The sequence below is a fragment of the Shewanella glacialimarina genome, from assembly GCF_020511155.1.
Taxonomy (GTDB): Bacteria; Pseudomonadota; Gammaproteobacteria; order Enterobacterales; family Shewanellaceae; genus Shewanella; species Shewanella glacialimarina.
In genome coordinates, this window is sequence record NZ_CP041216.1 from 3,460,286 (window position 1) to 3,517,956 (window position 57,671).

General features: G+C 41.3%; 42 protein-coding genes and 1 pseudogene (2 of these 43 running past the window's edge). 14 read left to right on the top strand and 29 right to left on the bottom strand.

All coding sequences use genetic code 11. From position 1 onward, the window contains the following. Positions 1-153, top strand: partial view of a hypothetical protein gene (locus FJ709_RS15165; RefSeq protein WP_226410860.1) — the end only. Its footprint begins 171 nt before the window's first position; the window shows 153 of its 324 coding nt (coding positions 172-324); its start codon lies beyond the left edge, outside the window; the stop codon is at positions 151-153. Between the two features lie 96 nt (positions 154-249). On the opposite strand, the gene FJ709_RS15170 is transcribed toward FJ709_RS15165, so the two are convergent. The 6 genes from FJ709_RS15170 to FJ709_RS15195 all read right to left on the bottom strand — a co-directional run bounded on the left by FJ709_RS15170 (position 250) and on the right by FJ709_RS15195 (position 4,207). Next, the gene (locus FJ709_RS15170) at positions 250-1,059 is read right to left on the bottom strand and encodes a CsgG/HfaB family protein (protein WP_404829969.1); all 810 of its coding nucleotides are present in this window, start codon (positions 1,057-1,059) and stop codon (positions 250-252) included. Between the two features lie 4 nt (positions 1,060-1,063). After that, complete coding sequence (locus tag FJ709_RS15175) at positions 1,064-1,453, bottom strand: curli assembly protein CsgF (RefSeq protein WP_226416009.1); 390 nt, start codon at positions 1,451-1,453, stop codon at positions 1,064-1,066. Positions 1,454-1,473: 20 nt separating this feature from the next. Next, positions 1,474-1,836, bottom strand: coding sequence for a curli production assembly/transport protein CsgE (locus FJ709_RS15180; protein ID WP_226410861.1), 363 nt, complete (start codon positions 1,834-1,836; stop codon positions 1,474-1,476). A gap of 335 nt (positions 1,837-2,171) precedes the next feature. Next, the gene (locus tag FJ709_RS15185) at positions 2,172-2,555 is read right to left on the bottom strand and encodes an MAPEG family protein (RefSeq protein WP_226410862.1); all 384 of its coding nucleotides are present in this window, start codon (positions 2,553-2,555) and stop codon (positions 2,172-2,174) included. 681 nt (positions 2,556-3,236) lie between these two features. Then, positions 3,237-3,611: a hypothetical protein gene (locus FJ709_RS15190; RefSeq protein ID WP_226410863.1), complete on the bottom strand. Its 375-nt coding sequence runs from the start codon at positions 3,609-3,611 to the stop codon at positions 3,237-3,239. Beyond that, a complete protein-coding gene (locus tag FJ709_RS15195; protein WP_226410864.1) occupies positions 3,608-4,207 on the bottom strand; it encodes a hypothetical protein in 600 nt (199 codons plus the stop codon). The genes FJ709_RS15190 and FJ709_RS15195 overlap by 4 nt, the downstream gene beginning before the upstream one ends. A gap of 171 nt (positions 4,208-4,378) precedes the next feature. Between FJ709_RS15195 and FJ709_RS15200 the strand changes: the two are divergent. Further along, positions 4,379-4,522: pseudogene (locus FJ709_RS15200) on the top strand (IS4 family transposase); the annotation flags it as partial. A gap of 389 nt (positions 4,523-4,911) precedes the next feature. On the opposite strand, the gene FJ709_RS15205 reads toward FJ709_RS15200, so the two are convergent. From FJ709_RS15205 to FJ709_RS15240, 8 genes are all read right to left on the bottom strand, one after another. Next, the gene (locus FJ709_RS15205) at positions 4,912-6,255 is read right to left on the bottom strand and encodes a sensor histidine kinase (RefSeq protein ID WP_226416010.1); all 1,344 of its coding nucleotides are present in this window, start codon (positions 6,253-6,255) and stop codon (positions 4,912-4,914) included. Positions 6,256-6,257: 2 nt separating this feature from the next. Further along, the gene (locus FJ709_RS15210; RefSeq protein WP_226410865.1) at positions 6,258-7,661 is read right to left on the bottom strand and encodes a sigma-54-dependent transcriptional regulator; all 1,404 of its coding nucleotides are present in this window, start codon (positions 7,659-7,661) and stop codon (positions 6,258-6,260) included. Positions 7,662-7,821: 160 nt separating this feature from the next. After that, positions 7,822-9,030 carry an FtsX-like permease family protein gene (locus FJ709_RS15215; RefSeq protein WP_226410866.1) on the bottom strand — a complete coding sequence of 403 codons (1,209 nt, stop codon included), beginning with the start codon at positions 9,028-9,030 and terminating at the stop codon, positions 7,822-7,824. 29 nt (positions 9,031-9,059) lie between these two features. Then, entirely contained in the window at positions 9,060-10,373 is a 1,314-nt protein-coding gene (locus FJ709_RS15220) for an ABC transporter permease (protein ID WP_226410867.1), read from the bottom strand. Between the two features lie 18 nt (positions 10,374-10,391). Next, entirely contained in the window at positions 10,392-11,090 is a 699-nt protein-coding gene (locus FJ709_RS15225) for an ABC transporter ATP-binding protein (RefSeq protein ID WP_226416011.1), read from the bottom strand. Positions 11,091-11,216: 126 nt separating this feature from the next. Next, positions 11,217-11,438: a hypothetical protein gene (locus FJ709_RS15230; protein ID WP_226410868.1), complete on the bottom strand. Its 222-nt coding sequence runs from the start codon at positions 11,436-11,438 to the stop codon at positions 11,217-11,219. A gap of 36 nt (positions 11,439-11,474) precedes the next feature. Next, positions 11,475-12,734 (bottom strand): efflux RND transporter periplasmic adaptor subunit, encoded by a 1,260-nt coding sequence (locus FJ709_RS15235; RefSeq protein WP_226410869.1) that lies wholly within the window; start codon positions 12,732-12,734, stop codon positions 11,475-11,477. 471 nt (positions 12,735-13,205) lie between these two features. After that, positions 13,206-13,427, bottom strand: a complete 222-nt coding sequence (locus FJ709_RS15240) for a penicillin-binding protein (RefSeq protein ID WP_226410870.1) — start codon at positions 13,425-13,427, stop codon at positions 13,206-13,208. 684 nt (positions 13,428-14,111) lie between these two features. On the opposite strand from FJ709_RS15240, the gene FJ709_RS15245 reads away from it, so the two are divergent. The 3 genes from FJ709_RS15245 (at position 14,112) to FJ709_RS15255 (ending at position 18,141) form a co-directional block, all read left to right on the top strand. Beyond that, positions 14,112-14,411 (top strand): DUF2070 family protein, encoded by a 300-nt coding sequence (locus FJ709_RS15245; RefSeq protein WP_226410871.1) that lies wholly within the window; start codon positions 14,112-14,114, stop codon positions 14,409-14,411. Then, positions 14,408-16,021: a PepSY-associated TM helix domain-containing protein gene (locus tag FJ709_RS15250; protein ID WP_226410872.1), complete on the top strand. Its 1,614-nt coding sequence runs from the start codon at positions 14,408-14,410 to the stop codon at positions 16,019-16,021. The genes FJ709_RS15245 and FJ709_RS15250 overlap by 4 nt, the downstream gene beginning before the upstream one ends. 963 nt (positions 16,022-16,984) lie before the next feature. Then, positions 16,985-18,141 (top strand): IS3 family transposase gene (locus FJ709_RS15255; RefSeq protein WP_226410792.1). Its coding sequence is split into 2 segments (ribosomal slippage): positions 16,985-17,231 and positions 17,231-18,141, totalling 1,158 coding nucleotides; the frame shifts between segments, so codons are not numbered across the junction. A gap of 157 nt (positions 18,142-18,298) precedes the next feature. Here FJ709_RS15255 and FJ709_RS15260 read toward each other — a convergent pair. Further along, positions 18,299-19,078 carry a prolyl hydroxylase family protein gene (locus FJ709_RS15260; RefSeq protein ID WP_226410873.1) on the bottom strand — a complete coding sequence of 260 codons (780 nt, stop codon included), beginning with the start codon at positions 19,076-19,078 and terminating at the stop codon, positions 18,299-18,301. A gap of 46 nt (positions 19,079-19,124) precedes the next feature. Continuing rightward, a complete protein-coding gene (locus FJ709_RS15265; RefSeq protein WP_226410874.1) occupies positions 19,125-20,492 on the bottom strand; it encodes an aldehyde dehydrogenase family protein in 1,368 nt (455 codons plus the stop codon). A gap of 200 nt (positions 20,493-20,692) precedes the next feature. On the opposite strand from FJ709_RS15265, the gene FJ709_RS15270 reads away from it, so the two are divergent. Beyond that, positions 20,693-21,049: a winged helix-turn-helix transcriptional regulator gene (locus FJ709_RS15270; protein WP_226410875.1), complete on the top strand. Its 357-nt coding sequence runs from the start codon at positions 20,693-20,695 to the stop codon at positions 21,047-21,049. Between the two features lie 195 nt (positions 21,050-21,244). On the opposite strand, the gene FJ709_RS15275 is transcribed toward FJ709_RS15270, so the two are convergent. The 3 genes from FJ709_RS15275 to FJ709_RS15285 all read right to left on the bottom strand — a co-directional run bounded on the left by FJ709_RS15275 (position 21,245) and on the right by FJ709_RS15285 (position 26,452). Further along, entirely contained in the window at positions 21,245-22,237 is a 993-nt protein-coding gene (locus FJ709_RS15275; RefSeq protein ID WP_226410876.1) for an L-threonylcarbamoyladenylate synthase, read from the bottom strand. 172 nt (positions 22,238-22,409) lie between these two features. Then, complete coding sequence (locus tag FJ709_RS15280; RefSeq protein WP_226410877.1) at positions 22,410-24,848, bottom strand: YbcC family protein; 2,439 nt, start codon at positions 24,846-24,848, stop codon at positions 22,410-22,412. Between the two features lie 5 nt (positions 24,849-24,853). After that, positions 24,854-26,452 carry an NADH-quinone oxidoreductase subunit L gene (locus FJ709_RS15285; RefSeq protein WP_226410878.1) on the bottom strand — a complete coding sequence of 533 codons (1,599 nt, stop codon included), beginning with the start codon at positions 26,450-26,452 and terminating at the stop codon, positions 24,854-24,856. A 98-nt stretch (positions 26,453-26,550) separates the two neighbouring features. Between FJ709_RS15285 and FJ709_RS15290 the strand changes: the two genes are divergently transcribed. After that, positions 26,551-27,447, top strand: coding sequence for a LysR family transcriptional regulator (locus FJ709_RS15290; RefSeq protein ID WP_226410879.1), 897 nt, complete (start codon positions 26,551-26,553; stop codon positions 27,445-27,447). A gap of 71 nt (positions 27,448-27,518) precedes the next feature. Here the strand turns inward: FJ709_RS15290 and FJ709_RS15295 are convergent, their stop codons facing one another. Beyond that, on the bottom strand, positions 27,519-28,328 hold the full coding sequence (locus FJ709_RS15295) for an alpha/beta hydrolase (protein ID WP_226410880.1): 810 nt from the start codon (positions 28,326-28,328) through the stop codon (positions 27,519-27,521). Positions 28,329-28,525: 197 nt separating this feature from the next. Here FJ709_RS15295 and FJ709_RS15300 point away from each other — a divergent pair, with 197 nt between their 5' ends. The 6 genes from FJ709_RS15300 (at position 28,526) to FJ709_RS15325 (ending at position 40,258) form a co-directional block, all read left to right on the top strand. Next, complete coding sequence (locus FJ709_RS15300; protein WP_226410881.1) at positions 28,526-29,233, top strand: transcriptional regulator NanR; 708 nt, start codon at positions 28,526-28,528, stop codon at positions 29,231-29,233. A 256-nt stretch (positions 29,234-29,489) separates the two neighbouring features. Further along, entirely contained in the window at positions 29,490-32,207 is a 2,718-nt protein-coding gene (locus FJ709_RS15305; RefSeq protein ID WP_226410882.1) for a sodium:solute symporter, read from the top strand. Between the two features lie 31 nt (positions 32,208-32,238). Beyond that, the gene (locus FJ709_RS15310) at positions 32,239-32,952 is read left to right on the top strand and encodes an N-acetylmannosamine-6-phosphate 2-epimerase (RefSeq protein ID WP_226410883.1); all 714 of its coding nucleotides are present in this window, start codon (positions 32,239-32,241) and stop codon (positions 32,950-32,952) included. Positions 32,953-33,005: 53 nt separating this feature from the next. Further along, complete coding sequence (locus FJ709_RS15315; protein WP_226410884.1) at positions 33,006-33,950, top strand: ROK family protein; 945 nt, start codon at positions 33,006-33,008, stop codon at positions 33,948-33,950. Between the two features lie 26 nt (positions 33,951-33,976). After that, positions 33,977-34,777 (top strand): glucosamine-6-phosphate deaminase, encoded by an 801-nt coding sequence (gene nagB, locus FJ709_RS15320; protein ID WP_226410885.1) that lies wholly within the window; start codon positions 33,977-33,979, stop codon positions 34,775-34,777. 207 nt (positions 34,778-34,984) lie between these two features. Next, positions 34,985-40,258, top strand: coding sequence for an ImpA family metalloprotease (locus FJ709_RS15325; protein WP_226410886.1), 5,274 nt, complete (start codon positions 34,985-34,987; stop codon positions 40,256-40,258). 421 nt (positions 40,259-40,679) lie between these two features. Here the strand turns inward: FJ709_RS15325 and FJ709_RS15330 are convergent, their stop codons facing one another. Both FJ709_RS15330 and nagA read right to left on the bottom strand, forming a co-directional pair. Then, positions 40,680-41,588, bottom strand: coding sequence for a dihydrodipicolinate synthase family protein (locus tag FJ709_RS15330; RefSeq protein WP_226410887.1), 909 nt, complete (start codon positions 41,586-41,588; stop codon positions 40,680-40,682). 16 nt (positions 41,589-41,604) lie between these two features. After that, positions 41,605-42,741, bottom strand: coding sequence for an N-acetylglucosamine-6-phosphate deacetylase (gene nagA, locus FJ709_RS15335; RefSeq protein ID WP_226410888.1), 1,137 nt, complete (start codon positions 42,739-42,741; stop codon positions 41,605-41,607). Positions 42,742-43,276: 535 nt separating this feature from the next. On the opposite strand from nagA, the gene FJ709_RS15340 reads away from it, so the two are divergent. Further along, positions 43,277-44,239: a DUF4862 family protein gene (locus FJ709_RS15340; protein ID WP_226410889.1), complete on the top strand. Its 963-nt coding sequence runs from the start codon at positions 43,277-43,279 to the stop codon at positions 44,237-44,239. A gap of 322 nt (positions 44,240-44,561) precedes the next feature. On the opposite strand, the gene FJ709_RS15345 is transcribed toward FJ709_RS15340, so the two are convergent. The 7 genes from FJ709_RS15345 to FJ709_RS15375 all read right to left on the bottom strand — a co-directional run. Beyond that, positions 44,562-46,649, bottom strand: a complete 2,088-nt coding sequence (locus FJ709_RS15345; protein ID WP_226410890.1) for an EAL domain-containing protein — start codon at positions 46,647-46,649, stop codon at positions 44,562-44,564. A gap of 210 nt (positions 46,650-46,859) precedes the next feature. Beyond that, complete coding sequence (locus FJ709_RS15350; protein ID WP_226410891.1) at positions 46,860-49,697, bottom strand: exo-alpha-sialidase; 2,838 nt, start codon at positions 49,695-49,697, stop codon at positions 46,860-46,862. Between the two features lie 482 nt (positions 49,698-50,179). After that, positions 50,180-51,388, bottom strand: coding sequence for a Kelch repeat-containing protein (locus FJ709_RS15355; RefSeq protein WP_226410892.1), 1,209 nt, complete (start codon positions 51,386-51,388; stop codon positions 50,180-50,182). 192 nt (positions 51,389-51,580) lie between these two features. Continuing rightward, positions 51,581-54,469: a TonB-dependent receptor domain-containing protein gene (locus FJ709_RS15360; RefSeq protein WP_226410893.1), complete on the bottom strand. Its 2,889-nt coding sequence runs from the start codon at positions 54,467-54,469 to the stop codon at positions 51,581-51,583. A 592-nt stretch (positions 54,470-55,061) separates the two neighbouring features. Then, a complete protein-coding gene (locus tag FJ709_RS15365; RefSeq protein WP_226410894.1) occupies positions 55,062-55,958 on the bottom strand; it encodes a CLCA_X family protein in 897 nt (298 codons plus the stop codon). Between the two features lie 184 nt (positions 55,959-56,142). Then, positions 56,143-56,601: an energy transducer TonB gene (locus FJ709_RS15370; RefSeq protein WP_226410895.1), complete on the bottom strand. Its 459-nt coding sequence runs from the start codon at positions 56,599-56,601 to the stop codon at positions 56,143-56,145. Positions 56,602-56,645: 44 nt separating this feature from the next. Continuing rightward, positions 56,646-57,671: the 3' portion of a serine hydrolase domain-containing protein gene (locus FJ709_RS15375; RefSeq protein ID WP_226410896.1), read on the bottom strand. Its footprint extends 264 nt past the window's final position; 1,026 of the gene's 1,290 nt are visible here — the last part of the coding sequence; its start codon lies off the right edge, out of view; it ends in the stop codon at positions 56,646-56,648.

Here is a 57,671-nt window from a genome sequence, read left to right on the forward strand (position 1 = left end):
GATTGTGTCAACGATCAACTTAACGAACGTGGTTATGAGCGAGTAGAACATCTTGAAGGTGTTTCCCAAAATGTTGATAGCCCTGAAGATGATTCCCCTGCTGAGAAATCATTAGTGGAAGTATTAACTGAAGACGAAAATACACAGCAATAATTGCTAAACAAAAAACACCTACGTCCTGTAGGTGTTTTTATTAACAGTTAACTCATTTTTAGCATCGATTAACTCGCTTCGATTAACTCGCTTCGATTAACTCGCTTCAATGCTAGCAGCATTGGTATCTGCGTCTTCAACTGCTTGCCAATATCCTTGATTTATTCCTTTGGCAATCATTTCAGCTACGGCTAACTCAATCGCTTGTAATACACAAAACTGTACTGGCTCATTGGTGGTAAACCCGATCTCAGCCTCTGCTAATCGGTTTAAGCTGGTATAGCGAAACAATCCAGCACGCATCTCCTGTGACAGCACACGTTTAGTGGTCGACACCGACATCATTACTTTACCGCTGTGTACATCAACCGCACGTAAATAAATGGTCACCTGGTCTTCACGGTACATCTCTGAGGCGCCAATGCCATAATATTCAACGCCTGCACCGCCAGTGCTGGTATTGGTTTCATAACTGATAATCCCACCTTCTAACAATAAACGTGCATTAGATAAGCTCGGCATATCATCGCCTTTAGTGCCTTGCTTATTACTAATTTTGCGCTCAGTTAATAAATTTTGTAAGCCTTCGCGCTCAACCGGAGTAAACCATCTAGAATCTAATAAAGTTTGCATCAACATTGACGTCGCCCCTTGGGTGACGGCGGTTGAAAAAGAACTCACATTAGCTTGGGGTTTATATTGTCCGGTTTGATCCCTAAATGAATAAACCGCTACAGGAATAGGAAACTTAGGGCCTGATTGAGCTTGAAGCGCTAACATGGTTTCACTGATAGGGTTAACTTGTGCTTCGGTTAAATTAAGATCCGGTTTAGGGACTAAACTACAGCCAGAGACTACGCCTAAAAACAGCACACTATTCAAAGATAGAGAGAATAATTTTTTCATCAAATTATACTCCATATGTCGGCATTTCAATCACAGTCACTTCACCTGAAAGTAAATTGGTAATCGTTAACATGACACCATTTCCGGTTGAAACCACTTCAACTCTAAAATCTCCGGTGTCATAGATACCATCAGTAATTTCACCATCAGCCACACCGCGGGTAATGGTGTTAATAATATTTCGCTCTAACGACTCTTTAAAGCGCGTAACAAAATCTTTATCACTAGATGGTGATTGATTATCATTTTGTGAGTTCGCCTTGTTGAGTAAAAAAGAGCCATTTAATGGCGAACCACCAAAACTTGGGTTAACTGGGGTATAAACTAATTCTGTGGCTGTAACATTACCCACTAACAATGCGCTAAAACTTACCGTCAACAACCGCTTAAACATTCTGTTTCTCATTTTTTATCCTAAAGTCCGTTTGATGGATCTGCTATTTCATTGGTAAGCGCGCTGGCTCTTACCTGAGCGATATAATCAATAGTGATTAATAACGCCTGCTCAGCGCGTTCTTTAATCGGTGCTGCGCGTCGGCCAAAGTGAGTTCGATATATTTGTGTGCCGTTGACCTCTAATGTCAGCAAGGTACCGGCTTGAGGGTATACAGTCTCATAAAGCGTCACATTAAAGCCTTGGGTAAAGGGAAGGTCACGCCAATAACCAGAATAATAAAAACCGAAATCTTTACCAAAGCGAGTTAAGGTACGATCAATCACTAAACCACTGATTTCAATATCTGACTCTTCGGCTGCAACGGGCATAACGAATAACATCGACACACAAAGCAATAAACAGCTAAAGCTCCACTTCGTTATGAGTAAATATAGGGAGTGACAACTGCGTGTCATTAATGGGTAATCCTTCACCTAATGTATGAAGTATTACATTAACAATATCGACCACACATCGTCATCCTTAGATTGATAAAAACGGGGTAAATTAGCTCATATGTCTAAGTAATAAAAAGCAAATTAGTTCTTTTGGCTAGGTCTAATAGATTAAAATGCAATAAAAAAGCAGCTGAGTAGCTGCTTTTAAAAGTGCGATTATCGTTTCCAAACACTCTGTTTAATATGCTCCCTCAAGGCCCCCGCTTAGAGCATTCAGTTTAAAACACTTGAACAAAAATGCCGATTGATGCACCAATAGCAACAAACCAGGATAATGACCGTAAAGTGCCATAATTTAATAAATACAATGCATGATAAACCACTCGAGCAACCACATGCACTATGGCTAAAATGGCCACAACATCGGTAACGTTATTAGTCACTATTGCGGTTAAAACCGCCATACCAAATACAAGTAATGATTCAAATGCATTTTGATGCCCTGCTATCGCTCTTGCGCCGAAGCCAGTCAGTTTGGCTTGCTGCGCCCTTGGATGGGCATTGTCATATCCGCCCAATTTAGACATCGCCATGGCTACTGGCACTTTCGCTAAATAAGGTAACATCATCGCGATAAATAAACATATGAGTAAAATAGTCATCTCTTTCCCTTTAAGTTTGTTGTTATTTTATTAAAAAATGCACTGTTAAATTGCCAGTAACAACACTGTTTTTAATGTGTATTATCAAAAAGATTTTAACAGTAGCACAACAGCCATTAACCACAACCTTATTCAAAAGCACTTTGTAAGATCCTCTGCTCTAAAACGCTCTTAATCCGTACCTAGCTGAAGTCGCTATATAAATAGCACAATAGTTTTTATAAATTATCCGAGGACGAATGTCATTTTTTGATAATAAGGTTTGATCACTTTCAAACTCATTTTTGGACAAAAGCGGGTTGGAAGATTTGTTTTTATAAAAGTTTGCCCTGATCAGACTAAATTTTAAAACTCTATTAAATTTTCATTGGCGTCAAAGGTTGACTACAAGTGCAGATGATCCAGCGAGACGCCGCAAGCACATCCATGTGGGCTTAACCAAAACATCCTTGTTTTGGATACTCGCTGGCTCATCTGCACCCGCATTTATATCTCTTCGATTTAGCTTCATTTGTGATTGTAGTAAAAGCTAAATCAGAACAAGAGTTAACTCGTTTTTGGACAGAAATGATTTAGAAAAGTTAGTGTTTCAATTTACTTTTTATAAAAGTTTACCCTGACGCATTAAATTATTAAATTATCAAATAAAGTTTACAGTGACCCCATATATCCACAGCGTGTTTAGTAAAACATCTCTTTTTCTTCGTGCCACTTAGCAGGCTCTTCATTGTCATACAGAAATACCTCACAATTATCGCCACCAAAGGTACGTCTAAGCTCACTGACAAACCCAAGCACTATTTCTTGAAACTCCTCAAATTCGAGGAAATCAAGCCCTGATGGGTAAGCAACCGCCCCCCACCACAGCGAGTTGTCAGAACTTGCTTCTTCAGCGCAGGGCTGGCGCGGCTCAATCATTAACGACTCCATACCATACTCTTGCTCAAAGCGACGATATGCCTCAGAGTGTTCGTGTTTTGTTTTGATTGCCCACAATTGCGCTAATTGTGGCTCACAGAGCTGCCACCGCACCCGATATGTAATATTCATGCTCATGGTTTAGTTGCCTTTACTGTCTTAGCACGAAAACCCTCGGTGCAGCCTTCAGTAATGTGGGCTTGCATCTCAACTATTAATGCAAAGGATTCCTGTGTCGCCTGGTAAAAATCCTCTTCGCTAAAACACCACACTGATGGAGGAACTCGCCAGCCAGTTTCATAGTCCAATACTTCGCCCTGACTAACTCGTATTGCATTGTAAATGAGTCCTAATGGCCCTCCTGCAGGCATATAGTTTTTATTTGGAACGACAAAAAATTCGAAATCAACCCATTGCCGTGCAATGATGCTCAGTAAAATGTCATTTCGAGGGTACTTTTTATCAATTCGCCAAAAACCACCTTCAATTTTACGGTATTTGACAGGCATGCCGGCGGCTCGAGATACCTCATCCATGATTTCGATTTGTCGCTCCAGAGGCACATAGTGCTCATCTTTAGCAACCTTGCTCTCAATTCTTGGAAATCTGCTAAACAATTCATGAAAGCGCTCACCATGATTAATCGCTAGCGCAGCGTTGAGTACGGGCTGACTCACACGATTAAGAATCCATTGATTTATCTGTTCAGTTGTGAAATCCGTCATGAAATCCATCGATTATCCTTTGATTAGTTGGATTGTCTGGGTCGATTAGTTGGGTCATAGCCTGAGGGATCTCCACAAAATAATGAATATAAATAATGAGATAGGTTAAAGGCTGAGGAACATTCATGGAATTTGGTGATCAAATTTATCGCCAAACAAATATTACCACGAGCAAATGCCATGAATGCGAAACACGTTTTATCAAAATGCCTATCGTTTGTCACCCCATTAATGCACAAAACACTTCGCTTGAGTTTGTTTGCTGCCATTGAAAGCTCAATGAACGGTGGCTCGCTTTCTATCACAGGACTTGGCCGACAATTAATGGGGCCAGAGTAAACATTTTAAGATCGTTTATAGGCGCTATTATTGAATGGATTTTTCTTCCCTAAATGGCGTGCTCGATGATGGTCTACGAGCTAGCCGACTCTACCCTTAAGTTCTCACTTTAATCTAGTTTGTTAGCTACTTTCTGTAATCTAAGGTGCAAGATGTTTTATCGCATCACTAACTTAAATTCACTCTTAATAACAAAGACTTACAAAGGAATGCTACTATCAGGTCAAATCGAAGGTGTTTAATGGCGCAGTGTAAACGCGGCTGCGGCCTTTGCCAGCATGGATGCTGGCGTAGAGCCCACAGGGATGTGCTTGTGGCGTGTCGCAGAAGTGTTTGCACTTTAAGCCTAATGGAGGTGAGTGACCATTACATTATTAACCCTGTTGTACAGGTAACCAAACCTTGACACTTAAACCACCTTCTACACGGTTTTGCATGCTAATTCGGCCACCGTGGGCTTCAATAATCTCGCGGCACAAGGGCAAACCAATGCCTGTGCCAGACTGCTTAGTTGAGTAAAACGGCAGTAACGCTTGCGATAATACCTCGCTCGACATGCCACTCCCTTCATCTTCCACTTTTATTAATAAACCCACTACTGGGTGGGTTATCTGTTCAAAAATCAGTGCGACGCTTTCTGCACTTGAACCAGACTCATGGGCATTTTTCAGTAAGTTAATCAGCACTTGTTCTAACTGAACCGCATCAAGTTTAATTGGCGTTTGCGGTAAAGACGACAACACCTTGAATGGGTATTGCTGTGCTAACTGCAGAGTCATTTTAGACCAATCAATCAGCTGTTTCTGTGGCAGCGGCAGCTTTGCAAACTCGGCATAATGGGAAATAAACTGACTTAAATGCGTGGTGCGATTCTCGATGGTATCAAAAATTAATTGCAGCTTACTGTTATCTAAATGTTGGGTTAAAAACTTACCTGAGTTGACCATAGAGGCGATTGGAGCCACTGAGTTATTCAGCTCGTGACTGATAATGCGTATCACCTTTTTCCACACAGCCACTTCTTGGCGATTGAGCTCTTTGGTCAGTTGTTTTAGTAAAATTAAATGATGCTGTTGATTGTTTTGGGTAAAGCGACCTCGGGAAATATGCCAAGTTTCAACATCACCATCCGTGCCCATATCATCAGCACCGTCAACCGAGTTTCCACCCATCGAAAACAGCCCTTCTTGCTCACTGTTTAACGCGGCTTTAAGCGCATCGGGCAACATCATTATCAGTTCAGATAACAGCATACCTTCTACTTTTACACCGTGATTAAATAAGTGTCTGGCGGCGCCATTAGCATAAATAACCCGTTGATTATCATCAATCAATAACATCACATTGGGTGAGTTTTGAATCACTTTATCGAGCATTAACTCACGCTGATAAATAAATTGTCGCTCGCTGCGCAGTTTTGCTGACGCTTGATTGTATAAACTCACCAAAGCATCAAGTTGTGGCTCGCCATAGGGATGCAGCGACACACTAAAATCATTATCTTTGAAGTTAAGTAAGCCGATTTCAAGTGCTTGCAGGCTGTCACTCAATCTGCGGGTAAGCCACATGCTGCAAAAATAACACACCGCCAGCATGACAATAATGGCCAACCATAAGGTGTCATCACCCAATGTAAACCACACTAAAGCGCCTGACACCGAAGCCAAAAGACAACTTAGCAGGTTACTGATCAGCAATTTAGTGCGCAACGATAACATCATTATTTAGTCACCCTAAGACCATATTTTTCCATACGACGATAAAGGGCTTGTCGGCTTAGACCAAAGGATTTAGCGACTCTGGCAATTACGCCATTATGTTGGGTTAAGGCCTCTTCTATCTGTTGCTTGTCGGGTTCGAAAATCGACTGAGTATCATCAGTATCTTGCTTACGGTTATTAAGATGATCTTCAACCACCAAGTCATACTGGGCAGCCACGCCGCCATTAGCTACTGCCATTAAGCCAAAATCATCAATCGTAAGCTGTGCGGATTTTGCCAGTAACGCCGCCCGTTTACAGGCGTTTTCTAATTCGCGCACATTACCCGACCAACTGTGTGTAAGTAACGCCTGTTGGGTCGACTTATCAAGGCTAAAATTCGCACCTATAAAGTGTTTTACTAAGGGTAAAATATCATCTTGACGTTGATTGAGTGGCGGCACATTCAGTTCAATCACATTTAAGCGGTAAAACAAATCTTCACGAAAACGCCCATGGGCTATATCGTCGGCTAAATAAGCGTTAGTGGCACTCACCACCCGCACATTCACTTTGCGGGTTTGATGGCTACCTAAACGTTCAAACTCACCGGTTTGCAACACGCGCAATAGTTTCACTTGGCCAGATAATGGCAAATTACCAATTTCATCTAAAAATAACGTGCCACCGTCGGCCGCTTCAAAACGGCCGATACGGGTTTTATTTGCGCCGGTAAAAGCACCCGCTTCGGCGCCGAACAATTCGGCTTCTAGTAAATCTAGCGGTAAAGCGCCAATGTTAACCTTAATAAAGGGTTTGTCTTTTAATGGCGAGTTCGCCTGTAAAATATCGGCTATTTTATCTTTGCCCGCACCATTGGGACCAGTGATCATTACCGACACATCGGAGCGCGCCACCTGTAATGCCAAATCAACACAGCGCTGCATAGCGCCACTGCCAAACACTAAGCCACATAAATCAGCACCATTAATGGCCGACATACGTTCGCTGTCTATCCGAGTTAATTGACTGTTTTGCTGAGACAACCGATAAATTGATAAGAGGTTACTAATACTATTGAGCAGCTTGGCGTCATCCCAAGGTTTACCCATGTAATCGGCGGCGCCCGCTTTGACTAACTCGACAGCGGTTTCTAATTGAGTCCAAGCCGTCATTAAAATAATCGGTAAATTAGGCTGTAACTGACGCAATGCGTAAAACAGTTGTTTACCCTCTTCACCCGAGGTGGTGTCACGGCTAAAGTTCATGTCCTGAATAACCAGGCTGATCTCTTTATTCGTGACAATCTCAACTGCCGCGGCTGGCGTGTGACAAAAAATAGCCTGATAGCCATGCAACTCAATCATCAGTTCAAGTGCCTGACAAATAGCATGGTTGTCATCAACAATTAAAATATTATCCATTAAAGTTTATTTGAGTCCAATTAGGTTGCAGCTATACAAAAACATGTTTACACAAAAGTCTGTTTATACAATCAACATTTAAAACAAAAGGCAATAAACAATAACATGACAAAAGACCTCACTGTCACGCTATTGTTAAGTACAAGCGCCGTTTTGCATATTAAACGCTACGCGTTGCCATGGCAGGTGAAATATTAGCGGCTTTGGCTGCCGGCACTATTACTGCAAAGGTCGTCACAACCAGTAAACCAATCACAGACATAATAGGATAAATCACTGGCACCATAGGCAAGCTATAAAGTGACATTAATTGCTGTCCAAGCACTAATGCTAACATACCGCCGATAACGCCACCGACAATACATATCAAATAGTTTTCGACCATAAAGTATTGAATAATATCGCGCTTGCGCGCTCCTAGTGCTCTACGTGTGCCTATTTGTTTGGTGCGGCGTTGAATGTTAAACATCACCATCCCGGTTAATCCCAGTGCTGTAATTAATAGCAATAACACCACCATAATACTCAATACCGTCGCCATTAAACGATGGTTACTATAGGTTCTGTCACGCAGTTCAGCCACTGTTTGAAAATTATCCAACACCCGATTTGGATTTTCTGCATGAAACGCTTTGCGAATGGCCTCTTCTAAGCCTTTGGTGTGCTCGGGTAAGGCTCGCACCATATAGGATTTATTACTGCCATAACCACCAAAGTCGATATTTTGAATAACACTGTATTCAAAGTTTTCATGGTCAACCCAAGCTCCTTGCAGTTTTTCTACCACGCCAATAATCGTTACAGCTTGATCACCTTGATACACGGTTTTACCTAATGGCGATTCATCCCCCCAAAACGCTTTAGCTAGGGGCTGCGACACCATTGCCAACATACCGCTATCACTGAAATTGGTATTAATTTCATCTGCGGTAAAATTACGCCCTGCAATTAACTTTGCTCCCATCACGTTGAGTAAGTGCTCGTTACCCAAATAAAAGGCAAAACCTGGGGTGCTTTTAGCAATGTCTTCGTTTGGGCTGTCGGTATAGCGATCCATCCAACCACTATCACTTAACGGCAGCATATTACTTGAACTGGCATCAATCACATTGGGCAGCGAGCGCAAAATTTGTTGATCCACTTGGTTTTGCTTAGCATTGTCGATAGCTGGGTCGAAGTTATATACACTAAAAGTAAGAATTTGATCTTCAGCATAACCCGAATCTCGCTGCATTAACGACAAACGCTCGTTAATAATAAAGCTGGCGTTAGCCACAATAGCGACAGACAAAATAATCTGTAGTAACAGTAAAACAGGTGCACTTTTACTGCGCATTAAACTGGATAAAATCGGTTTTATATGTAACATGGCGATGTCCTTTTTAACTTTTACTGGAGTTATTGGGCTTTTAAATACACGCTAGGTTTAGTGCGACACACCACCCACGCAGGGTATACACCCGCTAATACCGCGGTAGAAATCGCAATAAGCGGGGTGATAAACCACATACTGGCATCAAGCCCTGTCAAACTTTGATCTACTTCGAAATAAGCATGCAACGCAGTTAATGACCCCCATGCCCATAACAGACCAATCACCCCACCAATAAAGCCAATCATGCCGACTTCAACCATGTATTGACTGAAAATCTGTCTGCGGCTGGCACCAATAGCCCGTCTAACACCCACTTCTGGGGCTCGCTTTAAAAACTTGGTAAGCAACAGCCCGAGAATATTCACCAAGCACACACTTAAAAACATCAAGCTTAATCCGACTAAAATTTTGGTGTCTTTATGTACTACATTATTGTCTTCGAGCCATTTAGCCACGTCGCTAATTTGCACCAATTCTGGGATTGTTTTAGCGGTATCGGTAAATCGACCTATAGCGCGCTGCTGCTCAACATAACGAGTTAGCCATTCTTGATAACTTTGCTTTTGTTCCACAGTGTTAAGTTCGGTCCAAAATTGAATCCATATTTTTTCTGACACTAATCTATCGTTATACGTCAGCATGGGTTCAGTTCTCCAACCATTGGTATTACCCCACACTTCAAACTCTTCTTGCGGCGTTAATGAAAATGGAATGAAGATTTCTTCAGCCTCATTAAACGCGCCGTTTAGTGGGTCATAATATTTGGGCTGTGGATTCCAGTCTTCAATTACCCCAACAATTTGATAAGGTTTGCGGTTTAAAAATACGGTTTTACCGACACTGTTTTTACCTTCAAAAAAGCGTAAGTTCAGTTTTTGACTAATTACAACTTGGTAAGCTGGGCGTAAATCAACGCTGGCATCCCAGTAGCTGCCATATAGAAATGGCACTGAAAAAATCTTAAAAAAGTCCCTATCGGTCACCCGCACACTATTTAATACCGGCTCGATTTTGGGGTTGTCCGACTGCAGTGCTAAGCCGGTACGAAACGTCGCTGCTTTCAATTCAAGCTCTACATTATTGCGTAAGATCATTGCATCCATATAGGTAATGTTAGAGCTAAACTCATCCCAGGTATCTAAGCCTTGGCTCCACAGCTGAACCGAGTTAATCATCTCGCTGCGTTCGCCTGCCGGGTTATAAGACATGGTTTTATAAACGTTTAAAGTAGTAATGGTAATACCAATACCAATTGAAATCGCTAATACCATTAACATCGATAACATCGGTGTTTTTCGAATACTTCGCCACGCTAAATCACAATAGTAAAAAAACATAATGCTCTCCTTATGCGATTAACGCGTGCCCGTAGCAGCTTGTTGGTACATCGAAAAGTCACACACTTGACCATCAACAATTTGAATATTGCGCTGGGCACGGCGGGCAAGTTCTGGGTCATGGGTGACCATAATAATGGTGGTGCCTTGTTGATTGATATTTTCAAGTAGCTCCATCACTTGGCGTGCCATTAAGCTGTCTAGGTTACCGGTTGGTTCATCGGCGAGTAAAAAACGCGGCTCGCCCGCTAAGGCACGTGCTATCGCGACCCTTTGCTGCTGTCCGCCAGACAACTGCGTCGGTAAATGCTTCATTCGCGCACCTAAACCCACTTGTTCTAATGCTGATTCTACTCGACGCTTACGCTCACTCGCTTTCATACCGCGATAACGCAGCGGTACTTCGACGTTTTCGGCCAAGTTAAGATCAGGGATAAGGTTGAATCCCTGAAAGATAAAGCCAATCTTTTCATTACGGACTTTGGCGCTATTGTTGTCACTTAAGTTCGACACATTGACACCATCAAGGCTGAACTCGCCAGAGGTAAAACCTTCAAGTAAACCAGCAATATTCAAAAAGGTGGTTTTGCCTGAACCAGAGGGACCGGTTACTGCCACAAATTCGCCCTCTTGTACTTCAAGGTTAAAGTCTCGCAGGGCATGGGTTTCAACTAAATCGGTTTTAAATACTTTACTGATATTTTTCATGGATAACATACTGGCTTTCCTTAGTTTAATCGGTTGTAACACCTCAGTATTGATGGCGCTTAAGAGCAATACTGTTGATGTAAATACGGTTAATTCAAATTCTGTCGACATCTATTCTGCTGGCGTAAAAAAGACTTAAAGCAGCAATTTAATTTGGGCAAGTGAGCTGATAGCAATATCGATACTGACCGTGTGACTATCACCTAAGAGTTGAGTCGATACATGGCTGCCCATATCAATTAAGTGCAAACTTACCGACAACCAGTCAGTATGATTATCAATTCGATAAATCACTGCCACGACCAAAAGAAATAAAGCGGCTAGTTCAATAAACTGTTTGCGTTGTATGACTGACATGGGATCCCCTTACTCGTTAAATTTTTAGTAATTAGCTTATCTAATCTGAATTTTAGGCTGATTTTTAAAGCTTTCAGTGCCTGATATCACCCACACCTCACCTTCTTCACCACCGTCAAGCACTTCAACCTGGCTCATACTGCGCACACCAAGTTTGACTGTTTTTTGCTGCGCAATAGACTCGCTCACTTGGTAGGCCACTTCACCGCCAAGGTTAAGAAAATCACCACGTTTGACCATCAACACATTGGGTCTATTTTCTAATAATACTCGGGCTGACAAACGCTGATTTTGACGTAAAGACAAGGTATTACTGTCAGCAAAGCGCACTCTGGCAGTGACTTCACGGTTACGTACTTCAGGCGATATTGACGACAACTGCCCCACCACATTGACGCTGCCAAAACTCAACTCAACATCCATACCTAATCCAAGCTCATCGGCATAAGATTCCGGCACGGCCAGTTCGGCTTCAAAGGCGGTTAAATCGACTACGGTTAATATTGGCTGGCTAGCTGCAATACGCGCTTTTTGCTCCACCAGCCAATTACCGATAATGCCGCTAACAGGGGCGATGATATTGAGGGCATTTGCCTGGCGAGTTAACTCACTGACCACTAAATCTTGGCGCTCTACCTCAAGGGTGCGATTTTTAATTTCGAAGGTCAGTGTGTCGCGCATCAAATCGACTTCTTGCTGAGCGTGTTTGTGTAGCAATTTGGCTTTGTGTAAATCATCTTTGCTTTTTTCAAAATCGATTTTGCTGATTAAACTCGATTCAATTAATTGATCACCACGACGGCTTTCACGATCCGCGGCTTCTAAATCTACTTTCGCCATGTCTAAAATCTGGCTAACGCGTAATTGCTCACGACGAGCATCTAATTTGGCACGCTCTAAACTGCCCTGCATACCTTCAAATAATGACTGCTGTTGTTGCAGTTCACTTTGTAAACGTGGGCTGTCAATCTTGGCCACTACTTGCCCAAGTTCCACTTCATCGCCAGGCTGACTTAATAGCGTCACCACACCTTCCTCAGTGCTGTATAAAATCGGCGCGTTAGCAGCCACAATTTTCCCTGTAGTGGCAATATCGCGCACCAAGGTGCCACGGGTCAGGGTTGCTAAACGTAAATCGGCACCATCAACTGATCGCACTGAACTGTCATAGCCTAAACTCGCCCACACCAATGCACTCATCAATATTGCACCGCCGCCTATTATCAAAGGCAAACGCAGTTTACGACCTAACTTAGGTGCTATAACCGTATCTTGGCTGCTGGTATCTTTAATCATCTTGGTTCCTCGGTCGGTGCGAACAACACACCTTTCACATATATACCAAGACAAAGCACAAGCCATGCCAATTATTATTTATTGTTATTTTTCATAATGATAGTCATTTAAAAAGATAACAGGACAGTCTAAAAGTGTCCGCGGACAGGGTTAATAACTGTCCGGTTATTAAGGAAGTGTCCGAACGGACACTTATACTTCATAAAACATAAGGATTATTAAGGCGAAATGATGTCGATCCGATAAGATTCTGAGTTGCTGATGGCTGATGGCTGAATACCGATAAATAACTTTTAACTCACTTATCAATAAAATGAGTTAATAATTACACTCTAAATATTAACCATAAAACAGGGGCATCATCTGGTATACAGGTTACTTGATAGAAAATGGTGCGCAGCCATGTGGCTTAAATTGAACAAGCTGAATACTGCCAATAATCGTGGTATGACAACAATCAACATCACTTAATCAATAGGATGAATTAGGTGTGCTTTCAGGATTTATATCACCATAAACTTCTTCAGGATCAACATCATTTATCAGTAAAGTCTCCCTTACTGTTTCAATGTGATCTAATATTTTTTGATAATCATCACCATATTCATATTTAGTGACTTCAATTGACTTTGGCATATAGGTAAAAGCAATTTTCAATGCATTTAACGCTGACGGGTTCATTTTTTCGCTCATGTAAAACTCCTTATCGAATTGTTTGTATTAAAAACCTTAAACCTTTAAATTACTTATCAATAATTTAGCAACTAGCCGTACCACTAAATTGGCTTACATATTTACACCCTGTTAGCTTTAAAATGGCTAGTAAGACTCGCTTATTTACAGTTGGCTAGACACTAACTGACTTTACACAGAGGTTCAAATAAAACCACTGTTTTTATTGGTAATATTGCTAAATTAATGGGAGTTCGTCACAAGCAGATTTGTGTAATTAATCCTCAATGGTGATAAAGAATACCCCCTAGGTGGCTTAACTTCGCGCATACACATAGAACCATAGGCACCAATCACACACCACAACAAATCTAATTGCGAATGATTTGCGTTTATATTAATATCGACGCTTATAAAATGATGAAATGGAAATTCTTAGGTGTTACTTATTCAAGTCCTTGTTATCGCGCTAAGCATATCCGGCGTGACGCTTTGCTATATCTCCAGTAAACATCAGCGATTACTGAAACATAACTTACCAATGGCATACGCTATGTGCGGCGTTGGCGCTTTGTTTGTGTCACTTTATGGCTGGTTGCAAATATTAAGTCCCACAGCGGCATTTTTTACCTGGTGTTTTACCATCATCACCCTAATGATTAGCCTCCCCTTCTTAACACTTTTATCCCCAAAGGGGCGTCACTGATGACACGCTTAACCGTTGAAAATCGAATTCAGCCACACTGGTGGTCAAAAACCATTATCGCCATAGTGCTGGGGTTATTACTGAGCTACGGCATTATCGCTATTTTTGCTTGGTTTGGGCCTGGCGGCATTGATGCGCCGATGAAAGTGCAACTTAATATGTGGTTAATCAGTTTGATTTGGTTACCTATTTTGGCACTTATTTATCTTTTTAAATCCGCACGCAGCGCATTTTTCAACATGCTGTTTATTAACCTTATCGTCTATTTTATATTGGCGAGCTTATGGTGGTTACAATGAAAATTCGCTCAGACATATTGCGAACTTACCAATCAATTCACACCTGGACAGGCATTACGACTGGACTAGTGCTGTTTATTGCCTTTTATGCTGGGTCATTAACGCTGTTCAAACCCCAAATAACCCAGTGGGCTACCCCCAGCTCAGCCTACTTAAATCATACGCCAGCAATTGAGTTAGACAATTTAATTACGCAGGCTATGGAAGAATTTCCTGAGGTAAGTGAAGGATTTATTGTTAACCTTGAACAGGATGCATCGTCACTATCTTGGTATGAAAAAGGTGGCGGTAGAGGCCTTAGACTGGACGATGAACTTAAACATGCTGCTTTTGATCAAAATAATAATCTAGTCACTCAGGTAAGTGATCAAAATAAGCTCGGGGCGTTAATTGACAAGCTCCATCGTACCGCAGGAATTCCAGGTACATTAGGCCATGAAGATATTGGGGTGCTAATACTAGGCGTTGCCGCTGGCTTGTATTTTATTGCGCTAATTTCTGGGGTTATTATCCTATTACCGACGCTGGTAAAGTACTTATTGGCACTTAGAACCCATAAGGGCAATAAACGTTTTTGGCTTGATAGTCACAACGTCGTCGGTGTGCTGAGTTTACCCTTTCATATCATCATTGCGTGGACAGCATTTGTGTTTGCATTTCATGACCCATTCTATGGTGGGTTAACTGTGGTATATGGCGACAAGCCTTTATTTGCACAGCAAGAAAAAAGCGAAATAACTTATCCTATTAGTGAGTTACATTCCATTGAAACCTATATTAATAAAGCTAACGCAATTGCACCAGAACACCAGGTTAGCCGCTTAGAATTCAGCAAACTATCTTCAACATCGCCTACTTTAGCAATACAGTTGGCATCATCTGGCAGAATACAGCGTGGCGCATATTCCGATGTGCTGTATCTTCACCCTTATACTCTAGAGCAAGGTTATACCTCAATCAGCCAGCCAGAAGATGGTCTATTCGGCCCTATGGTCAATAGTTTTGTGTCATTGCATTTTGGTAATTATGCGGGCAATTATGGACGCTGGATGTATTTTGCATTGGGATTAATGGGCGCATTCTTATTTTACAGTGGCAACTTACTTTGGCTTGAAAAACGCAGGCAAAAACAAGCAATTCAATCACGTTCGATTCGCATAATGTCATCATTAACGATTGGAATTTGTGTTGGCTCAATGCTAGGTGTTGCTATTACAATGCTAGCAAGTAAATGGTTGTATTTATTATCATTACCAATTAACAATTACTACTTAAGCTGTTATTACAGTCTCTTTTTTATCGCACTTGGCTATAGCTTTTATCGGGGAGCGGCACTTGCTGCTATTCACTTACTGTATGTGTTGGCTGCAGCTTGTCTGTTGATTCCACTAACATCTATTTTGTTCTCAACACTATCGACAGCCACCTTAGCATTTGATGGTAATACCGCCATTGTTGACGTCATCGCTTTTATATTCGCAATCGTATTTTTCAGCGCAGCTAAAAAAGCTAAATACAGGGCTTATCATGGTGAGCCAGACAGTATTTGGGCGATTACCACAACCACTTCAAATAATGCGATTGCGCCAGTACCCCAGTCAGCAAATTAATCTGGCTTAAAATCAAATGGGTTAGCTTAGTGCTAAAGCTAAGCTAACCCTAAGCCAAAGCTAGTGTATTTATAATATCGTTTGATAATTATTGGCGTTTTTTGTGGAGAAACGAGTTAGGACTAACACATTTATGCATCAGTGTTAGATTAGGTGTATGGCCTGCGGCCACTACACTATGAACAAGGAGCTTCACTCGTTGTAAAGAAAGTATCGTGAAGTTTATCTATATAGCTCCAGCATGGCATTTACTCGCCAACACGCAGCATTCTTTCGAAATAAAAAAGTCCCTGTAGCTCAGCCGACCCATCCATGGGTCGGATGGTCGGCTCGCAAACTACCATGATGAATCTTTCCTGTAGTTTCTCAACTTGCAGGTTTTAAAGATTGAGTAAAATAAGGTTATTTTAAAACACTGACTTGGTTTTGCCCCAAGGTTTGTTTGGAATGTGGCCTACGGCCACTATGAACATGAAACTTCGCTCATAGTAAAGAATGTATCGTGAAGTTTATCTATGTAGGTTCAGCATGATATTAACTCACCGACACGCGCAAGTACGTCCTTGTAGCTCAACCGACCCATCCCTGGGTCGGATGGTCGGCTCGCAAATCACCATGATGAACCTTTCGAGTATTGACTTAATCGGCAAGTTTAAAAGAGTGAGTACATAAGATTATTTCAAAAACACTAACTCACTTTTGCCCCTTTATGAGTTAGTGCTGTTGATCAATCTAAAATATTTATTTCGGTTTGCCACATATTTTCTAATTTCACATGATCTGCAAGAATGAATCTAAAACCGTGGCCAGTATTAATTAGCCACTACATATCGGCCTCTTAATTTATTGACCATACTGTCTCAAAATTAAGTGTCCGATGGATTAGACCAGAACAGAGTGTTGTGGTTGAATTAGCCGGACACTTCAATAAAGGAATATAATAATGCCATTATTGAGGTGAATATGACTAAACGAATAAATAAACAATATCCAGATGATTTTAAACAAGAAGCTGTCGCTTTGGTTCTTGAACAAAATTACACGATAGTCCAAGCAGCAGCGTCTTTAGGTATTACAGATAAAATTCTTTATAACTGGGTGGCTAAACAAAAAAAGCTAACTCAAGGCGATGCATTATCTGTAGATGAACGCACTGAGCTCATGTTATTGCGTAAAGAGAATAAACGCTTATTGATGGAGCGCGAAATACTAAAAAAGGCCAGCGCCTTCTTTGCGAAAGAAATGAAGTAAGGTATTCATTTATCAATAATCTTGAGTCGAAATTTCCTATTTCGATGGCGTGTAAAGTGATGCAAGTCAGTTCGTCAGCGTATTACGTTTGGCTTAAAAGGCCTGGTGAGCTTATCACTGCTGACACTCTAGAATTATTTCGTCGAGCTAAAGCATTATTCAAGGCCAGTAGAAACAGCCTAGGTAGCAGAGAGTTAGCTAAAGCATTACGCAAAGAAGGGGTTAGCATTACACGTTATCGCACTATTAAGTTAATGGCGCGATTGAAACTGGTGGTAACGCAACGTCTGGCTTATAAAGTCACCACAAAGCGTAAACACAGTGATAGCGTGGCTGATAATTTGCTTAATATGAATTTTAATCCTGTTGGGCCAAACCAAGTATGGGCAGGTGATGTGAGCTATCTTAAAACAGGTGAAGGTTGGCTATATCTTGCCGTTGTAATGGATTTGTATTCTCGCAGAATCGTCGGCTGGCATATCTCTAAGCGTATGACGAGAAGCTTAGTGGAGAAAGCATTTTTGAAGGCTTACAACTTGCGAAAACCACCTAAAGGCTTAGTATTTCATAGCGATAGAGGTTCGCAGTATACGAGTAAAGGGTATCGACGTTTATTAAAACAATTGAACTGTCGAGCGAGTATGGGTGATGTCGGTGCGTGTTGGGACAATGCAGTTGTGGAGCGTTTCTTTGGTAGTTTAAAGCATGATTGGCTATTAAAAATACCACAGCCAACTCGTCACCATATGTGTGATGATGTAGCTAAATATATGAAATATTACAATCTAGAGCGACTGCACTCGGCAAATGCTGATCAGTCACCGATAGATTTTGAAATTTCTTTTAGAAAAGTGTCCGGTTGGAGTTGACCAGAACAGAGCGTTTAAAAGTAATACACTTACTATCAAAAAATGACATTGTTCCTCAGATAACATATCAAACTATTGCGTTGTTATCGTTCAGGACAGGCTTAAATTTCTATCCAATTTCTTATGACCGTACAACTAAGCTAATCCGAAATAGCATTTATAACTCAAACAGCACATCGGTACGGATAATGTATTTTACCCCTTTATAAATGGGTTCTGAGCTGTGAATACAATGTAGTGGATGCATTCCATGTGGAAAACAAATAACACTGCCCGCTGGGGTTCGTATATCTACTGTCTTAACATTATCACCACGCTTGGCTGGTAATTGTGGATTATCGGCATTGACTAAAAAGCGGGTTGCACCGCCTTCAAAGTCTTCTGTTAATAAAATTAAAAAGGTCAATTGGCTGTATCTGTCACCAAAAGCATCTCGCACTAATTCACCGTTTATCACCTGACTGCCAGGCCAGGAGCCGTCGGAATGAGGCTTAAAATAATCCCCTTCGTTATAACGGTAAAATCGAAAACGGTTATTTAACCCTAACGCCGCTTTACCGGCAAAAATGCCCAGATTATCGTCCATTAAGTGATTAATTCTATTCCAAATAACTTGTTCAGTAGCGTTATCAACCACCCAGGTTAAGCTATCGTTGTGTCTCACATCTCTGGGTAAAGATACCGCAGCATCCGGTAAAAAACCCATTGACTCACTAACCGCAATTAGCCGCTGACACTCATCTGCCGACAACACATTAAGTAATTGAAATGCGCCCGGTACTTCGGCTAACATTTTCTTACTCGGCTGTGTTAACGCTGCGTCACTAAGCTTGGCAACATTGGCCTGATGATTAGCCCAGGTCGGCAGCGCTGGATGCTCTGCTCCGGGTTCATGTGCCACGACAAAATAATCTGAATTTACACTCGATGTGCTCATCTATTTACACCTTTAAACCAAAAATAAAAAAACCAGAAAACAAAAACTAGTAACTCATTACTCGTACCTGGGCAAATTGGCGATGGCCTGCAGCTGTGCCATGAAAGCCCAAACCACTGTGCTTAGCACCAACCCACGGCGCGTTGCCTGCGCCCGCACCTTGATTAACGCCAACCATTCCGGCCTCAAGCTGCTCTGCTACCGCTTTTGCGCCCTGGCCGCCAAATACCACAGCGCCTAATCCATAATGACTGTCATTCGCGCGACTGATTGCTTCATCTATTTGCTTAAAGCGACTTATTGCCACCACTGGGCCAAAGGTTTCTTCGTGCTCAAGTAACATATCTGGCGTTATCCCGCTCACCACGGTTGGCTGAATAAAGGGTAACGGATAATCATCACTGCCCAATAAAAACAACGCGCCTTTGGCTTTAGCATCTTGCAACTGCTGCAGTACTTTTTGATGCTGTGTTGGGTTAACCATAGGGCCAATATTCACCTGAGGCTGATCCCATTTACCCACTTGATAACGACTGGCCAGCATAACTACCTTTTGTTCAAACTCATCCGCAATACGCTCATCAACATAAATACGCTCTGTTGAGGTACACATTTGCCCGGCATTTTCAAATGAACTGGCCACCACAAACCTCACCGCGGCATCTATATTGGCGCTGGCCATTACGATCACAGGGTCGTTACCACCCAGTTCCATCACCAAACGTTTTAAGCCCGGTGCTGCACTGGCCATAATGTGTTTACCTGCCGCCATTGATCCGGTAAATGCCACCATATTGATATCTGCTGCCACCAATGCTTGGCCAAGTGTTTTATCGCCTTGTGCCAGCTGTAATACATTCTTTGGTAACACCTTATTCAAGGTATTAATAAATAACTCGGCCACTAATGGGGTTTCTTCCGACGGCTTTAATATCACACTATTACCGGCCATCAGTGCTGGCATCAATAAATTATTCGCCATGGCTAACGGATAGTTCCAAGGAGAAATTACCGCAACAATCCCTAGCGGTCGATAGTGTAACTCGGTGTGGTTATCGAGTTTTTCTGTGGCTAACGCCTCGCTTATTTCACTGGCAAAATAGGCGGCGTTTTGTATTGTGCCGCCAACTTCATAGGTGGCGCGGCGATAATCCTTACCCATTTCCTGGCTGATTAACGTCGCTAACTCATCTTGCACCGCCACCAGCTGTTGATAAGCCTTCACCACATATTGCTCACGCTCTGCCATTGGTAGGCTAGCCCAATCTTTTTGCGCAGCCTTGGCTGACGCTATTACGGTCGGCAATTGTTCAATGGCTAAGGTTTCAACGCTGCCAATTGCGGTGGCTTCAACATCATCGCCATTGCCGACGTTGCGATAACTTGCGGGATCGTACGAGGTTAATACTGCCATAAAACAAAAATTCCTTAGTGGAAAATAATGTTTGCTTGATTATCGTTTTACCCTCAACTAGCACTAGAAACTGGCTGTTTTTGATTAACGTAACGACAATTCAGCTTACATAAAAAGATAAAAATACGATTAATAACGCTATTTTGATACTATGGGATATAAAAGCAACCAGTATACTTTTGGTAACCTAGGAAGAAATAATGAAAACAATAGTTGAAACAATGGATAACGGTCAGAAAAAAGTTATTAACCCGTGTGCAGAACCCTGCTTAGTTGAGCGTGGAATGCGGGTGTTAGGCGGAAAATGGAAGGCCTCAATACTGTGGCATTTACAAGATGGTCCGGTGCGATTTAATGATTTAGCGCGCATGTTAGGCGGTGCTAGTAAAAAAATGGTTGATCAACGTCTTAAAGAATTAGAAGCACAAGGGTTGGTGACTCGCCACGTGATTAACGACCGCCCTATTGCAGTATCTTATGCCATTACCGACTTTGGCCGAACGGCATTAAATATTTTAGAGCAATTAAAAGACTGGGCTGAGGAGCATAGCATTTAGTGATAGTCGGTAGACTCACCTGACATCTGCATCCGGCAGATGCAGCCTATAATTAACTATTTTACCCAATACCTTTACCAAAAAATGAATGAGATCATCTGCGCTCACTCATATATTTCCTGCTCATTCGCATAAAGCGTCGTCAAGCGCCCTGGTTAGCATCAAGAGGATAACCACTATTTGCGTGTTTACTCCTTAGCTAGCTGCACGAGATAATCGATCATTTACCGCTCGCCACTCATTTGTTTCAGGTGGCTGCTCGACAATAATGTTGTCGACGCCCTTTTTATCCACTTGATATAAGGTGACGTATAACTGTCGACCAAAAGCGAGTGCGTCACTGGGAATAGTGCTCCACTGCGCACTTGGCACATTGTTTTTAAACTGTTCAATCACACTATCGGACCATAATACAAAATGAGCATGACCTTGAGCCAATGTATGCATATCAGTTCGCAGTTGATCAGCTGATAAGATCTGTAATTGCGCTTTAGGTTGATAATGCGCTTTAACATTACCGGGCACCACTTCGGTATGCTCCTCTGGTGTACTAACTGTTATCCCCAAAGCTAGCGACAGGGCATCAGAGTCAATAGGGCCTGCCCTTAAAATACGGGGGGTATCACCCACTAAATCAATAATGGTCGACTCTAACCCATATTCACAGGCGCCACCTTCCAGTACCGCTGCAATTTTCCCCCCTAAACCGACCATAACTTGTTCGGCAATGGTTGGACTAAGCTGCTTATAAGGGTTGGCAGATGGCGCTGCAAGCCCGACATTAAGTTGTTGCAGCACACTGAGAAATAACGGATGCGATGGCATACGTAAGCCAATTGTATCTAAACCACCGGTCACGACATTGTCTACATGATCAGCTTTTTTCAGCAACAAGGTCAACGGACCAGGCCAAAAAGTATTCGCTAAAAGATAGGCGCTTTGAGGAATATCTTTAGCCCACTTTTCAAGATGAGACACATCGGGGATATGGATAATCAATGGATGATTTTTAGGCCGGCCCTTGGCTTCAAAAATTTTGCCAACGGCATCTACATTCGTTGCGTCAGCGGCAAGTCCGTAGACAGTTTCGGTTGGCAGTGCCACACACTCACCGTTTTGCAATAAAGCCACAGCTTGAGATACAGCGCTATCGCCTGTTAATAACACAGTAGAACTTACTTGACTCATTTTAGATTTACTCACGGATTACACAAAAGACAATACACAGGCCGGATAACATCTGGTCTGTGTATTTTAAAGGTTTCTACTCCATTCGACTAGATTAAATGCAGATGTTAAACGTCTATGTTAAATGCCTATGTTAAACGTCTATTCTAAAGGCCTATGCTGAGGGCTTACCTTAAGTAACAGCATTATGTTCATTAGCCTGCGGTAACCATTGCCCCTGATAATAGCGCTCGATCACACCTTCATCGGCCCAGCGCAGTAGAAACAACCACTGGTTATCAACTAACCAACGCACATTGTCATGCTTGGAAATGATCTGTTCAATCGGTTCTCTCGGGGCAGCTAAGTAAACCGCTAAACGCTGTGGTTGGTGCATCCACTTTTCACCATTGTGCAGTGACTGCATCGACAGGCCAATGCGTAAATCGCCACCATTCCCTTCAAATACACCAACATGCCCCGCCACCGCGTTATGCAATAATTTATTACCACAGCCGTATTTCGCGTTGTCTGTCACCGAGGCATTATATTGCATGTTGATCCAGTTGGTGACGACCATAGGGGCGGTCATGATTAACTCTAATATTGCAAAGCCGTTATCATTTTGCCATTGATAATCATGTAAAAAACTCCGACCCTGTAGATTAACGTTTCTGGTCCAACTTCGAGGCGCGACAATAAAGGCGGCATTGTTTGCCAGTCCCCACTCGGGGCGCACTTGAGACCAGTCATGGCTGCGCTGAATATAAAATTTATCCAGCGCATCTGCACTGCTATCGGTTAAGTGAGGTGCAATATGCTCAATACGTTCACGCTGTGCGCTTTTTGTTGCGGCTTTTAGCCATAGGGTTGAAGTATGGTCTAGCTCGGCATCAAAACAATCAATATGATCCGTGGTGGTGTTGTGCAAGGCGGCCACAAAATGTGTGGTCTTAGGAATAACAACATCTAATGCTAACAAGGTGTTACGCACATCGATATCATTTAATAACTGCGCTAAAACTCGCACGTTTACTTCACCGGTTTGACCACCACAGGCGCCGCAATCTAAACCCGCTGCGTGCAAGTTATTGGTTGTATGACTACCATGTCCCACCAGCAATACCCTTGGCGCAAACTGGGTTAAGCCCATCGCATGTAAAATACCTTTGGCCAGTTCGGCTTTATCGGTTAACGACAGCAACTGATCATTTTTGCGTAGTATCCAGCTTTTTTGATGGGTCAGCGCATTTACGGGGTTGAGTGTTTGCTTAGCAAAAAATGACTTTTTGAGCATTTTAAAGGCATATAGCCAGCCCATGGACTCCACCATAGAAAATGCTGAAGGTGCTGCTTGTGACCATGTTTGCCAGCGTGCCTTATTGTTCAACATATCGGCCTGGGCAGAGGTGTCACGCCATTCAGACACGCGTATCACTGGCTTTAACAATCCCGGAAGTTGTGGCCGAGACAGCTCGCTGTCGTGGGGTTGATACTCTATAGGTAATCCGAAAAAGCCAGCAAAACCGATAGTTTGAATGTCATCACTTTGTTTTTCTAATGCTCGACGTATCACTTCAGATCGAACATCAATACAAAATGCCGCCTGTAACTTTGGTGCTACTATAGAATGTTTTTTAGCGCTCAGTAACTGAGTGTTAAGCGTGTGTTGATAACTCAGTTCAGCCGCTTTTGCCCACACCCAAAGCGGTTGCTGTGCTTGTGCATGTTGTACTAGCAAGTTAGGCAGTTGCTGTTTTTCAGCTGACCAAAGCGCGGCTAACTGACTAAAACTGTCTGCTTGCTGTGCTTTTAGGTAACGCCAAATGACCAACTCCCAGGCCATACGAATTGCGAGTAGTTGCAACATGTCATCGCTTGGTGTGGAATCTAGGTCACCTTGCCAACGCAAATAGGCTACCCAGGATGCCCAGCCATTGATATCAAGTAATAATCCATGCGCATAAGCCTCTATAACCGTATTATCAACACCTAATTCCTCAATGGCCTCAGCGAGTAAGGCCTCAGCATCTTGGGGCAATTGCTTAAAATACAGCAGTAAACCTGGCTCATCCATAATAATGCTTAGGCCACGATCACGCCCAGTAATCTCACGCCAGTGGCGATATAAGTCAGCTTGTGATGCAGCATCTTCACCCGGTAAAGTCGCCCGCTGTGGTTGATAATAGGCTGCACAAAATTGACTAATTTGATGAATAATCTCATCATGCCATGCCATTTTATGTTCATCGCGTTGATTATCCAGTAAATCGGCAATATTGTGCCAATGAGCAAAATCATCAGTTTGATTTAAAAAGGCTTCAAGCTGTGCCACTGACATCGAGACATCTTGTTGTTCGGCCGCTAATTGTAACGATCCCTGACTGATCTCACCTCGTGCATATAAATCTTGATAATGGCTTTTAGGCATTAAACATTGAATACGATCAAGTGCCGATATGCGCGCAGAGACTTGCTCAATGGGTTGCTGACGCATTTGCCAAAATGGATTAACCGCAATCATTTTATCAAGCGGCCATGTCGGTGCAATTTTCTGACCCGCTGAAGTAAGTTGCGCTTTTTGACTATCAGTCAACACGGCTAACAAAGGTGTTTGGGTGGCAATGTTCATGCTTATCATTCCTCAACTTTACTGGGTTTGGCACTTTCTAAAACCTTGTTATTAATGCTTATAGGCATCCGTACAGGCCACAATTTCAACGTGAGTCGTGTTAACCATTCATCTAAATACAAGCCAGCAAATAAGGCGATATACAAACCTTGCATTGACGGTTTATGTGGCTGGTACTTCAACATCCAACTTAGAACAAACAAACTGATAAATAATAGGGCTGCGACAGTATCAAGCGCACTAAATGCTTCAACATGCATGACTGGTATAGGGCTAATGATTGCCCCAAACACCCATTTAAAGCCGCTATAACTGAGTATTAATACAATACTTAATCCCAGTACTGGCATAATACTTTTATGTTGCCGTTCACTATGGCGCTGGGCAATTAGCGTGGTTAGCGCTAAAGCTAGCAACAACCACATACTCCATACTCCCTGGTGGTCTATCACTATCACGGCTATCGACACTATGATGGTTGACAATACGCCGGCTACAATCCAGTCCATCACTTTAGGATGGGTCGCGGGCGCCAGACGTCTTTGCATCTCTTCGTAAACAGCGCTGCCAGAGTTTAAAAATGCGTAGGCTTTGTAGACTGAGTGAGTGAGTAAATGCAGTAAGGCTAATTCAAATAACCCTAGGGCACATTCAACTAACATCAAGCCCATCTGCGCACTAGTTGACCAAGCTAAACGCACCTTCATACTAATTCGAGTAGCCATAATCAATGCGGCTATGACTGTGGTTAAGCCTGCAACAATTAACACCAGCCATTGCGCTACAGTTGATTGGATAAACAAGGGGGCAAATAAAATCAATAAAAATCCCCCGAGATTAATCACCCCAGCATGCAGTAAGGCGCTTACCGGTGTCGGCGCTTCAACAACCTGTATTAGCCAGCCATGAACCGGTAATTGAGCACACTTTATCAACGCAGTTAGTGCGATTAGTACAGCGGCTATGTGATCGGCGGTGGTCAGTTGCAGGCTGTCGTTGGTCGCAACGGCATTAAAGTGGCTAATTAACTCACTGATGAATAAAGTGCCGTGCTGCTGATACAACAATATAATTGCAATGAATAACAAGGTTTCTGCGGTTCGAGCTAAGAGGAATTTTTTATGTGCTGCCAGCGCAGCACGAGGGCGTTCTGGGTAGAAGGTTAAAAGCTTATGCAAAGCTAGGCTAATCGAGACCCAACCTAGCCATAACAGCAGTAAGTGGTTACTGATTAACACCACTGAAACCGCCGCAAGAACATTGAGCAGCCAACGCCAGTAAGTATCACTACGGGGTTCACCCGCCATATAATTGCGTGAAAAAGCAATTAAAATGGTACTCATAAATACTACCAACCCCATCATCACAAGGCTGAGTGTTGATTGGCTAATATACTGCGTATCAGCCTCTAGTTGAGGTAATGCAAAATGTGTAACTAAAGCTGCAATATAAAGCGCCACAATAACGCCACTGAGCATAGCGCCCAAGTGAGTATTATTTTTACAAATGTTATTTTTTAATCCATAACGCCCCCGCCAGATGCTAGCCAAAATTAACGTGATGGGAATACATAACAAAAAAATCGATGGTATTGCGATATTCATAATCAGCCTCTTCTTTTAGTGGCATGAGTATGTCAGAGCTATATATTTAATAAAAATATATATAAACTAACTAATCGTTCTATTTTGGTTAACTATAAATGAGCCGACTTAATTACCATCATCTTTACTATTTTTGGCGTATCGCGGTTGCGGGTAATCTGACCAACGTAGCCAAAGAACTGCATATTTCACAATCTGCACTGTCAGCTCAAATTAAACAGTTTGAGCACAATATGGATGTGAAATTGTTTGAGCTAAGAGGTAGACGCCTGAATCTAACTGTTCACGGTCATCGCGTGCTGGCTTATGCTCACGATATATTCAGTAAAGGTGAAGAGCTGGAGTCCTTTTTACGCAAAGGCAGTATCAGTGAAAAACAGCATTTATCTATCGGAGTATTAACCACACTATCGCGTAACTTCGTCGAGAGTTTTATTAGTCCGTTACTGGCAAATCCTGATGTGAGCTTTTCTTTAACGGCCAAAGGAATGACCAACCTGCTTAATGATCTTGCTAACCATGAACTTGATTTGGTACTGACTAATCTGCCTATTGGTGTCGATAAAAAAGATCCATTATGGCAAACCCAGTTGGTATCGCGTCAGCCTTTAGCGATTGTCGGCCCAAAAGTTAACCGAATACATGATAGTTTCCCTAATGGTTATCAAAATATGCGTTGGGTATTACCGGGGCAGAACACTGAAATACGCGCGGCATTTAATTCCTTCTGCGCAACCTGGCAATATCAACCCGATGTGCAAGCTGAAGCGGACGATATGGCAATGTTGCGTCTTTTAGCCCGAGACAGTGGCGCGTTAGTGGTATTGCCACCTGTAGTAGTTAAAGACGAAATTGAGCAGGGTATATTAGAGGTATATCAGCGTTTACCTAATGTTTATGAAAATTTTTATGCCATTACCGCGCAGCGAAAATTTGTGCCAGAGGTATTATTAGCCCTGTTAAAACAACAAATTGACCCTGAGTTGATGAACTGATTTATCACTATTTTAAAATCTGTTTTAGAACAACTTAACCTTACAGCAAGTCAATTAACTGGCTTAAGCCTTTATACTAATGCCTTGATGTTTTCAGCTATCAAGGCTTGTATTTGCAACCATTGTTCAACCTGCCATTGGCCCTCATGGGGCAGCATAGAAAAATGATCAGCTTCAGCCATAATCACTTGGTTAACTTTGCCCTTGGCATAGAGACAATACTGCTGGGTTTGGTAAATACTAACGCAGGTATCTTGCGCACCGTGAACCAGAGTTAAATTAATGCTTTCACTGTTAAGACTTAGAGGATCGCATGACAAATACCTTTGATGCATAGTACTTGCTTCGCCTCCCATTAACCGATTAATTTGCTCAGGTTGGTCAACCTCATTGGCAGCAAAAAGATTTAAAATTGCCGAGATAGCTATCACCCTTTTTATGGCTAGAGGACTTGCACAATAAAGCTCGCTATCTCGCGCTATATTGCCTCTTGACGCTGCCCAAGTAGCTAAATGTCCGCCCGCTGAGTGACCAATCAGTAGCACCCGTTCCAGATCTAAACTGTGTTGCGCACCAATCACTTTTAGGTGATCCAATCCATCGGCAACATCTTTAAAAGTGGCTGGCCAAGGGGCGTTAATGTTTGCACCTATCGCATTCATGCGTCGATATTCTAGGTTCAATATTGCAACGTCAAAATCTTGCAAATACTCAACGATGGCTGACGTCGCATAAGTTTCTAGACTGTGGTTATCTTTCCAGTAGCCGCCATGAATAACAATCACCACAGCAGTGTTTGTTGTACCTTTTGGTAAATACAGGTGTGCAAACTGTTGGCTGTTATTGCCATAGTAAATAATCTTTTTTAGATGTTTTGACATCCATACCCCAAGCTAGATAATTAACACCACAAAGGTATAACAGGTACACCATCATTTCAATGATTATTATTAACTTGAGTAATCTGAATTTTTGACTAAAATCCAACCAATTCAAATGATTTATATACATTTACCGCGTCACTGGTATGATAGCAAAATAGGTGATATATAATTGAAAAAGTGTCAAGGAGCTACACATGCCAATTACGATTAAGCGTCCCGTTGAAAGAAAAAAACTATCAGAAACTGTTGAAGAAGAGTTGGAGTTGATGATCCGCCAAGGCGAAATCGCTGAAGGTGATGCACTTCCTTCTGAACGGGAGTTAATGGCTGCATTTGGTGTTGGTAGACCTTCAATACGTGATGCTTTGTCGGCACTTGCACGTAAAGGCTTAGTTAAAATCAGCAGTGGTGAAAGAACCCGAGTCACCAGGCCCTCACCGGATACTATTATCTCTGAACTATCAGGTATGTCTAAGGATTTTTTGTCTCAACCCAATGGCTTACAGTACTTTGACCAACTCAGAAACTTTTTTGAATCAAGCCTAGTACGCCATGCGGCTGAGTTTGCGACTAAAGAGCAAATTGCAGAGTTAGAAAAAGCACTTGAGCTAAACGGCAAAGCAATTAACAGTGATAACCAATTTAAAAAAACAGATATTTACTTCCATCGTGTCATTGCCTCAATACCTGGTAATCCGATATTTTTAGCGATTCATCAAGCACTGGTTGATTGGGTTATCGACGCCAGACCCGCTAAAGTAAATGCCAATGTTCTTAATGCAAAAAGCCATCAAGATCATGTTGAGATTTTGGAGTGCATTAAAAATAGAGATGTGGAAGGGGCTGACAAAAAGCTTACCCAACATTTAGAATACGTATTTGAAAATTATTATGTCGAGTAGTTAATCTACACAAGTTAACAGACAAAGATAAATAAATACAAATCAACATCTTAGTTAAATAAATAACTCTATTTCAAAGCTACCTTCAGGTAGCTTTTTTTATGTGTGATAAAACAGTATTAATGAATTATCTGCAAACAATATATTTACAATATGTTAAATAAATTTGGATGTTTGTGTAGCATTAAGCCAACTCAAGTGGTATAACAGGTATACAGCACAAAACAATACCACTTGAGTCCCTATGATTACTAAGATGTTTAAATTTGCAATCATTTCATTTTTGATGATGCCATTATTAACGACTGCTCAAACACTTATCCATTGGCAGGAAGTGAGCGCTACGTCAGTTGAACAATTACAAATAGGCAATGGGGCTTTTATTAGCAGTAATAATGACGGCCTACTAATTTCTTCAGGTCTAATGCGCTCAGAGCTAGTGTCATCAGAGATCAATTCTGCCAACCTAACAAGCACTGCTGCTGTTATTGCTCAAAGCCTTGCCAATCTTAATCAATTCAACACCATGTTTGTGGTCAGCGGCGACAATATATTTTCAAGCAGTTTATCCGCCGAATTAGGTAATAGAGCATACGCCTCTGCAGTCAACTTTAATGGCACTACTCTGGTTGTCGGAGGCATTAGCCAACAAAATGCCTCTGCTTCGGTTAATTTATTAAGCTGGCAAGCCTCATCAAAAATATTACACAGTTACTCGCTGCCCCCCTTACCTCAAGCAACAAAGTCCCCCTCTGCAGTCATTCTTAACAATACCCTTTATGTGTTAACGGGCTCAGATGAGAGTAATCAATTTTTTGCATTGGATTTAAGTGCCTTATTGAACGCTGATGGGCTGCTATCTTTAAATCAAACTGATATTGAACGTTTCACACAGAACACGTTATGGCAAACCCTGCCCGCTTTGCCCTTCGCAAGCGGACATAAGCAATATCAAAATGGCGTACAGTTAGCAGTACAAGATGACGGCAGTGGACCGAAAATATTTGCAATGGGCGGTTATCAACTTCCATTACAAAGCCTTAATTTTAAAGCAGATATTTCAGCTCTTACTCACCATTGGAAATATGACCCTTTGGCTAAGGTTGCGGATCAAACATGGCAAGACCTGGGTGATATCACAATTGATAAAAGCCTGCTCAATGACAGAATTAACGCCTTAAGTACCTTGGGACAATCACATATATTAGCCTTTACCAACCAAGGCAGGACCTTATCATTTAATGCTATTACAAATAGTTGGACACAATATTTAGCTGAGAACATTGATGCAACAAATACACTTGCAGACGATCAAACTGATCTTAATCATCACCTCAATCAATCGGCTACTTTTATAAGCGAAAGTGTGACCTCGTATCGCGGCGAAATTTTTTCATTAAACCGCAATAAAGATAATCAAGGTTCATTAATATTGTGGCAGGCATCGCTTAAGCAACCGGCAAAGAATTTTGGCTGGGTTAATATGACAGTGTTAGTGGTCTACCTTGTCTGTGTTGTTTTACTCGGTTTATTTTTTGTTTTTAAAAATAATAACACCGATGACTACTTTCGAGGTGGGCAGTCTATTCCCTGGTGGGCTGCTGCCTGCTCTATTTATGCCACCATGTTAAGTTCATTAACTTATGTCGCCTTGCCTGCCGTAGTTTACCAAAGCAACTGGTTGTTACTCATAGGAATATGGATGATTATCGCCGTGGCGCCGCTTGCTATTTATGTTGCTATGCCTTTTTTCCGTCAAATTGATGCGACCAGTGCTTATGAGTATCTGTCAAAACGTTTCAATATGGGCGTAAGGTTATTTGCCAGCGGCCTTTTTACCCTGTTCCATATTGGTCGAATGGGTATAGTAATGGCTTTAACGGCCTTAGCACTGTCTGCAGTAACGCCTTTGTCAGCTAGCGACAGTGTATTAATCATGGGCGTTTTATGTTTAATTTATTGCACCATGGGTGGTATTGAAGCAGTCATTTGGACTGATACCTTGCAAACCATTGTCTTAATTATTGGTGCTATTACCTGTTTTATTATCATAATTATGGGTTTAGAAGGAGGCCTTAGTGACTTTGTCAGCATTGGTTTAAATGACAATAAGTTCACTATGGTAAACGCCGACTTTAGTTTAGACAGTATTACCTCACTCTCTATTTGGGTCATCGTTATTGGTGGTATTGGACAAAACTTGTCTAGCTATACAGCTGATCAAGCCGTAGTACAACGCTATATGGTAACAAAAGACCCACGAGAAGCCAGCAAATCGATTTGGGCAAATGCCGTAATAGCCGCTCCTGGGGCATTATTGTTTTTCTGTATTGGTACTGGTTTATATGCCTTTTATCAATTACATCCGGAAAAATTAGACCCAACGATCCAAATTGATCAAATATTCCCAACTTTTATCGCCACTGAGCTGCCGATTGGAGTTGCAGGTTTGATTGTCGCGGGTATTTTTGCCGCCGCACAATCAACCGTATCCACCAGTATGAACTCTATTGCAACCACTTTAGTAACCGATTTTATTCGCCCATTTAATTTGGTGAAAACTGAACAAGGTTATATGAACGCGGCTCGCTGGTTAACGTTCATCATGGGCGCGTTAGGTACATTAGCTGGGCTTATTTTTATAAACCCTGAAATTCGCTCACTAATGGAAGCCTACTTTAAAGTAATAGGAATGTTTATGGGGGCCCTAGGGGGACTATTTGTGCTTGGTGCGTTAACAAAAAAAGCTAACTCTTTTGGCGCCATTATTGGAATTTTAGCAGGTGTGACGACCATGATATCGGCTTGGCAACTGGGCTGGGCTAACGGTTACTTATACGCCACCCTTGGCATAGTGTCTTGTTTAGTGTTTGGCTACCTTACCAGTTTACTCACCCAAACAACAAAAGACAGACACAGAGATTTAACCGGACTGACTTTATACACCATGCAAACTCACGTGACTAAATCGTGATAATGCTTCATTTAGCTTTTAGGAAACTTAAATGTCTGTTGTAAATAAATCACTGGAAAAACAACTGTTATCGTCATTGAAGCAATCTTTAATTGCATCCTGCCAGCCCGTTGATAATGGTCCTATGGACAAAGTCGAACATATTGTTGCTATGGCATTAGCCGCGGTTAATGGTGGCGCGAAAGGCTTAAGAATAGAAGGTATTGAAAATGTGCGGGCAATTGCAAAAGTCACCTCTATTCCCATTGTTGGGATTGTTAAACGAGACTTAACTGATAGTCCGGTACGGATTACCCCGTTTATAGAAGATGTTAGTGCACTTGCGCAAGCAGGAGCCAGCATAATCGCCTTTGATGGCACAGATCGTCCGCGCCCAACGGCAGTGTTAGATTTACTGAGCGCGATTCATGAAGCTGGTTGTGTCGCCATGGCAGATTGTGCCGACTTTGAAACCGGCTTGATGCTAGCACAGCAGGGGTGCACCTTTATTGGTAGTACTATGTCAGGTTACCTTGACCTAAATAATATCCCGACAGAGCCGGACTATGACTTAGTTACCCTATGGGTTGAACAAGGGTTAAATGTTATTGCTGAAGGTCGATACAATTCCCCCAAACGTGCTGCTAGAGCCATTGAACTTGGAGCATTTTCGGTGACCGTTGGCTCAGCTATTACTCGTGTTGAGCATATAACCCAATGGTTTGTTGGTGACATTGAAAGTGCCATTAACAGTACCAAAGCTTAGTTACTTTTATCTCAATAGTGATAAAGCCCATTAGGCAATAAGGACCAAGATAGATGATCATAGCCATCGATGTCGGAGGCACCAAAATATCAGCTGCGCTTATTTTCAGCGATAAAGTAACCGAGACTCACATTGTTGAACAACGCACAATCGCTTCGGTGATACACACTGACTTAACCCATTTAAGTCAACATTTAGTCGAACTTTGTCAAGGCTGGATTGAGCGTGCAACCCAGGTAGCCATAGCCTGCACGGGTCAAGTTGGCGATGAGTTTGTTAACTTTCTTTCGGCAAAACAAAAGCTCCCCCTGAAAGCACAACTTGAATCGGCTTTTGAACTACCAGTGACAATTATCAATGATGCTGCCGCAGCCGCATGGGCTGAATACTGCGTCATGAAAACAATCGCCATAGACAGCTCGCTTAAAGACAATAACGTTATTGGTAGTGAAGTGATTAGCGGCGGTGACAATACCCTAGTGTACATAACGGTATCGACAGGGATTGGTGGTGGCATCATTCAAAATGGAAAATTACTGACCTGTGTCGATGGATTCTGTGCCCATTTAGGTCATGTTTCTGTGCTACATGGCAGCCAAAAAACTATTCAATGCCATTGTGGTCGAGTCAATTGTGCTGAATCCATAGCATCCGGGACCGCCATTGCTAAACAAGCCTCAATAATTTTGAACCAAGAAGTAAGCTGCAAAGCTGTGTTTGAACAGTACTTCGCAGTGCCTGAAATCGCGCTACTCATCAATAATGCCACTAGCGCTGTATGTGATTTAATTGCCAATGTTAAAGCTATGACGGGAACCAACATTATTATTTTAGGCGGTAGTGTTGGTTCAGTGACACTATTTCACCAGCAAGTGGTAGCAAAAACGGCCAATTTACCTTCCATTTATCAAGTCAGTATTAAGCCCCCTCAAATGGGCGCTAATGCAGACTTAATGGGTGCGGCTTTTTACGTTCGAAAAAATCAATGTCCAATTTAACGCATTGACTTAAAGCAGGATAAAATATGCAGGTTATTATTTTAGAAAATCCACAGCAGGTAGCACAACACGCCAGTGAATGGATTGTTGAGCTGTTGAGTAAAAAAGCGCATCCCGTATTAGGATTAGCCACTGGCAGCACCCCTATTAGCCTTTATCAGAAATTAGTACAACGTCATCAACAAGATCAAACAGATTTCAGCCATGTCACCAGCTTTAATCTTGACGAATACCACAATATCGAGGCAGACAATAAGCAAAGTTATCGTATGTTTATGAAGCAAAATCTGTTTGATAAAATAAATATTGATCAAACAAACACCCATTTACCCACCTGTAACTTAATTCAAGACCCTCGAGTACAGGGTATGGCCTATGAAGAGAAAATTCGCAATGCGGGTGGAATTGATTTACAAATCCTCGGGATTGGGGTGAATGGCCATATTGGTTTTAATGAGCCATCGTCCAGTTTATCGTCTCGAACAAGGTTAAAAACATTAACCAAGCAAACCCTGCAAGATAACAGTCGATTATTTGACTCAGCAGAATATCAACCCACGATGGCAATGACCATGGGAGTTGCAACTATATTAGATGCCAAATATGTATTGCTTATGGCAACAGGTAAAAACAAAGCCAAAGCAGTTAACGAGATGATCAATGGCCCACTGTCAGCAAGATGTCCCGCATCAGCACTGCAACTCCACCAACATGCCGTCATAATGTTAGATAAAGACGCCGCAAGTGAGCTTTCTAACCAAGAATATTATATTTGGGCCAACCGGGAACATCAAAAAATCAATCAAGATTACGGCTTCTTTCTATAGCCATTCTAAATAGACAAGCATCGAGTCAAGACTAATACCCAAACCAAGCTCAGTTTAATATTGTGTTTTAAATAGAATTTTTAATAAAACTTAAAAAATTATTCACATTTAGTCTATTCGGGATACTACAGGATATTCAGTCGCGCGTACTGTAATGATATACTCCTCACTAAAATAATACATAAAAACAATTAGATGGATTACTACATGTTTACTTTTAACTATCCTGCAAGACATTATCTTTGGCTTATTTTTTTACTAAGCATTACCGGTTGTGGTGGTGCGGGTGACGACACAAGTACTAGCGAGATCCCCATAGTTCAAAACAGCGCGCCTGTTATTTCAGGTGCTCCGGGTGAAGCGACTGTGGCGCAATTCTATAGTTTTACACCTGTCACATCAGATGAAAATCAGGATGACACATTAACCTTTAGCACCACTAATCTACCTAATTGGTTAACGCTTAATAACACAACAGGGCAATTGACAGGTACACCACAACTGACCGATGTTGGCATACACAATAATATTCAATTAACGGTTTCAGACGGTGAACTTACAGCATCACTGAGTTTCGCCATCACTGTGGTTAATGCCTCCATAGCGCCAAACAGCGCGCCTGTTATTTCAGGTGCTCCGGGTGAAGCGACTGTGGCGCAATTCTATAGTTTTACACCTGTCACATCAGATGAAAATCAGGATGACACATTAACCTTTAGCACCACTAATCTACCTAATTGGTTAACGCTTAATAACACAACAGGGCAATTGACAGGTACACCACAACTGACCGATGTTGGCATACACAATAATATTCAATTAACGGTTTCAGACGGTGAACTTACAGCATCACTGAGTTTCGCCATCACTGTGGTTAATGCCTCCATAGCGCCAAACAGCGCGCCTGTTATTTCAGGTGCTCCGGGTGAAGCGACTGTGGCGCAATTCTATAGTTTTACACCTGTCGCATCAGATGAAAATCAGGATGACACATTAACCTTTAGCAGCACTAATCTACCTAATTGGTTAACGCTCAATAACACAACAGGGCAATTGACAGGTACACCACAACTGACCGATGTTGGCATACACAATAATATTCAATTAACGGTTTCAGACGGTGAACTTACTGCATCACTGAGTTTCGCCATCACTGTGGTTAATGCCTCCATAGCGCCAAACAGCGCGCCTGTTATTTCAGGTGCTCCGGGTGAAGCGACTGTGGCGCAATTCTATAGTTTTACACCTGTCGCATCAGATGAAAATCAGGATGACACATTAACCTTTAGCAGCACTAATCTACCTAATTGGTTAACGCTCAATAACACAACAGGGCAATTGACAGGTACACCACAACTGACCGATGTTGGCATACACAATAATATTCAATTAACGGTTTCAGACGGTGAACTTACTGCATCACTGAGTTTCGCCATCACTGTGGTTAATGCACCCATAGCGCCAAACAGCGCGCCTGTTATTTCAGGTGCTCCGGGTGAAGCGACTGTGGCGCAATTCTATAGTTTTACACCTGTCACATCAGATGAAAATCAGGATGACACATTAACCTTTAGCACCACTAATCTACCTAATTGGTTAACGCTTAATAACACAACAGGGCAATTGACAGGTACACCACAACTGACCGATGTTGGCATACACAATAATATTCAATTAACGGTTTCAGACGGTGAACTTACAGCATCACTGAGTTTCGCCATCACTGTGGTTAATGCCTCCATAGCGCCAAACAGCGCGCCTGTTATTTCAGGTGCTCCGGGTGAAGCGACTGTGGCGCAATTCTATAGTTTTACACCTGTCACATCAGATGAAAATCAGGATGACACATTAACCTTTAGCACCACTAATCTACCTAATTGGTTAACGCTTAATAACACAACAGGGCAATTGACAGGTACACCACAACTGACCGATGTTGGCATACACAATAATATTCAATTAACGGTTTCAGACGGTGAACTTACAGCATCACTGAGTTTCGCCATCACTGTGGTTAATGCCTCCATAGCGCCAAACAGCGCGCCTGTTATTTCAGGTGCTCCGGGTGAAGCGACTGTGGCGCAATTCTATAGTTTTACACCTGTCACATCAGATGAAAATCAGGATGACACATTAACCTTTAGCACCACTAATCTACCTAATTGGTTAACGCTTAATAACACAACAGGGCAATTGACAGGTACACCACAACTGACCGATGTTGGCATACACAATAATATTCAATTAACGGTTTCAGACGGTGAACTTACAGCATCACTGAGTTTCGCCATCACTGTGGTTAATGCCTCCATAGCGCCAAACAGCGCGCCTGTTATTTCAGGTGCTCCGGGTGAAGCGACTGTGGCGCAATTCTATAGTTTTACACCTGTCGCATCAGATGAAAATCAGGATGACACATTAACCTTTAGCAGCACTAATCTACCTAATTGGTTAACGCTCAATAACACAACAGGGCAATTGACAGGTACACCACAACTGACCGATGTTGGCATACACAATAATATTCAATTAACGGTTTCAGACGGTGAACTTACTGCATCACTGAGTTTCGCCATCACTGTGGTTAATGCCCACATAGCGCCTACATTAACGACCCTTTCAGCTCAAACACGAGCTGATGAATTATTCGAGTTTACCTTAGCCTATCAAGGTGAAGAAAATAGCATCGTGAGCTATAGTGCACCAAGCTTACCCGACTGGCTAACACTTGATAAAACCACTGGACAGTTATCTGGCACACCGACCATAGATAATCTAGGTATAACTGCTATTTCAATTACCTTAGATGATGGCATTGCCCAAAGTACGTCGGTTTTTACCCTGCAAGTAGAAGAAAGTTGGTTAGCCCTTGCAATCGCAAGCGGTAATGCTTTGCTGGTAAAAGACAGCGATGTCATATTAGCCGCAGCCTTGGCAGAAATTGATTCCCATACAAACCGTTTTAACGACATAAAGCGGCAACTTTTCAACCTTGATTCTATTGATAACAAGCTGAACGCCATTGATTGGGACCCAAGCCATGACGCGGCTATTTTGTATGGTCAATATCCTTTTAATGATACCGTCCTTAATACCACAAGTTCACATCAAGTCGATGGACAAGACCGAGTACTTCCTATTGCCATTGCTGGTAGTAAAACTTTGGATTCAGGGCGCTACCTCGCCTTTGGGGGCAACCCATTTAGAAACAATAAAAATGCTCAGATGGAGCAGTTTTTACATAATAGTTTTGATTGGTTAACCCAAAAAGATACCGCTTCACTCAGTCAATTTAATGTTGTTTTAGCACAACTTGATGAAAGTTATTGGTTTAAAGATCGCAGTCAAACCCGCGCTTGGTTGGATAATAACGTCAACAATGTTAGCTATAACCTTGAGGGCACCTGTGACGGTATTAACCTTGCTACCTGTATTGCTAACAAGCCAGATGTCATTATTATTTCACTTATAACACGTGATGGTGATGATAAAGCATCAATAATTCAGAGTGTTGAAAGTGCATTGACACAAAACATACCGGTGATCTATATTCAGCACGATGGTGGGATTAATGATCACGGCAAAGCGCTACTAAAGGTATTAAATATTACCCACGGCCATGATAACTATTGGTGGAAACTGCATTTGTCTGCATTTGACCCATCTACTTTATGGGGTAGTCTGCCAAGTGATATTGCAAGTATAAAAACACTGCTGAGCAATTTTAAAAATAAGTCATTCAATGTTGATTTAACTGGCTGCAGCACTCGAAGTTGTCCTGCTGAGTCTAATGCTCAGAGCGAATTTTTTGATGGTGCGAATGCAATTAGCGCCCTATTTAACAATCTTAATAGTCAAAAAATCAATATTTTTAACAGTACAGATTACCGCTTAAACAAACTCTTTATTTTACTTGCAGACCACTATCGTCAAACGGTGAGCTATCCGATGGATAAGTTAACCACTGATAAAGTAGACTTTTTTAAATCTTTATATGCTGATTATGCTATTTATAATACCCGTGATGTCAATCCTGTTCAGCCAGACATGGGGAACTTTAGTCGCTCTAATTTCACTCATATCACCCCAGAAAGTGCTCAAGTAGTATTAATGTCTAAGCCTGCATTTCGCTCAGCCGGTGTCTATGCTCTACCAGGGCAAACGTTTACCGTCACTCGCAACGATAGTAATAGAGTGAACACCCAAATTTTCATCAATAGCCTGCGAAGCAGTGCTACGCATATATTCAATGAAAATAGTTATAATCGTCCTTACTTTTTACAATCTAATTGGATTGATATTACCCCAGGTGAAACCATTCGTTTTACCTCTAGTTACGGTGGTCCAATTCAAATCGGTTTTTCTCAAAAAGATATTGAAGTTAATTTTAGCTTTACCAATATTGGTCGCCATCCACATTGGCGAACACCTGCAGATGACATTATTTTTGCAGAGAAAATGGAGCAAGGTGATTACGATTGGGCTGAAATTGCCACTGAAGGCTTTGAAGTACACTCTAAACTGACCCGATTACGTTCGTCATTATCAGGCAGTATTTGGCCACTTGCCTCTGATTTTGCTCATGCCACTTATCGCTACACCCATAATATGGTGAATATATTGGCGGGTTTTCAAGGTCCGGGCATAGATGTAGTTGCTGAAATTCATGACTTTGTAAACGATCGTGGTCTTTCGGTCGACACTATCGACATAGTTAAGCACATGAATGCAGACCAACCAACCTGTGGTTGGGGCTGTAGTGGTAACCCATATGATGCAGGATGGGCCTTTAGCCCCACCGGACATGGTGATTTACACGAATTAGGCCATGGCATTGAACGAGGTAGCATGCGCTTTGAAGGATATGGCGGTCATTCAAACACTAACTTCTACTCCTACTTTTCTAAATCTGTTTATGAAGATGAAACCGGCGAGCCTGCTAGTTGTCAGGGACTACCTTTTGAAGCGATGTTTAGAACCTTACAGGAAAGTAAGCGTGCCACAGATGCGACGGCTTATATGCAAGCCAATCTTGATAAGGGGTGGTCTGCACATCATGTGCTGTATATCCAATTAATGATGGCGGCACAAGCCGAAGGCACGCTGATAAACGGTTGGAACTTGTATCCCAGAATGCATATTTGGGACAGAGAAATGTGGCGTTTAGATGACACAGAGGCAAGCTGGGCTAGCGGAAAAATAGCGTTGGGATTTGATGATTACAGTCGAACTGAATTTTCGGCAATGGGCCAAAATGAACGCTTGTTTATCTCTTTATCTGAAATAACTCAGCTAAATCTAACTGATTGGTTTGCTATGTACGGCTTTGCATTAAGTGCTAAAGCACAGGCACAAGTAGCAGCTAAAGGTTATAAAATGCTACCGCAAGTATTCTATACCTCTAGCGGCACAGGTTACTGTTCAACCTTAGTTCAAAGTGCATTACCAGTTGATGGTAATCAAGTCTGGCCAACACTTTAACAGGTTATTTGACCTCAATTTCACAGTTATGGTCACCGAGCAAGGACGCTAAATATTAACTAAGGCAAAGCTCAGCTTATGCTGAGTTTTGCTTTTTAGTGTTTATCATTATCGGCAATAGTAAATAAATGCCCAGCTAAATGAATTAATGCAACTCACTAGGTGATATTTCAGCCTTATGGTCATGACCCACCCTCTAAAATGTTCATGACAAAACTTACCTCACAAGGAAGTATCGTTAATTTTTAAGCAAAAAAAACCATCACCAATTTAGTGATGGTTGTCTATATTATCGGTTAATTTAACCTTCGACGTAAGGACTGATATGAATGATAAAATAGTTAACAGCTTTCTGGTACTTGATCACATACTGAATGTGCCAGCTGATAAGCCATTAATTTACGCAGCTAAGCCACTACAACTAATCATTTTTTATATGACTCATAAAGCCAGCACTTTTCATTTTAGCGACCACATCGGCTTTTTCTTTTACTGACAATGAGCGAATAGGCAGACGAGGGTCCCCAACGTCAATGCCATGAAGCAACATAGCGGCTTTACCAGCTGCAACCCCGCCGTATTCTACAAGCGGACGAATAATGCCGATCACCTTATCCATCAGTGCGACGACGGTTACTTGATCGCCTTTGTTAAATGCCGCTATGATGTCTAAATAAAGCGGTGCAGCATAGTTATAAGTACTTCCCACAGCGCCAATCGCACCAACAGCCAATCCCCCAGGAAGAAATTCATCTACACCAAATGGAATATCAAATTTTCCACCACAAACTCGAGTACAACGTTGGAACTCATACAAATCGCCATGATTGAATTTAATACCGGCTAGATTTGGGATGACGCCATCCGCTTTAATAAGAAATTGTTCCATATCAAACATCACCCCTGACATACCAGAGTGATAATAGTAAAACCCTTTGTTTGGCGCTGCTGCAGCCACGGCGGCACAGTAAGTCACTAGATCATCTACAGAACCCGGTTTAAAGAAACAAGGGGCTATTACAGAGGTTGCAAAGACATCTAAAGAATTAGCATGCTTAGTTAATTCAAGCGTATCAACAATAGACAGCGCACCAGTGTGCACCGTAATACTGAGTTTACCCTTGGCCGCTGTAACCCAGCGTTCAGCCACGGCTTTACGTTCAGCCACAGAACAATTGAGCCCTTCACCTGTTGTGCCACAGATATAAACGCCTTCGACTCCTTGTTTGATAAGCAAAGCGGCTATTTGATCAATAACCGCAAGATTTACCTGACCATGTTGATCGAAAGGTGTATGGGGGGCGGAAATTAATCCGGTAAGTTTTTGCATTATAAACCTCTGTAAATTAGTATATTTGTTTGCCGCCAATCCATGTCTGGCTAACATGTAGATCAGAGTTATTAGTTGTGTTAAGCAATGTAAAATCAGCATTAGCATTGATCGCTAGCTGAGGTGTTGATGTATTAAGACCAAGGAAATCGGCTGGATATTGACTTGCCATTCTCAGCGCCTCTTCTAATGAGACATCAAGCATTCGCCGTGCATTGTTTACCGCAGTGATCATATCTAAGGCAGAACCGGCTAATTGGCCTGTTTGACTGGTGAGCTTACCGTTTGCTAACTGTATTTTATGACCATCAAATTCTAATGTTTTTTGGCTACTACCTATCGTTGACATTGAGTCTGTCACCAGCATCATTTTGCCGATTTTTTTGGCGCGAGTGGCCAACTTAGCCGTAGCAGGGTGAACATGATGACCGTCAAGAATCAAGCCACACCAACTGTGTTCATCAAGCAATGCAGCCCCTACCATATTAGGTTCTCTGGAGGTCAGCGCAGACATCGCATTGAATAAATGAGTAAAGCCCACTGCACCAGCAGCTAATGCTGCTTGCGTCACGGCAAAGCTTGCATTCGAGTGGCCTAAACATACTTTTACCTTGTGTTCCGTTAATCGTTTTATTTGCGCGGCAGTGACATTTTCGGGTGCAAGAGTGACAATTTTCACACCAAGATCATCTCGACAATAAATGTCCATTTCCGACTCGGTTAGCGGCCTAATATGCTCACTACTATGTATACCTTTGTTGGGTACACTAATATGTGGCCCCTCAAAATGGACTCCGACAATACCGGCTACCTGCTGCTTTATTGCAGAGGCTATAACGTTCGCTGCACTTGTGATTGTTTCAATGCCACTGGTGATTAATGTCGGTAGCAATCCCGTAGAACCAAAGCGGCTATGCGCTAACACCATAGCGTTAAGGGCCATTAAATTTGGGTCATGGTTAAATAAATATCCCCCGCCACCATTTACTTGAACATCAATAAAACCAGCAGTCAGCAAGCCTGGTACTTTAATTTCCTTAGCCCCTTTTACCGAATCAAAAGCAAGCACCTTTTGTTCATCAAAGCTTATCGCTTGGTTTTTTATGATGTTTTTACCATCAAACATTTGTTGTGCAATTATGGTGGTGATCATAATGTCTCTGTTGGGGTTCCTTTAAAATTAAAAAGAAAATACTTATTAAAATCAATTATAAAAATAGCATTAACCTGAAGAACCTTATTCTCCGCTGGACAAATAAACAGCATCGAAAAAAGTAAACAACTGCTCAAACTGACGTAATTGTGAAATAACTCATTGGCAGACAGCAACCAAGGCTTATATAGTTAAATCAATAATTACAACAGGTATACTATCAACCTGTTATACCAATATACCTGATGAGATATTATTGTCAAAGTGAAAATATATAATTAGATAGACCCAAGGTGAAAAAATTAGCTAACAAACTGATTATAAATAATTAATATCTTTTTATTATTTAATCAATGCCTACTTGGTAAACGATTCAAAATGAGGTGTATTGAAAAAACTGAGTTTTAACATCTATAACCTAAAGGCTAAATCTATCCTAATAAAAATCAGTCAAGTTAGATTGCAACCACAAAGGTGTAATGGTATAACAGCATGCTTACTTTTTATTAGCGTCCTATTATCTGGCGGAGATTAAATGAAATATATTATTGGCGCATACGCCACCGCTCCCTCTACCGAGCAATGGCAGCAAGAATTAGAAACTCAGTATTACCAACAGCTCAAGTCACTGAATAAGATTAGTGGTATTGAGCATCCCTTTGTTGGGCGACTGCATCCATATGACGATGAGTGGTTTCTCAAAAATATCGATAAAAACTGGCAGTTTATCTTCACTTCTATCCCTGGGGTAATGAGCAGTCTCGCTAAAAATCCTCACTTTGGTATAGCCTCAACAAAAGAAGAAGGCAGACTGTCGGCACTGTCTTTTTATCAACTAGCACAACAAGCCATATTAGAACTAAATAACTACTTAGATAGACAGGCTGTCAGCTTTATAAAAATACACACCTCGCCGAAAATTAGCCCTGCCACGCACTCATCTATTGAAGCATTGCAAGCATCTCTTGAAACCATGCAGTCTTGGGATTGGGATGGGGCAAAATTAGTGATTGAACATTGTGATGCGCACATTGGCGGACAAGAAGCCGAAAAAGGCTTTATGTTACTAGAAGATGAAATTACCGCTATTAAGCATGTTAATAGCAAGCTCAACAGTGACATTGGTATTAGTATAAATTGGGGACGTTCAGCGATAGAAACCCGCAGCTCTGCTGGGCCATTGCAGCATATTAAGCAGGCCTATAATAGCGGTTTATTAAAAGGAATTATATTTTCTGGTGCCTCAGGGCTTGAGGGGCCATATGGCCAATGGAAAGATACCCATATGCCACCAGCACAAGCGTTTAATATTCCAAGTTTTGCCCAAGGATCTTGTTTAACCTTAGAACAAATCGAACTATCGTTACAGCAATGTCATTATAATCAGCTTGATTTTATCGGCGGAAAAATATCAATAAGCCCTAATAAAGCTAGCGTTACCGAACGTGTTTCCTACATTAAAAGCTTAATCACTTTGCTAGATAAAGTGGTAATCTAACTTTAGTGATTGTCATTATTACCTGAGCGTCTAACGCTATAAAGAGTGGCTTAAAACTTGGGCAATATACAGCAGCTTCATTGAATCGTATTAGGTTTTTGGTAAATTCATCGTATTTACTTATTAGCAATTAGTGAGCAAGGTGCTGAAATTTCAGTCTTAGCGATGTATTTAAATGGCTTATTTACAACAATTGTTATTATCGTTTTTTCAAAAGATTTGATATTTTAAGCCTCAAAAATAGCTTTGGGAAGTAGATGAACTTTTACATCTTGACGTAAATATGACGGCGTTATATCAACATACGACTTAGTGCTTATCGCTATTTTTTTAGATTATAATTGGCAGCAAAATCGAGAAATAGCTTTGCTGGTATAGGTTTACTAAAATAATAGCCCTGTACTAAATCACAGCCCAATTTATCTAACAATGTTAGTTGTTCGAGTGTTTCAACACCTTCGGCAACCACTGTCAGCCCTAAACTATGCGCCATGGAAATAATGGCATTGACTAATTCACAATCGGCTTTATTTAACGGTATGCCATTAATAAAGCTACGGTCAATTTTTAATACATCAAAGTCATATTGCCTTAAATAACTTAAAGATGAATAACCTGTACCAAAATCATCCATTGATAATTTTATGCCCAACGCATTAATTTTAACCAAAGCATCATGAATTTGTGATTGGCCAATCATTAACACGCCTTCAGTAATTTCAAGTTCCAAATCTTCGGCACTTACATTAGCATCAATAATCGCATTTGTGATTACACTCAGCAGCTCTGCATCCCTAAATTGACGCGGAGACAAATTAACTGCCATAGTATATTTTTGTTGATAAATATTTTGCCATTGATGTAAAAAGTACAGCGCTTGTTTCAGTACAAATCGCCCAATTGGTACAATCAAGCCAGTATGTTCTGCAATAGGGATAAATTCATCAGGAGTGACATTACCCAGTGTTGAATTGTGCCAACGCAACAGTGCTTCTGCACCGGTAATCTGTCTTTTTTTAACATCAAATTGGGGTTGGTAATATAATTCAAATTCTTTACGCTCCAATGCGCCATGCATTTGTTCTTCAATTTTAAAGCGGCGGATCATCATGGCATTCATTTCTTTAGAGAAAAACGAACTAGTATTACGTCCTAAATCTTTGGCTCGATACATGGCTGTATCGGCATTACGCAGTAAATCAGAGGCACATAGGCCATTTTCAGGGTAAATGGCCACACCAATACTTACCGTCAGCATTAACTCCCTACCATCTATGATAAAGGGTGCTCTAAAGGCTTTGAGCAAATTGTCAGTAATAACTAACGCATCATGCTGCTCTTTGATACCACGCAATAACACGATAAACTCATCACCGCCTAAACGACCGACAATATCGGCTTCTCGCAGAGTGTGCTTTAATCTATTGGCTGACTCGATTAACACTTTATCACCGACTTCATGTCCTAATGAGTCATTCACTTTTTTGAAATCATCTAAATCAAGAAAAAGTACCGCTGTTTGCTCATCATTTCTCTCAGACTCAAGCAGCATTTGTGATAAACGGTCCAGTGCTAAGAAACGATTGGGTAATGAGGTTAAGGCATCAAAATATGCCTGTTTACGGATGATTTCGGCTGATTTATATTGTTCACTAATATCACGAATAATGGCCACAATTTGATTATATGAAGCGAGATAGCTCAACCTTGCCTCGAAATAAACTAATCCTTGGGGCATATTTAACTCATATTCAAAGGTAGTCATTCCGTGTTGATGTAATACTTTATCTATATGAGCTTGAAACTTACTCACAGCCTCATCAGGTAAAAGGTCAGTCATGCGTTTGCCGATAAACTGACTGGGTGCAACGAAGAGATTTTTTTGATCTGCCCCATGGTAATCAATGATAGTCCCGTCCATTTCCATCAAGAAAAATAAATCAGGTAAGGCCTCAATGATCGTCTTCAGCATATGATCTTTAAATTCAGCCTGGGATTGAGCATGCTTAACATCGGCTAAATTAACATCAAGACAGTACATTTGTTTTTTATTATATTGGTTAATAAACAGTACATGGCTTGAAAACACACTGACATCACTGCCATTTTTATGGCATAGGGTAATTTCTGATGCAGGAATTTTTGTTCCTTGTGTTATCCAATTATGATGCGCAGTAATCACTAACTCACGCATAGAGGGAGGAATAATGAGATCTTCTAGCTTTTGTCCTAATGCTTCTTCTTTACTGTAACCATAAAGTAACTCACTGCCCACATTCCAATAGATCACCCGCCGTTCTTCATCGTATCCTTGCACCGAAACAATGTTTACAGCGTCAAACAATTGGTGAAGCGAATCATTGAGAACATATTGCTGAGGAGGCACAATGCCTAGCTTGATTGATTTCATACTAAGATAAACCCGAGAAGTCCTTTGTTTTATAATAGACCCCAATCATCATTTTAACATCTATAACACCTAATAAAGTTTACCGTATCACTTTTGATCACTGCGCTGCCATGATCACTTTGCTTCATTGTCAGATCAAAATATAAAAAAGGTGTTCAGTAATTGGATTACTAAACACCTTCTTCATCTCTCATGCGTTATCGATAAAATTTATTTAATTTGTTCAAGTTCAACATTAATAAACTTCAATAAGGTACTGCCTGTAGCCTCATAAATAATACCTATTGATCCATCATGTAAACTAACAATATCGGAATATGCACTCACGCCATAGACCAATTGGTGCGGCGTACCAAAAGTTACACCTTCATCCAAGCTTGACCATATAGCCAGATTATTGCGATTCGGACCTGAAGAGATCCCCATAGGTGCAGAGACAAGAATACGATCTTCAATATCACCTGAACGCACCGCTGAATATCGAGTGAGACCAATATCAACTTTAGATACAACAAGATCGTGAGATGTTTGCACCCAAGTGACTCCAGCATCATGACTTAAAAAGTGATAACGCGTACCTGCTGCGCCGCCATCATTTCGGGCACTCAACAATAAAGTACCATCGCTTAGCTCAACCATATCAGCTTCGGTAGGTCCAGAAACTGGCGTGAAACTGCCTTTTTGCCAAGTTGCACCGCTATCGTCGCTAAATACAGTCGCCACATAAAAATTACTGTTTCCTGCACGCACAATTGCAGGAAAAATTAATCGACTATTATGGTTTCCTTGAGCAACGGTTTGCCACTGTAATTGAATGCCTTGACCTGGACCTGGATTAATTGAGCGCCAAGTAGGATCTTTAATTTGCGCAGTAACATCAATAGGTTCATCCCAAGTCACACCATTATCGCGACTTGTGCGATAGAAGATATAATTAGCATCGTTGGGTCCAACACAATTACCATTTTGAGCGCATAGATCTGGCCACTGAACATAAAATACATAAACCGTATTAGTCGCTTTATCAATAAAAGGCCTAGGGTCTGAATAGTCATAAGAGGGGTTTTGATCAATAATTTGTACCGGTAACCAAGTACGGCCTTTGTCTATTGAGCGTTTCATCGAGATATTAATTTGACCAGTTTGTCCTGGGTCACCGCCACTAGGGCGACCTTCAATAAAAGCAAGTAATGAACCATCACCAGATTGCACCATCGAAGGTATACGGTAATGACTCATCCCATCATTCCCTTCTTGGCCACCTTGAAAAACAACACTTTCAAATATTTCGGGACCACGACCAAACGTTTCGAAACTGACATATCGGTAATTAGCAATACCATTAGTACCAGAAGAACCATTCCCCCAAACAATGACATTTTGATTACTGGCTGAACCTGCCCACTCCTCAATCAGAGTGCCATCAAAACTAAAACTCGCTAATGCAGTGGCTACATCATAGGCAATTTCATAAGTATGATATTGCTGAGCACCGGTTGCAGGAACCAAAGTATGGTTGCCACCACCTTCAAGATTTGCAATTAAATCACCATTAGCATTAATGCTTAATAAAGCTAAAAAACGTTGTGAACCATTGGCATAATAGTCAGATATAGCACTACCTGACACTATGCGGCTTGTTGTAGTCATTTTCCAGCCTAGGGTGCTCGCATCATTATTAACTTGTAAGCTTGGCAAAATCTCCCATTCAGCACGCCCATTAGTACCATTAGCCTTCCAGGCGGTTTGGTTTTGGTCGGTAACTAACGAACCAATACCTGATCCAGCAGAGTCATTTGTCCAACCCACAGCGGTTGGATTAGTGTCAATACTCGCATCAAACACTGCTACAACATTGGATAAACTGGTTAAAGTTTCAGCTTGTTTCGCAGTAAATACGTCATCGTAAATACGAGTCTCGTATACAGAACCACTAAAATACCACTGACCACCTGTATTATCGAAGTTACGCCCAATACTCATCGTATCTAACTCGGTTACTGAGCTTATAAAATTACTCGTACTGTCTGAAAATTGAAGGACCCCATCAACATATATTTTTGTGCCATTTGCATTAACCATAATCAAGGCTTTATGGTCTTGATTATTATTGTAGGTGGTGGTGGTTTTTGCATCATTAACGAACACACCATTCTCACGAGCATGGATACGTAAAGTACCATCACTATTGATTAAAAGTGCAAACTCACTAGAACCCTCTGCGGTATTTGAAGCACTGAAGATAGTCGCTGTAGTCCCTGTTGCTTTAAATTGGGTATAGATACTTCCTTGAGTTAACATTTTCACCGAGGGTAAGTCGGCCTCAATAGCTAAAAACTGAGTTGCACCATCGAAAATTAACTCTGAGGTGTCCCATTGGGCAACAATGTTAGCTTTGCGGGGTAAAGCACTAGCCTTAATAGTAAAGGCAACACTTTTGTAATAACCAATACCATTAATATTTGAAGACCCATTACCCCAGGCAATCATATTCTGACTGCTGCTCTCACCAGCCCAAGCTGATTCAATGACAACACCATCAAAACTAAAGGTGGCTAATTGTTTAGTCGCATCGTATTCAACAGCATAGTCATGATAAGCAGCTGAACCTGAATTGCTGACTAAGGTATGAGTGCCGCCGCCCACAAGTGATACGATTAAATCACCACTTGCATTAATACTTAGAATAGGTAAAAACCGTAATGCACCATTTGAGTAATAATCAGTAATATAACCGCCCGAATCAAGCCGACTCGTCCATGTCATTTTCCAACCTTTGGCGTTCGCATCTGCGTTTTGTTGTGTATTCGGGACTATGTTCCACTGTGATCTTCCTGACGTACCATCGGCCTTCCAAACTGTTGCGCCTAAGTCTTGCTCTGTTGAGCCAACTGCCTGAGCATTAGTAAAATCACTCCACCCTTGAGATATTGGACTTACTGAGTTACTCGCATCGAATTTTGCGACAATATTGTCTGCATAAACATCAGTGCATATAAAACTATATACACTGATAAATACCAAAAATAGTTTAATTATTTTTATCATAATTAATGTAACCTTTTTATAAGAGTTATTTTACTAATGCTGAATCTACATACTTCTGCCAGCCGCGTTTTCTGTATAAATAGTGGGCACATCACATCACAACTTATTATACACCAACCTGTCATACCATTACCCTATGAAAGCATGGGAACAAAAAACACACAAGCATTTTTTGGTATAACAGCACAACGGTACAACACATATAATTTGCTATTCATATTTTCAGAAGGAGAATAAATTGAGGAGGCATTCAATTTCAAAATTGAATGAGAGACTAAAAAATAAAATCAGATAGTAGGAAGGTAATGTATTGCAATGTGGGGAAAGAGTGCACGAAATATTAACTCACTCTATTTTATAATGAATAACTTAAAAAAGGCGATAATGTGCACTAGGGGCGAGTCGCTCTATAATATAGCCACTTAATGAAAAGAGTCCCTGGTACTTTACACCCAAAGTCCTGCTAAAAAAGTTTACTTAAACTATTGAGTAGTTTGACTCAACAGGCCTAAATAAACATTAGGACTGCGAATAACTGGTTTTATTTCTCCTGAAATCCAATATAGACGATGACCATTTTGGCTAATGGTTAACGGCCCTGCCCCGCCCCAAAATGGCACATCATCAGATAATACATCCCATGAGTCATTAGCAATATTATAGGTTACTTGGTGGCGACTAAAGTTAATATCAGCTTCACTTAAGCTAAAATAGTCTTGGTTAAACGCCCTTAAATCATTCCCTTTAAGTGTGGTTAATTGCAAAATCGCATTATTAAAAATCTCTCGATTAACACCACCAAGTAATACTAACTGACCATTTTCAAGCGATGCAACACCACCACCAACGACAGAAAATGGTTTTTTATCAAGGGTGATGGGGGCTAATATTTTCCATCTCAATTTTTTAAAATCAAAAACATAAGCATCGGTTAATACATAATGATCTTTTCCTGCCGATAAATTCAAACCGCCAAAAACATAAAAATGATTATGATGGTGTATCGCAGGAAAGTCAGATCGCATTAACCCAGGAATAGGCGGCATAGTGCTAGCATCAATGCAGTTTGCAGTGATAAAAGAATACTTACAGACTTGATTACTCACTTGGTCATTTTGCTTACCCGCGAAGAGATATAAGGCATCACTTTGCCATGCTGCACCACCTGATGACCAAGTGAAAGGTAAGCGGCCTATAACTTCAACAATAGGTTTCTGAGTCTGGTCTAACGTCAGCTTAATGATTGAATTAAACGCTTGTTGATTATTTTTACCGCCGATTAAATAAAGGCTATTACCCACCACCACAGTGGCACCATGACCGGATTTCATAGGTAAGTGACCATGGGCGATCTCATTAAGTTTCCCATCATTGACATCAAAAACGAAAATATCTGAGTAAAAAACCTTTGCTCCTTGATCAAAAAATGGATGACCATTGGGGAAGTTCGCTCCCCCAGCCACAATAAGATAGTCACCTATAAAAGCACTATAAGCCCCTGAAATACCGATAGACTCTGTATACCCTTGCGGCGCAGGTAACTGGCCGATTTGTTGCCATGAAATTTGTGGTTTTTTGGTTAACGAAAGGTAATCTTGTTCAGATAGGTCTCCGACAGGTTGTAGCACGTTAGCGTTAGCAAATAAGCTTATTATTAGCGGTAATAATAAAATATGATCAACAAGCTTCAATGCCCGCTCCTTAGTTATCATAAAATCAAAAATTTTAATGGCTATAACAGTAAAAATTAAAACCTAATCTGTAATGATTAGGTTTTAACAAAGCTTAACTGCCTGAATGAGCAGCCATCGAGGATGATGAGCCATTATCCTCGATGGCCTTTAGGCCACTACGTACTCTTTATAGTGCGCCCACCTATCCGTTTAGAATTTCACTTTAACACCAGCAAATAATTGGCGCCCAATGACATCATAAGCTTGAGGTGATGTATTAGTGCCAACTGCGGCACTGGTCGCTTGAATATCAGGTTGCTGGTCAAGCAAGTTATTTGAACCAATATATACATTTACCGCATCGTTAACTTGGTAGCTTGCTCTTACATCAACATAATAAACAGCATCCATTGTGTTGAGGTCGTCAGACAAAGTCGTTTCTCCAAGAACACCTTGAGTTTCAGCGCGATATGTCATCTGGGCAAAAAGATTAAAATCTTCTGTAATGTCATATGAAGCATTCACTGTGTAACGAAACTCTGGGAATAATGTTCTACCTAAATTATCGATTTTACCTGTAGGGGTATCAATTTCATATTCTCCTAGATAGTTAGCAATAAAGTTCAAATTGAAGTTATCGAGGAAATAAGCTACTTCCAGATCAACGCCACTGGTTGAAATAGTATCAGCATTTATTGACGTCGAATAAATATTCAATATTGGACCGTCATTAACATCACGAGACACTTTGCCGCCACAGGTTGCGTCAAATGTTGATGGATCAGCATCATAACAACGTTTAACCATAATATCGGGAGTAATGGTTGTAATACCGTCTTCAATTTCGATAGCGTAATAATCTAATGAAACAGATAAATTATCTAACGGTGTCACCACAAAACCTAAGGTTAATGAGTCCGCAGTTTCTGCTTTTAAATCCGGTGAACCACTTTGTGATACTAGGGTATTATTCGTCTCAGAACCCACTAAGATATACTTGCCGTTAGCATCTGTATCCATGCGATCTGAAATGGCTGCAATAGAGGAACAGTTCACATCAGTATTAGAAGTACCAGTATTGCTAGCACCATTACAGACATCTATAGTTGGGTTAGCAACACTGGTCGTTCCGGTAGAGAAAATATCGTTAATATTAGGAGCACGAACTGAACTTGATTGGCTAGCACGGACACGGAACATATCGTGAATAGGTGCATCGATACCTAAACGGTAAGTGGATGTGGTACCAATAGTAGAATAATTTCCGATTCGTGCAGCAAGGCTAACATTAAGCCAATCAACTACAGGAACGTAAAGCTCACCAAAGACTTCAGCAACATCAAAACTGCCATCGATAGGCTGAACTGGACCTTCGCGAGTAATACCTAACTGACGGAAACTATCAGGATTTTCTACGGCTGATTCTTTTCGATATTCAACACCCGCAGCAAAGCCAACATTATCTTCACCAACCGCAAAATCTAATTCACCTGAAACGACACTGTTAGCGACAAACTGTTCAACTTTAGCGGTTTGCCCCGTACTAACGGCAAGATATTTCATCGCCTCTTCAGAAAACCCTACAATACCCGCTTGGCCCGCTAAGCTGTCTGTGGTACCAAATGGGTTAACCGGTAAACAGCCATAAATTCTTGCAATGGCATCAGCACATTGATAGCCACCATTACCATCTTCTTCAATAGTTACTGCTTGTTGCATATGAGGAATACTAAAGTCACCGCTATTTTGTTGCTGCTGTGAGGTTATGCCGTAAGTCGCACCAGTTTGCCAATCCATGCCATTATCTAAATAATAGGTATAGCTACCTGCTACTCGAAACGTGTCACGTTGATTCTCAGTTAAGCGATTACCAAATTCAAAGGTACGTCTATTTGTCGATACGCCATCAAGAGAAGTATTGCCCCCCATAACGGCTAGCAGTTGTTGCCCTGCACTGCTACCGACAAAATATGGGCTTGTGGCTACATCAATACCTGTAGTACCACCGTCACCTCTTCGGAAAATATTGTTCACAACATCAATTGGAGCCTCTTCTAAATCAACTCTAGCTTGAGTTTGTGCATAGTTTAACTCTAGCTCGAAAGTGGATTTTTCAGAAATATCGAAAGTCACACCCGAGGCAATATTGAAACGCTGGTACGGGGTAACTAAGGTACGATTAGCATGTTGATTATCCCAATCTGACTCTCCGATAGGCTGATAGTTAGCGTCAAGTAAAGGTTGATTGGTATTAAATGGATCACCATTTCCAAAGATCTTTAAATCGCCATAACCTAAAGAGCCACCATCAACATGGCCAGGACCATCACGCCTAGCGATTGAATCTCTTATACCATCACCATTGGTATCAACGAATCTCATTTCATACTTTGAAAAATCTCTATCAGATGAATTTAAAACATCTTGGTTAGCGTAGCCCGCAGAGACCCATGCATTGCCGGTATCAAAGTTTTTTCCATAGGTGAAATCGATATTTTGTCTTTCAGCTCCACCTTCAGAAGAATCTGCTGCAAAGGCATTAAACTCTGCACCTTCAAAATTCTTTTTAGTGATAATATTAATCACACCAGCAATCGCATCAGAACCATAAATAGCTGATTGACCACCGGTTAATACATCAACACGCTCAATAATAGCAGTTGGAATAGAATTTAAATCAACACCATAGCCTGTATTGGCAGACACGCCCGATACATAGCGACGCCCATTAACTAAAACTAAAGTACGTGCAGAACCTAAATTACGCAATGATGTGGTAGAGACACCTACGTTACTGCCTGCACCACCCAGAGAGACGTTATCGCTTGAGCCATTAATCGCCGCAGTTACCGATGGAATTCTGCTTAATACATCACCAATTGAAATTGACGCAACACCTTCAATACTTTCTTTACTAATTTCAGTAATCGGCGCAGATGATGAAACGTTAGCACTGCCTTTAAATATGTTAGAACCCGTTACCGCTATGCGTTCAACGTTTTCTTTAACTTCTTCAGCAGCCATGACAGCTGGACTAAGTAAAGCAGCAATGCATATTGATAATGCTGTGCGACAAAATCTTCTTTGATTGATATCCATGACTTCCCTCTTTGAGTTTTAATTTTAATATATAACTGAGTTCATATTTTCTGTCTTAACTACCACTAATGATTAAATGTATAATATCCGTGCACCAAACATTATACAGTCAACCTATCATACCAGTATACATCTATCAACATAAAACAAACAAAGACAACACAATATTTACATAGAAGTCATGGTTAAGTATGTTTACCCCACTAGACAAACAATCGATTACGAATAGGATGAACAGGAATAAATACATTAATACAATATATTACATATAGGCCTAGCCATATCTGTTGATTAATATACATCTTCAATGTGCCACACAATAGTCGTGTCTCTTAGAGTTAGTCATCAGCTTAAACCGCTAAAAATTAGCATGTCATGACTTGACGTTCATACACACAGATAAGCCGCCGTTAGTCATTTATGGGTAATTAAATCAATTTTGGGAGGGAAATTAAGCAAGTAAACCTACAAAACAATGATGCCGTCATACGATGATTAACCTAATATTATTCTTGTTACCTAAGCACAGTGTTATTAGCTCCATATCAAAGTCTTAGGTTCACCCCAAGTGTCTGTAAGCAATCCTTATTGATTAACCACTCTGTTTATCAAACGCGATTCCAAGTGGTTCAAAATATGCCATTAATGCTTGATAAATATCAGCACAATGCTGCGAATCCGGATAAGCACCATGCTTAGCTAATGGTGAGTTAATCGTGCTATTCACCAAGTATGGATTGGAAATTTCAGCATGGGTTTGGGAATACATTTCGATACTTGCTTCAAATGCACGGGCCATCATTTCGGTTGGCTTAGAAAAGTATTGGCTATTTTGCAATTTGTCTAATGCAATTGAGCGTCGAACATAGTCATGGGGTAAAGCGGTTTGGGGATCTGAACTGGTATTGGTTAAGAAAGTGACTTCAAATAACTTAGAAAGTTGCTGATTAAGCGGATGCACGACTAAAGGTTTATCGGCTAACCAAAGGTCACTGGCACAAGAGAAAGGGTTTATGCTGTTATTATTAATGCGTGTGCTAGCTAAAGATACATTTGAAGAGTAAGGGTTTAATAGCTGCTCATCCGTAAACATTTTGTCTGCTATGTAGTGATCAAACGCATGCCAAAACTCATGAGCAAGCGCACCAGCGCCTGCATTTTTAGCTAAAGCCAGTTCACGATAGGCGGGCGAATAATGTGCCTGAACACCTTTTTGACCGCCATGGCCAAAAGCGAAACGTAAACTCCCGCGTAAACCAATAAGTTCTGGTGGAACCCGTAATATATTGGCCAAATCGGCTAAAGAATCAAATATCAAGTTAGCCGCTAATGCAGACTCTGTACGGTTGACCCATTTACCTACTCTAATATGGTTTAAACCAAAGGTGTGTTTAATGTCTAAAAAGCTCACCGAATCACCATTACGGTAGTCAGGACCAACTCGTTCAAAATGTCGGTGGTGGTTTAATAATGAATGATGTGAAGCCAAATGAGCCCTCTTAGGAAATTTAACCAAGCTTGTAAGCCAAGAAAGATTACCGCTCAAGCCTAGCAGTGGCAAACTAATCTTGGCCGCAGTACTATAATTTTCATATCAAACTTCAGATTCTTTCGTTGCTAAACCGACATTTTAATGATGCCAATAAACAATAGTCCGATTAAAGAAGCGTTATTCAAATGCTAAATTTTGATCTTTGGGGGACAAAGTCTAGCTTAGCAAACACAACATGATATGGTATTTTCATTGGTGCATACTCCCACGTTTTTACAGCACTTATCGCTGCGGTTTCAAAAGCAACATCTCCTTTTCGTTCGACTATCTCGATATTCTCAACTTTACCTTCCCTGCTTACGCTGTAGCGAAGGGTTACATAACCGCTGAGATTTTGTTCTAACAACAGCTCTGGATAAACAGCTTCGGTGTGCTTGACCAATACCTTAACTGTACCTGAGGTTTTATCATTCAGTTGCGCAATGTCATTTTGGGTTTCGGAAATGGCCCGTCTAGTTTCCCTATTGATTCGCTTTTCATCCAAAATTTCAGATGTAATTTCATAGACAATTGCTGGAGCGGCGCATCCGGCTAAAAAAATCACCAGTACTACAGCTGCACATTTTGAGATTTTATTCATTTTAACTTTTCCTTATCAAATTGCGTTATGTTGATTTGCAGTGATTATTGCTGTTGAGTAGCCAGCTTTCTTGCATTGCGTCGGGCCATAAGGATGTAAAATATGCTCATCAATAAAATCACCAAGCATCCTATAGCAGTTGTTTTTAGCATCTTAGGGATCATGTTCTTAAGCATGTAAATATCTGGGTTACCTGTTTCCCACAGGGTCCATTTTGTTGCTGTATCAGCAGCTAATGAACGATTTCCAGTGGTCAGCATAATGATGCCATTACCCGAACTAGGGTTTACTCGCAAAGTTGCATTCAAAGAGGGAGATTGCCCGCCATGCCCGATAATAAAATCATCAGCATTGTTACTGGCAAATAGCATCACTCCCAAGCCCCAAATATCGAGCCCCATGGCAGTCGCATTAGGGCTTCGCATGTCTTTAAGCGTCGATACTACAAGTAAATTGTGAGGAGTATTTTGAGCAACAGGAACAGTAATATTTTGATTCAAAAATTTGGCAAGATCATTAGCACTAGTATAGAGACCTGTTGCAGCTAATGAAGTGTAATATGGATAATCTCTAACATCACCATTAGCGTTGAAGTATTGCGCTAGATTTGAGCCGAACAGGTCTTTGTCGTAACCGGTATTGGTCATGTTCAGAGGCGCAAATACTTCATTATTCATATAGGTGCTAAAGGACATACCGCTGACCTCCTCGACAATGAGTTGCAGTAAGTTATAACTCCCTCCTGAATACTTGAACTGGGTGCCGGGCTCAATTCCCACCAAAACTTGACCATTAACCCCGTCATCTGCGTCCAAGGCTTTAGTTAGATGCTGTTCAAGAGGCTGCACCTGCTCTGCGGTTAAGAAACCATTGTGTCCTAAGCCATCGGTAATACCTGCGGTATGGCTTAACAAACGTCGTATTGTGACTTGTTTATTGTCAAACTGACTAGGCGGTAATTGCCAACGAGTAAGGTAACTCGCTACTGGCGCATCTAACTCTAGCTTGCCTTGCTCGACAAGTTTCATAACGCCAAACGCGGCGATCCATTTACCCAACGATGCAACACC

Bases quoted from the DNA above. Each gene is read 5' to 3' on its own strand.
- FJ709_RS15350 (WP_226410891.1), bottom strand. From the start codon at position 49,697: ATGATAAAAATAATTAAACTATTTTTGGTATTTATCAGTGTATATAGT.
- nagA (WP_226410888.1), bottom strand. From the start codon at position 42,741: ATGATCACCACCATAATTGCACAACAAATGTTTGATGGTAAAAACATC.
- FJ709_RS15285 (WP_226410878.1), bottom strand. From the start codon at position 26,452: ATGAATATCGCAATACCATCGATTTTTTTGTTATGTATTCCCATCACG.
- FJ709_RS15170 (WP_404829969.1), bottom strand. From the start codon at position 1,059: ATGAAAAAATTATTCTCTCTATCTTTGAATAGTGTGCTGTTTTTAGGC.
- FJ709_RS15210 (WP_226410865.1), bottom strand. From the start codon at position 7,661: ATGGATAATATTTTAATTGTTGATGACAACCATGCTATTTGTCAGGCA.
- FJ709_RS15230 (WP_226410868.1), bottom strand. From the start codon at position 11,438: ATGTCAGTCATACAACGCAAACAGTTTATTGAACTAGCCGCTTTATTT.
- FJ709_RS15345 (WP_226410890.1), bottom strand. From the start codon at position 46,649: ATGAAATCAATCAAGCTAGGCATTGTGCCTCCTCAGCAATATGTTCTC.
- FJ709_RS15245 (WP_226410871.1), top strand. From the start codon at position 14,112: ATGACACGCTTAACCGTTGAAAATCGAATTCAGCCACACTGGTGGTCA.
- FJ709_RS15260 (WP_226410873.1), bottom strand. From the start codon at position 19,078: ATGAGCACATCGAGTGTAAATTCAGATTATTTTGTCGTGGCACATGAA.
- FJ709_RS15310 (WP_226410883.1), top strand. From the start codon at position 32,239: ATGTCTGTTGTAAATAAATCACTGGAAAAACAACTGTTATCGTCATTG.
- FJ709_RS15240 (WP_226410870.1), bottom strand. From the start codon at position 13,427: ATGAGCGAAAAAATGAACCCGTCAGCGTTAAATGCATTGAAAATTGCT.
- FJ709_RS15190 (WP_226410863.1), bottom strand. From the start codon at position 3,611: ATGAGCATGAATATTACATATCGGGTGCGGTGGCAGCTCTGTGAGCCA.
- FJ709_RS15280 (WP_226410877.1), bottom strand. From the start codon at position 24,848: ATGAACATTGCCACCCAAACACCTTTGTTAGCCGTGTTGACTGATAGT.
- FJ709_RS15180 (WP_226410861.1), bottom strand. From the start codon at position 1,836: ATGTTATTCGTTATGCCCGTTGCAGCCGAAGAGTCAGATATTGAAATC.
- FJ709_RS15250 (WP_226410872.1), top strand. From the start codon at position 14,408: ATGAAAATTCGCTCAGACATATTGCGAACTTACCAATCAATTCACACC.
- nagB (WP_226410885.1), top strand. From the start codon at position 33,977: ATGCAGGTTATTATTTTAGAAAATCCACAGCAGGTAGCACAACACGCC.
- FJ709_RS15370 (WP_226410895.1), bottom strand. From the start codon at position 56,601: ATGAATAAAATCTCAAAATGTGCAGCTGTAGTACTGGTGATTTTTTTA.
- FJ709_RS15315 (WP_226410884.1), top strand. From the start codon at position 33,006: ATGATCATAGCCATCGATGTCGGAGGCACCAAAATATCAGCTGCGCTT.
- FJ709_RS15295 (WP_226410880.1), bottom strand. From the start codon at position 28,328: ATGTCAAAACATCTAAAAAAGATTATTTACTATGGCAATAACAGCCAA.
- FJ709_RS15325 (WP_226410886.1), top strand. From the start codon at position 34,985: ATGTTTACTTTTAACTATCCTGCAAGACATTATCTTTGGCTTATTTTT.
- FJ709_RS15185 (WP_226410862.1), bottom strand. From the start codon at position 2,555: ATGACTATTTTACTCATATGTTTATTTATCGCGATGATGTTACCTTAT.
- FJ709_RS15360 (WP_226410893.1), bottom strand. From the start codon at position 54,469: ATGGATATCAATCAAAGAAGATTTTGTCGCACAGCATTATCAATATGC.
- FJ709_RS15275 (WP_226410876.1), bottom strand. From the start codon at position 22,237: ATGAGTCAAGTAAGTTCTACTGTGTTATTAACAGGCGATAGCGCTGTA.
- FJ709_RS15220 (WP_226410867.1), bottom strand. From the start codon at position 10,373: ATGTTTTTTTACTATTGTGATTTAGCGTGGCGAAGTATTCGAAAAACA.
- FJ709_RS15300 (WP_226410881.1), top strand. From the start codon at position 28,526: ATGCCAATTACGATTAAGCGTCCCGTTGAAAGAAAAAAACTATCAGAA.
- FJ709_RS15175 (WP_226416009.1), bottom strand. From the start codon at position 1,453: ATGTTTAAGCGGTTGTTGACGGTAAGTTTTAGCGCATTGTTAGTGGGT.
- FJ709_RS15265 (WP_226410874.1), bottom strand. From the start codon at position 20,492: ATGGCAGTATTAACCTCGTACGATCCCGCAAGTTATCGCAACGTCGGC.
- FJ709_RS15290 (WP_226410879.1), top strand. From the start codon at position 26,551: ATGAGCCGACTTAATTACCATCATCTTTACTATTTTTGGCGTATCGCG.
- FJ709_RS15270 (WP_226410875.1), top strand. From the start codon at position 20,693: ATGAAAACAATAGTTGAAACAATGGATAACGGTCAGAAAAAAGTTATT.
- FJ709_RS15215 (WP_226410866.1), bottom strand. From the start codon at position 9,030: ATGTTACATATAAAACCGATTTTATCCAGTTTAATGCGCAGTAAAAGT.
- FJ709_RS15225 (WP_226416011.1), bottom strand. From the start codon at position 11,090: ATGTTATCCATGAAAAATATCAGTAAAGTATTTAAAACCGATTTAGTT.
- FJ709_RS15330 (WP_226410887.1), bottom strand. From the start codon at position 41,588: ATGCAAAAACTTACCGGATTAATTTCCGCCCCCCATACACCTTTCGAT.
- FJ709_RS15305 (WP_226410882.1), top strand. From the start codon at position 29,490: ATGTTTAAATTTGCAATCATTTCATTTTTGATGATGCCATTATTAACG.
- FJ709_RS15205 (WP_226416010.1), bottom strand. From the start codon at position 6,255: ATGTTATCGTTGCGCACTAAATTGCTGATCAGTAACCTGCTAAGTTGT.
- FJ709_RS15340 (WP_226410889.1), top strand. From the start codon at position 43,277: ATGAAATATATTATTGGCGCATACGCCACCGCTCCCTCTACCGAGCAA.
- FJ709_RS15195 (WP_226410864.1), bottom strand. From the start codon at position 4,207: ATGGATTTCATGACGGATTTCACAACTGAACAGATAAATCAATGGATT.
- FJ709_RS15235 (WP_226410869.1), bottom strand. From the start codon at position 12,734: ATGATTAAAGATACCAGCAGCCAAGATACGGTTATAGCACCTAAGTTA.